Source organism: Streptomyces sp. CB02366 (genome assembly GCF_001905905.1).
In the GTDB taxonomy this organism is placed as follows: Bacteria; Actinomycetota; Actinomycetes; order Streptomycetales; family Streptomycetaceae; genus Streptomyces.
The window spans coordinates 1-56,671 of the sequence record NZ_LIVT01000005.1; the positions used below are offsets into that span (position 1 = coordinate 1).

A 56,671-nucleotide genomic window follows, 5' to 3' on the forward strand; every position below is an offset into this window, starting at 1 on the left:
AGTTGCTCGCGTCCACTGTGTTGTTCCCGGGTTGCGAACAGTTATCGCACCGGTTGAACAGTTTCACTACTTAATTGAAGAGTGTGCTTGTTCGCTAGAACCCGATAGTGTTTCGGTGGTCATTGCGTTAGGGAAACGCCCGGTTACATTCCGAACCCGGAAGCTAAGCCTTTCAGCGCCGATGGTACTGCAGGGGGGACCCTGTGGGAGAGTAGGACGCCGCCGAACAATCTTTCAAGGACCCCTGGTCCCAGCGTTCACGCTGGGACCAGGGGTCCTTTTGTTTTTCCGAAGCGCGTCGCCGGGTCGGCTGCGCGAGAATGTCTGCAGTACCCGAAGACAGGAGTCACACCCATGACCACCAACTCTCCCGACGATCGTCCGGAGCGCGAGCCGCGTCGCCGGGACGGTGGTGACAGGGGCGGTTACCGCGGGGGTCGTGACGACCGGTCCGGTTCCGGCGCACCTCGACGTGACAACGACCGCGGTGGCTTCCCCCGTGACGACCGGGACCGCGGCCCCCGCCGCGACGACAGCCGGCCTTCCGGCGGTGGCTTCCGACGTGACGACAACCGTGGTGGCGGTTTCGAGCGGCGTGACGACCGTCCGCGCGGTCCGCGTCGTGATGACGACCGTGGTGGGTACCGGGGTGGTCAGCAGCGTGATGACCGCGGTGGCCGTCCCACCGGGGGCTTCGAGCGCCGTGACGACCGCCCCCGAGGTCCCCGCCGCGACGACGACCGGCCCTCGGGCGGTGGCTTCCGTCGCGATGACAACCGGCCTTCCGGCGGTGGCTTCCGTCGTGACGACAACCGTGGTGGCGGCTACGGCGGCGGCGGTTTCCGTGGTGACGACCGGGGAAGCGACCGGGGCCGAGGCGGATACCGTGGCGGACAGCGCGACGACCGCGACCGTGGTGGCTTCCGCCGTGACGACCGGGACCGCGACCGTGACCGCGAGCCGATCAAGCGGCTGCCGATTCCGGACGACGTCACGGGCGACGAGATCGACAAGGACGTGCGCCAGGAACTGATGAGCCTGCCGAAAACCCTTGCCGAGGACGTCGCGCGCAACCTCGTCATGGTGGCCCGGCTGATCGACGAGGACCCCGAGCAGGCGTACGCGTACTCCCGTATCGCCCTGCGGCTCGCGTCCCGCGTCGCCGCCGTGCGTGAGGCGGCCGGATTCGCCGCGTACGCCACGCAGCAGTACGCCGAGGCGCTCGCCGAGTTCCGTGCGGCCCGGCGCATGACCGGCTCCGTCGAACTGTGGCCCGTCATGGCGGACTGCGAACGCGGGCTCGGGCGGCCCGAGAAGGCGCTGGCGATGGCCGGCGAGCCCGAGGTGCAGAAGCTGGACAAGACGAGCCAGGTCGAGATGCGACTGGTGGCCGCCGGGGCGCGCCGCGACATGGGGCAGATCGACGCCGCCATCGTGACGCTCCAGAGCCCCGAGCTGGCGTCCAGCTCGATCCAGCCGTGGACGGCGCGCCTGCGGTACGCCTACGCGGACGCCCTGCTGGAGGTCGGACGCGAGGACGAGGCCCGGGAGTGGTTCGGGAAGGCGCTGGAGGCCGACAAGGACGGTTCCACCGACGCGTCGGACCGGCTCGCCGAACTCGACGGCGTCGAATTCGTCGACGTACTCGACGAGGAGACCGATACGGCGGACGAGACGGACGCGGCGGACACGCCCGCGTCCGAGGGCCGTGACGAGCAGGACGGGTCCGAGGGCCAGGACGGTCCCGTGGACGGTTCGGCCCGGCACTAGCGGGTGACAGAAGGGGGGCGGCACTCCGACCGGGGCGCCGCCCCCCTTCGCGTTTCCCGCGCCGGGGCGGATCAGTCGAGCGCGAGGCTCCGCATGACCAGGCCCGTGGCCGGCTTCGGGCCGAACGACGTCGACTTGCGCGGCATCGTCACACCCTGCCGGGCCAGGTCCCGGACGACCTCTTCGCGTACGGGGTGCATCAGGACCGCTGTGGCGCCGAGGCGTTCCGCCTGTTCGACGGCGGCCGCGGTGTCGTGGATGTAGCCGATGTGCTCGGGGGCGTCGGGGACGCTCCACACCTCGTCCAGCAGCACCGAGTGCAGGACCGTCGCGTCCAGGGTGCGCCACGCCTCGGGGCGGTCCGTCCGGACCGCGCGGGCCAGCAGAGCCGGATCGGGGCAGTCCACCAGGTGGAAGCCGCCGTCGCCGGCGAGGAGGAACGCGTTGCCCTGCGCCGCGGCCTCGGCCAGTGCCTCCAGGGCTCGGGGGAGCGGCCCGCCGACCCGCTCGACGCGGAACAGGCCCCGCACGGCCTCCAGGGCCCGGGAGACCGGCAGCCCCCGCAGGAGCCGGTGGATGGCGCGGACCTGGAGCGGGTGGCGGGCCGTGTCGACCAGGAGGACGAGACCGTAGTCCCACGGGCCGGGGGCGGCCTCCTCCCGCTGGAGCCGGAGGTAGGTGGCCCAGCGGTGGTGGCCGTCCGCGATGAGCGCCTGGCGTCGGGCGAGGTCCGCCTCGATCGCGCCCCGCTCCGCGGGATCCGTCACGGCCCAGAGCCGGTGCCGGAAGCCGTCCTCCGTCGTGGTGGCGAGCAGCGGATCGCGCAGCACCGTGCGTTCGATCACGGCCGCCGACCCGACCGCCTCCCCCTCGTCGCCGCGGTAGGTCAGCAGCAGCGGCTCCAGATGGGCCCCCGTCGTGCGCATCAGCTCCGTCCGGTCCGCGACGACGTCGTCCATGACGTCCTCGTGGGGCAGCACGACGCCGTCGGCGGCGGGGGAGAGCGCCAGGGCGCCGATCACGCCCCGCTGGAGGATCTCGTCGTTCCGCTGCTCGTAGACGTACAGCGCCGGCTCCCGGTCCGGAGCGATGACCCCTTCGGCCAGCCAGCGCTCCAGGGTGTCCGCCGCCTGCCGGTGCCGGTCCCGCGCCGTGCCGGCCTGGGGGAGGATGAGGCGCACGATGTTGTGCGGATCCGCGGACTCCAGGTGATGCAGCCCGTCGGGCCGGACGACCACGTCGTACGGGGGCGAGGTCACGGCGGCAAGGCTGCCGACCCGCTCGGGGACGTAACGCAGTCCGCGGAACGGGATCAGCCGCAGCCCCTGCGCGACGGGACCTGAAGTCTTCATCAGGGCATCGTATGTGTGCGGGGGGCGCCCGCGACGGCCGGGGCGGAAACCGGGAAAAGAGAAAATGAGGAGCGAACCATATGAGCCACCAGCACCAGAGGTCCCGGCCGGCGGGGAGCGGCACGGCGCTGAACGAGGCGTACGACACGGCTCTCCTCGATCTCGACGGGGTCGTGTACGCGGGCGGTGAGGCCGTCGCGTACGCCGTCGAGTCGCTGGCGGAGGCACGGGCCGGGGGCATGCGGCTGGCGTACGTCACCAACAACGCGCTGCGGACGCCGGACGCCGTCGCGGAGCACCTGACGCGGCTCGGGGTGCCCGCCGGCCCCTCCGACGTGATCACCTCCGCGCAGGCCGTCGCCCGGCTGGTCGCCGACCGGCTGCCGCCGGGAGCGCGGGTGCTGGCGATCGGCGGCGAGGGGCTGCGGGTGGCGCTGCGCGAGCGCGGACTGGAGCCGGTGGATTCGGCGGACGACGACCCGGCGGCGGTGGTCCAGGGGTACGGCGGGCCGGACATGGCGTGGGGGCGGTTCGCCGAGGCGAGCTACGCGATCCGGCGCGGGCTGCCGTGGTTCGCCTCCAACACCGACCTGACCATTCCGAGCGCCCGGGGCATCGCCCCCGGCAACGGGGCCGCGGTCGAGGTCGTACGGATCGCCACCGGGGCCGAGCCGCAGGTCGCGGGGAAGCCGCTGCCACCGATGCACCGCGAGACCGTCCTGCGGACGGGGGCGCAGCGGCCCCTCGTCGTCGGGGACCGGCTGGACACCGACATCGAGGGCGCGTTCAACGGGGGCGTGGACTCGCTGCTGGTCCTGACCGGGGTGACCGACGCGGCCCAGCTCCTCGCCGCGCCGCCCCAGCACCGTCCGACCTACGTGGACCGGGACCTGCGGGGGCTGCTGACCGGGCAGCCCGAGGTGGAGCCGGCCGGTGACGCGTACCGGTGCGGGGGCTGGACGGCCGCCGTGCGCGGGGGCCGGCTGGTGCTGGAGGACGCGCCCGGGGACGGAGGCGACGCGCTCGACGGGCTGCGGGCCCTCTGCGCGGCGGCCTGGACCTCCGCCGGTCCGGGCGGGTGCGAGCTGGAGACGGAGAAGGCCGTCGCCCGGCTCGGCCTCTGAACCGGCTCCGGGGCCCCTCGCGGACACGGGCTCCGGAGCCCCTGCGGCGGTCCGGAGCCCAGGGGGCGGCAAGCAGCATAGGGTAACCTAACTTGGTGCTGAGCGGTGGACCGCCCGTGCCCCGCGCCGCTCCATCTCACCGACTCCGGGAGTACGACCATGCAGCGCCTCACCGCGGAATCGGTGACCCTCGGCTACGACCGGCGGATCATCGCCGACAACCTCTCGGTGGAGATCCCCGACAACTCCTTCACCGTGATCGTCGGCCCCAACGCCTGCGGTAAGTCGACCCTGCTGCGTGCTCTCGCCCGGATGCTCCAGCCGAGCCGGGGGCAGGTGCTGCTGGACGGGCAGGCCATCCACCGGCTGCCCGCCAAGAAGGTCGCCCGGACGCTCGGACTGCTGCCGCAGAGCTCCATAGCCCCGGACGGGATCACCGTCGCCGACCTCGTCGCCCGCGGCCGCTACCCCCACCAGGGACTGCTGCGGCAGTGGTCGCCGCAGGACGAGCGGGTGGTCGGGGAGTCCATGGAGTCCACCGGCGTCGCCGAGCTGGCCGACCGCTATGTCGACGAACTGTCCGGCGGTCAGCGCCAGCGCGTCTGGATCGCCATGGCGCTGGCGCAGCAGACGCCGCTGCTGCTGCTCGACGAACCGACGACGTACCTCGACATCCAGCACCAGATCGACGTGCTCGACCTCTGTGCGGAGCTGCACGAGACGCGGGGCCGCACGCTGGTCGCCGTGCTCCACGACCTGAACCACGCCGCCCGGTACGCCACGCACCTCATCGCGATGCGGGACGGGGCGGTCGTCGCGGAGGGCCCGCCGTCGGACGTCGTCGACGCGGAGCTGGTGGAGCGGGTGTTCGGGATGCGGTGCCAGGTGATCGACGACCCGGAGACGGGGACGCCGCTGGTCGTACCGGCGGCCCGCAAGGCACGGAAGGCCGCCGCCTGAGAGGGCGGGGCGCCCCCCGGTGCTCCGTCCCGCCCCGGCGGACGGGCCGGGACGTCCGCGCTGCCCGTGCGTCCTCGGCGTGCCGTCCTGCGGCCTTCCGGGACGTGCGGACGGCCGGACGGCGGCCGAACGCCGTTCCGCTACAGCAGGGACCTCAGCTTCAGCAGGTCCCGGAAGCCCGCCTCCAGGCGTACCCGGCCCGAAGCCCACGCCTTCGCGAAGTTCAGGTCGCCGTCCACCAGCGCCACCAGGTCCTCGCTCGTCATCGCGAGCCTGATCTCGGCCTTCTCCCGGGGCGGCCCCTCGACCGTGTCCCGCACCTCGATGCGGCCGTCGGCCAACCGGCCGGTGAACGTGACGTCGAGGTCCGTGATGTGACAGCTCAGCGAGCGGTCGAGGGCGGCGGCGCCGCGCACGTCGCCCCCGGCCGCCGCGAGGTTGCCGGAAAGTCTGTCGAGTGCGCTGCGGCACTCCTCCTTGGTCGCCATCGTGCTCGACGGTACACCGGTCCGCCGTTGTAGCGTTTCGGCATGAGCGACACCGATGACGCGGAGACCGCCGAGCCGGCGGGCGGGGAGCCGGCCGCCGCGGCGGCCTCCTTCGAGCCCGCCGAGCCCGCACCCCTCGGGGTCGTACGCACCCCCACCGGGTACGCCGCCGTGGACGCCCGGCTGGAGCGGCTGGCCGACGCCGACCGCCTCCCGGCGGACGGACACGTCGAGGTGTACGAGGATGTACACCGTGGGCTGCGGGCCGAGCTGACCTCGCTGGACGCCCGGCCGGACGCCGCCGCGCCCGGATCCGGATCCGGGCCCACGCCCTCGCCCCGCCCGCAGGACACGCGTCACGACACGCGTCACGACAACAGGAGCTGAACCGAACGTGGCAGGAGTGGCACGTCGCCGCCTCGACGCCGAGCTGGTACGCCGCAAGCTCGCCCGCTCGCGGGAGCACGCGAGCCAGCTGATCGCCGCCGGGCGCGTCACCGTCGGCCGCACCACCGCGACCAAACCCGCCACCCAGGTCGAGACGGCCGCCGCGATCGTCGTCACCAAGGACGACGACGACCCCGACTACGTCTCGCGCGGAGGCCACAAGCTGGCCGGGGCGCTCGCCGCCTTCGTCCCGCTCGGGCTGGCCGTCGAGGGCAGGCGGGCGCTGGACGCCGGAGCCTCGACGGGGGGGTTCACCGATGTGCTGCTGCGCGCCGGGGCCCGGCAGGTGCTGGCCGTGGACGTCGGCTACGGGCAGCTCGCCTGGTCCCTTCGGTCCGATGAACGGGTCGTCGTCAAGGACCGTACCAACGTACGGGAGTTGACCTTGGAGGACATCGACGGCGAGGCGGTCGACCTGGTGGTGGGGGACCTGTCCTTCATCCCGCTGGGCCTCGTCCTGCCCGCGCTCGCCCGGTGCGCCGGGCCCGACGCCGATCTGGTCCTCATGGTCAAGCCCCAGTTCGAGGTCGGCAAGGAGCGGCTCGGCAGCGGAGGAGTGGTGCGGAGCCCCGAACTGCGCGCCGAAGCCGTACGGGAGGTGGCCCGCCGGGCCGGGGCGCTCGGCCTCGGTGTACGCGGGGTGACGGCCAGTCCGCTGCCCGGCCCCTCCGGGAACGTCGAGTACTTTCTGTGGCTGCGGGCCGGCGCACCTGAGCTGGACCCGGCGGATGTCGACCGTGCAGTGGCGGAGGGGCCTCGTTGACGACGAATGCGGCACGAACAGTCTTCCTTTTGGCGCACACCGGCCGTCCGGCCGCGATCCGCAGCGCGGAACTCGTCGTGCAGGGCCTCCTGCACAACGGCCTGGGCGTACGGGTCCTGGCGACCGAGGCGGCCGATCTGCCGCTCCCGGACACCGTGGAGACGGTCACGGACACCAGTCCCGCCGCCGTGGACGGGTGCGAGCTGCTGATCGTCCTCGGCGGTGACGGCACCCTGCTGCGCGGCGCCGAGTTCTCCCGGGCCTCCGGGGTGCCGATGCTCGGCGTCAACCTCGGACGCGTCGGCTTCCTCGCCGAGGCCGAGCGCGACGACCTCGACCAGGTGGTCTCCCGGGTCGTCAGCCGCGACTACGAGGTCGAGGAGCGCATGACGATCGACGTCCTCGTGCACAGCAACGGCGATGTCGTGCACACCGACTGGGCACTCAACGAGGCGGCCGTGCAGAAGGTGTCGCCCGAGCGGATGCTCGAAGTGGTCCTGGAGATCGACGGCCGCCCGGTCACCGGGTTCGGCTGCGACGGGATCGTCTGCGCCACCCCGACCGGTTCGACCGCGTACGCCTTCTCGGCGGGCGGCCCCGTCGTCTGGCCCGAGGTCGAGGCGCTGCTGATGGTCCCGATCAGCGCCCACGCCCTGTTCGCGAAGCCGTTGGTGACCTCGCCCGCCTCCGTGCTCGCCGTCGAGGTGCAGCCGCACACCCCGCACGGCGTGCTGTGGTGCGACGGCCGGCGGACCGTGGAGCTGCCCGCCGGGGCCCGGGTCGAGGTGCGGCGCGGGGCGGTGCCCGTACGGCTGGCTCGGCTGCACCAGGCATCGTTCACCGACCGGCTGGTGGCGAAGTTCGCCCTGCCCGTCTCGGGATGGCGGGGCGCCCCGCACTGACGGCCGGGGCGGTTCTCCGCGGCCTCCGCAGGGCCTTCGCACGGTCTTCGTACCGCCTGCGCACGGCCGCCGCGACCTGCCCGGGAACCCTCGGGAGAGTGAACCCCGGGGCGGGGGCCGTCGCGCGTGCGGTCCTGGACCTCGTAAGGTCATGTCCGTGTTGGAGGAGATGCGGATACGGTCGCTCGGAGTCATCGACGACGCGGTGGTGGAGCTGTCACCCGGTTTCACCGCGGTCACGGGTGAGACCGGCGCGGGCAAGACCATGGTCGTCACGAGCCTCGGGCTGCTGCTCGGCGGGCGCGCTGACCCCGCCCTCGTACGGATCGGGGCCAAGGCCGCCGTCGTCGAGGGCCGGATCACGGTGTCCGAGGGCGACGCGGCGGCGCTGCGGGCCGAAGAGGCCGGGGCGGAGCTGGACGACGGCGCGCTGCTCATCAGCCGTACCGTGTCGGCGGAGGGGCGCTCACGGGCCCACCTCGGCGGCCGGTCCGTGCCGGTGGGGGTCCTCACCGAGCTGGCGGACGACCTCGTCGCCGTGCACGGCCAGACCGACCAGCAGGGGCTCCTCAAGCCGGCGCGGCAGCGGGGCGCCCTGGACCGGTACGCCGGGGACGGCGTGGAGGTCCCGCGAGCCAAGTACGCGGCGGCCTACCGGCGGTTGCGGGCCGTCGCCACCGAGCTGGAGGAGCTGACCACCCGGGCCCGGGAGCGGGCCCAGGAGGCCGACCTGCTGCGGTTCGGGCTGAACGAGGTCGCCGCCGTCGAGCCGCTGCCCGGGGAGGACGCCGAGCTGGCCGCCGAGGCGGAGCGGCTCGGGCACGCCGAGGCCCTCGCCTCCGCGGCCTCCCTCGCGCACACCGCGCTGGCGGGGAACCCGGAGGACCCGGAGAGCATCGACGCCACCACCGTGGTCGCCGCCGCCGGGCAGGCCCTGGACGGGGTCCGGGCCCACGACCCGGCGCTCGCCGCGCTGGCGGACCGGATCGGGGAGATCTCCATCCTGATCGCCGACGTCTCCGGCGAGTTGGCGGGTTACGCCGACCAACTGGAGGCCGACCCGCTGCGGCTGGCCGCCGTGGAGGAGCGGCGGGCCGCGCTGACCGCCCTCACCCGCAAGTACGGCGAGGACATCACGGCCGTACTCGCCTGGGCGCAGGAGGGCGCGGGCCGCCTCACCGAGCTGGAGGGCGACGACGAGCGGATCGCCGAGCTGACCGCCGAACGCGACGGACTGCGGGCCGAACTCTCGGCTCTGGCTCAGGCGTTGACCGACGCGCGGACGGAGGCCGCCGCCCGGTTCGCCGAGGCGGTGACCGAGGAGCTGGCCTCGCTGGCCATGCCGCACGCCCGGGTCTCCTTCGCCATCCGGCAGACCGAGGCGGCGGACGAGGCGTCCGGCATCGACGTCGGCGGGCGCAGCGTCCTCTACGGTCCGTCCGGCGCGGACGAGGTGGAGCTGCTGCTCGCCCCGCACCCCGGGGCCCAGCCCCGGCCGATCGCCAAGGGCGCGTCCGGCGGTGAACTGTCCCGGGTGATGCTCGCGGTCGAGGTCGTCTTCGCGGGCTCCGACCCCGTGCCGACCTATCTCTTCGACGAGGTCGACGCGGGCGTCGGCGGCAAGGCGGCGGTCGAGGTGGGCCGGCGGCTCGCCAAGCTCGCCAGGTCCGCCCAGGTGGTCGTCGTCACCCACCTCCCGCAGGTGGCGGCCTTCGCCGACCGGCAGCTGCTGGTCGAGAAGACCGTGGACGGTTCGGTGACCCGCAGCGGTGTCACCGTCCTGGAGGGCGAGGACCGGGTCCGGGAGCTGTCCCGGATGCTGGCGGGCCAGGAGGACTCCGAGACGGCCCGTGCCCACGCCGAGGAGCTGCTGGCCACGGCCCGCGCCGACGGCTGAGCGGTCGGAGACGGGGCGGGCCGGGCCGGGGCGGGAAGTCCGGTCCCTGCCCGGCCCCACGCGTCGGCCCCTGCTCCTGTTCCGGTCCCCGCCCCGCGCGCCGGGGCGTCGGCCGGGGGAGGGGTGCGGGCGCGGCGGGGCCCCTCCGTCCGTACGGAGTCCGCGCCGGGCGCTCGCCGGGCCGGTTCCCACGGCTTCGGGCGGCCTCCGGCGGCGATCCGGGCGGCCTCGGACGAGTCGGGGGGCGGGATCGGGCCGTTTTTGAGCGAAGGACGGCAACTTCGCGCCTCGAAATTCACCCTTGAGTGTGGTGGGGTGCGGTCGGTTGTCGACGCGGGTGATGCAGCAACGTTACGGCAGTCCCGGAACACGCGTACGGGCTGGCATCCTTGGCGCTGTCCATACCGCCCGCTCGGGAGCCCCGGGGAGCCGATCAACGTGTCACAGCTGCGTACGGTCCAAGTCCTGGGCGGCGGCAGTGCGGGCAGCAGCGCGCACGTCGGCTCCCTGACCGCCGGGCTGGTGGCGCGCGGAGTACGGGTGACCGTCTGCGCTCCGCCCCCCGTGGAGAGCGCCCACCGCTTCACGGCGGCCGGAGCCCGTTTCCTCCCGGTCCCCCGACGCAGCGACCCGGCCGCCGTCGCCGCCCTGCGGGCCGCCTGCGCGGGGGCGGACGTCGTCCACGCCCACGGCCTCCACGCGGCCGCGCGCACCGCCCTCGCGCTGAGCGGACGCCCCGTGCCCCTGGTGGTGACCTGGCACACGCGCCGGTACGCGGAGGGGGCCCGCCGGCAGATCCTGCACCTGTTGGAACGACGTGCCGCACGGGCCGCCACCGTGGTGCTCGCCCCCACCTCCGACCTGGTCGACCTGGCCCGCGAACGGGGCGCCCGCGACGCCCGGATCGCCCCCCTCGCCGTCCTGCCGCCGCCCCCGGCCGACACCGGCGCGGAACCGCACAAGGACAAACTGCGGGCCGAACTCGGCGCGGTCGAGCGGCCGTTGCTGGTGGCCGTGGGTGACCTCGTGCCGCAGCAGGGCTTCAGCGTCCTGCTGGACGCCGTCCGCCTCTGGCGGGGACTGGACCCCGAGCCGCTGCTCGTCGTCGCGGGGGAGGGGGGCGACCGGGAAGCGCTGCGACGCCGGATCAGGGAAGAGGAGTTGCCCGTCCGCATCGTCGAGCCCCGGGACGGGACAGGGGAGTTGATCGCCGCCGCCGATCTGGCCCTGCTGCCGAGCCGGTGGGAGGGCCGTTCCCTGCCGGCCCAGGAGGCGCTGCGCGCCGGGGTACCGCTGGTCGCCACGGCGGTCGGCGGCACCCCCGAACTGGTCGGGAAGGCCGCCGAACTGGTGCCGTACGGGGACGCCGAGGCCCTCGCCCGCGCGGTCGTGCGGCTGGTCGAGGATCCGGCGGAGCGCGCCCGGCTCGCCGAGGCCGGGCGGGCGCAGGCGGCCGACTGGCCCACCCAGGACGACACGACCGCCCATGTCCTCAGCGTCTACGACGAGCTGGCCCAGCCGTAGGCCGCGGGGCGCGGCCGCCGAACGGGTGCGGCGGGGCGGGGGCGCTGAGCGGAGCCCCCCGGCGGCCGGGCGTCAGTTCGTGTGACGGCGGGCCCGCAGGGCCAGACTCAGCGCCAGAACCGTCTGCGGGTCGTCCAGATCCGTGCCCAGCAGTTCACCGATCCGGGCCAGCCGGTTGTAGAGCGTCTGGCGGTTGAGGTGCAGCTCGCGGGCGGTCTCCGCCTTGCGGCCCGCGTGCGCCAGATACGCCTGGAGCGTCGGCAGCAGCGGCGGCCGGGAGGCGCGGTCGTGTTCGCGCAGCGGACCGATCGCCCGTTCCACGAACGCGGCCAGGTCCTGATGGTCCCGCAGCCGCCACAGCAGCAGGTCGATGTCGAGGCGCCGGGCGTCGTACCAGGGCCGGTCGTCCAGGCCCTGCGCGGCCGTCGCCGTCTCCGACGCGTGCCGCAGCCCGGCCCCCGCCGTCGCCCAGCCGCCCGCGACGCCCACCACGACCACTGGGGACCGCGACCCGGCCCGGTCGAGCCCGGCCCGCTCCACGCCCGCCCGCAGCGCCGCCGCCACCCGGTCCGCGACCGCCGTGCGCTCGCCCTCCGAACGCAGCCCCAGCAGCAGCGGAACCCGCCCCTCCACCGGTCGTACGCCCAGCAGCACCGGCACGCCGACCGAGGCCAGCTCCTCCAGGACCGCCCGGGCCAGCAGCGACCAGTTGCCCGAGGGGGACAGCTCGGGGGCCAGCCGCATCACCACCGGCAGCAGCGGGGAGTCGCCGGGCCGAAAGCCGAGCACCCGGGCCTGGGCGGGGGCGTCCTCCGGGGCGATCCGGCCCTCCGCGAGATCGGTCAGGAAGTCTCCCCGGCCCCGGGCGGCCAGCTCCTCCTCCTGCCGGGCCTGCATCAGCACGACGGCGAGCAGGCCCGCGGCCCGCTCGGCCGCCATGCGGTGCACGGTCGCTAGCGGCCCGGCCACCGCCAGCAGCACCAGCCGCGCCCGCACCGCACCGGTCTCGGGCCCGCCGCCCGGCACGTCCACCAGCACCGCCCCGGTCGGCGGGCTCTCCCGGGCCGCCCGGTCGCCGCGCATGCCCTCCCAGACCTGGAGCGGGTCCGCGCCCACCGGGCCGGTCCCGGTGGCCGCCGCGTACAGGAGGCGGCCGTCGGGCGTCTCCAGGAAGACCGGGTTGGCGGTGAAGTCGGCGAGGATGCCGAGGACCTGCGGCACCCCGCCCCCGTCCAGCAGCGCCCGGGTGGCGCGCCGGTGCACCTCCTCCGCCTGCTGGAGCAGCGCGTAGTGCCCGTTGACGATCTCGGTGTGCACTTCTTCGGTCACCGCGACGAACGGCACCTCCCGGTGCAGCTGGACCAGCGGGAGCCCGGCCGCTCGGGCCGCGTCCACGATGGAGGAGGGCAGCCGGCCGAAGCGCGGGCCCAGCTCCACCACCAGGGCGGCGATGCCCCGGTCGGCGAGGCGGTGGACGAAGGCGCGCTGTTCGGCGGGGCGGGCGCCCAGGCCCAGCCCGGTCGTCAGGAGCAGCTCGCCGCCCTTGAGGAGGGAGGCGATGTTGGGGACCTCGCCCGCGTGCACCCAGCGCACCGTACGGTTCAGCCGGTCGGCGCCGGCCACCACCTCCGGAAGCCCGGCGCGCAGCCCCGGCAGCTCCAGCGCCCGCTGCACGGTGATCCCGCTGTGGCTCTCCACGTCCCCGGCCCGCTTCCCCTAGTGCCCTGCCCGGCCCGGTGCTCTCCGTCGGCCGGGCGGTCGTCCCGTTCGGACTGCCCGGAACCGAACCGTCCTCTTCAGGACGCTACCGCCCGGGGAGTGTGACGCACACCGCAGGGGACGCGTACCAGCAGGTAACGGGCCCCGGAGGGGAGCCGCGCCGCGCGGCCGGCCCCCGCGCCGCCCCGTTCACCGGCCGTCCAGCAGCTCCGCCAGCGCCCCACGGCTGAGTCGCAGCGCCTCGATCCGCTCGTCCATGACCGCCAGTTCGCCGTCCAGGATCTCCCGCAGCTCCGCACACCAGTCGAAGCCCCGCTCACCCCGGGCGCACGGCAGCACCCGGCGGATCACCTCGGTGGACAGCCCGGCCCGCAGCAGCGCGCGGATCTGCCGCACGGTACGGACCGCGTCCTCGCCGTAGGCGCGGTAGCCGTTGCTCCCGCGCCGCGCCGCCAGCAGCCCCTGCGCCTCGTAGTACCGCAGCGACCGGGCGCTGGCCCCCGTCCGCCGGGACAACTCCCCGATCAGCATGTGCACCTCCCCCGTCCCCCTTGACCTTGCCACCGGTGTCAGACCCTAACGTCCGGACCATGAGCCGACCTTCCCCCTGCCTCACCCATCTGAACGGCCGTCCGGCGACCGCCGGCGACCTCACCGCGCTCGCCTTCGCGGGCCACGCCCACTTCACCGCCGCGCAGGTCCGCGACGGCCGGATCCGCGGACTGGACCTCCATCTGGAGCGGTTGCGGTCCGCCTCGGTGGAGCTGTTCGGCCGGGCCCTGCCCGAGGAGCTGGTGCGCTCCCGGCTGCGTGCGGCGCTGCGCGGGGGACCGGCCGACCTCTCGCTGACCGCCACCGTGTACTCCCCGGCCGGCGAGTTCACCGCCGCCGACGCGGGCCTCGCGCTCCTGGTCCGCACCGGCCCGGCGTCGTCCGGCCCGGAGGGGCCGCTCGCTCTGGCGGCGGTCGGGCACGAGCGGTTCCTGCCCCACGTCAAGCACGTCGGGGAGGTGGCCAAGACCCACCTCCTGCGGCGGGCCGTCGCCGAGGGCTTCGACGACGCCGCTTTCCTGGACCGCGCGGGCCGGTTCAGCGAGGCGACGATCTGGAACCTGGCCTTCTGGGACGGCGAGGCGGTGGTGTGGCCCCGGGCGGACATGCTGGGCGGGACGACCCTGGGCATCGTCCGCCGGCAGTTGGAACGGCTGGGGACCGCCCAGCGGACCGCCGACGTCACCCCCGCCGATCTGCCCGCCCTCGCCGGAGCCGCCGTCATGAACTCCTGGACGCCCGGCGTGCCGGTCCACCGGATCGGCGCCACCGGCCTGCCTCCGGCCCCGCGGTTCCTGGAACTGCTCCACCGGGCGTACGAGGCCGAACCGCTCGCCGCCCCCTGAGAAGCGAAGTCCGCGGGAGCCGGGCCGGCCCAGCGCTCCGCTCGGCCGTCCGGAGACGTGGCCGTCTCGGCCGGCCTCAAGGCCGGGTCGGCTTGACCGCCAACGTCGCGAAATAGTTCGACATGTATCGAGCGGATGCGTTGGATTGGTGCGGCGCTTCCGCGAAGCCGGTGAGGACGAACCCCGCGGCGAGTTGCCCGCCGATCTGGTCGGTGAGGGTGTGGCTGTGTTCGAGAGCGGCGTCCGCGCCGAACTTCGTGGCGCGTTCCTCGGCGGAGTACCGCGCGACATCGCTGTAGGGCAGCGTGTGCACGACGACCATCTCGCCGCGCTCGTCGAGCGCCTCGTGGTCGAACAAGTACGCATCGGGGTTGAGGAAGCCCGCGAGCAGAGTTCCGCCCGGTCGCAGGACGCGGAAGCACTCACGCCACACCGGTGCCAACTCCGGTACGAACAGGTTGGAGACCGGATGGAACACGACGTCGAAGGTCGCGTCGCCGAAGGCGCCCAGGTCGCGCATGTCGCCCAGGACGGTGCGCAGGTCGAGTCCGTCGCGCGCCGCCACCATCCGGTCCTGGCCGAGCTGGCGGGGGGAGTTGTCGAACACGGTGACCCGCGCCCCCGCGGCGGCGAGGATCGGGCCCTGCTGGCCACCGCCGGAGGCCAGGCACAACACGTCCTTGCCGGTCAGGTCCGTCGGCAGCCAGGAGCGGTCGACCGGCTCACGCCCGATGAGAACGATCGACCAGTCGCCCGTGCGGGCGCGCTCGACCTCCTCGGCGCTCACCGGCCTCGACCACTCGTTGCCCTCCTGGACGTACTTGTCCCAGGCTGCCCGATTATGGGCGACGGGGTCGACAACACTGTCCTGCACGTTCAACTCCCTGCGAAAGCCAAGCGGACACCTGCGGTACCGGCAGTCCGGTGCCGCCAGCCAACACGATCGCAGGGGCGGGCTCAACCACGTTGTCGGGCATCGAGGTTTCCACGGGCGCGACGGGTGATCGCGCAGCGGGTGCGTGAGTTGCCTGGTTGTCGTCAGCAAGCAGGTGGTGCGGGAGAGGCTGGAGAGGTGGAAGGGCGCGCAGGGGCCACATCGGCATGTCCGGGCGCGGAGCGGCCAGTACCGCGTGTGCGCCATCAACGGTCCTGGCCGCGGTGGTCAGGACGTCTCGTCCCGGTCGTCTGTGGCGACGACCGGGACGGTCCGGAACACGAAGAGGGGAACGGCTCCGGTCAGAGGCGTGGATCCCGCTCACCTGTCGTATCCGGCACGGCTACGGCCTCCCCGTGCGGACTCCGACACAGGGAACGGGATTCCCCGGCCGGGTCAGCCGACGTACGCGCCGCTCGCCGTCAGCCGCAGGGCCGTGTCGATCAGCGGGACGTGGCTGAACGCCTGCGGGAAGTTCCCGACCTGCCGCTGGAGGTTCGAGTCCCACTCCTCGGCCAGCAGCCCCAGGTCGTTGCGGAGCGACAGCAGCTTCTCGAAGAGCCGGCGGGCCTCGTCGACCCGGCCGATCATCGCGAGGTCGTCGGCCATCCAGAACGAGCAGGCCAGGAACGCGCCCTCGTCGCCCGCCAGACCGTCGACGCCCGCGTCCTCGCCCTCCGTCGGATAGCGCAGGATGAAGCCGTCCTCCGTGGACAGCTCCCGCTGGATCGCCTCGATCGTGCCGATGACCCGCTTGTCGTCCGGCGGCAGGAAGCCCATCTGCGGGATGAGCAGGAGGGAGGCGTCCAGCTCCTTGGACCCGTAGGACTGGGTGAAGGTGTTGCGCTCCTTGTCGTAGCCGCGCTCGCAGACGTCCCGGTGGATGTCGTCGCGCAGTTCGCGCCACCGCTCCAGCGGTCCTTCGATGTCCCCGGACTCCACCAGCTTGATGGTCCGGTCGACCGCGACCCAGGCCATCACCTTGGAGTGGACGAAGTGCCGGCGCGGCCCGCGGACCTCCCAGATGCCCTCGTCGGGCTCCTCCCAGTGCTTCTCCAGGTACTCGATCAGCTTGAGCTGGAGGCCCATGGCGTAGTCGTTGCGCGTCAGCCCCGTCATGTGCGCCAGGTGCAGCGCCTCGGTGACCTCGCCGTACACGTCGAGCTGGAGCTGGTTGGCGGCGCCGTTGCCGACGCGGACCGGGGTGGAGTTCTCGTAACCGGGCAGCCAGTCCAGCTCCGCCTCGCCGAGCTCGCGCTCCCCGGCGATGCCGTACATGATCTGGAGGTTCTCCGGGTCGCCCGCCACCGCCCGCAGCAGCCACTCGCGCCAGGCGCGGGCCTCCTCCCGGTACCCGGTGCGCAGCAGCGAGGAGAGGGTGATCGCGGCGTCCCGCAGCCAGGTGTAGCGGTAGTCCCAGTTCCGTACGCCCCCGATCTCCTCGGGCAGCGAGGTGGTCGGGGCCGCGACGATGCCGCCGGTCGGCGCGTACGTGAGGGCCTTGAGCGTGATCAGGGAGCGCACGACCGCCTCCCGATAGGGCCCGTGGTACGTACACTGATCGACCCATTCGCGCCAGAACAGCTCCGTCGCCTCCAGGGAGTTCTCGGGCTCCGGAAGGGCCGGCGGCCCGTGGTGCGAAGGCTGCCAGCTGATCGTGAAGGCCACCCGGTCACCGGGGCCGACGGTGAAGTCGGAGTAGGTGGTCAGGTTCTTGCCGTACGTCTCGGCCTCGGTGTCCAGCCAGACGGAGTCCGGGCCGGCGACGGCGACCGTGCGGTTGTCGACCTTGTGCACCCACGGGGTCACCCGGCCGTAACTGAAACGCATCCGCAGCTCCGAGCGCATCGGCACCCGGCCGCTGACGCCCTCCACGATCCGGATGAGCTGGGGGGCGCCGTCACGCGGCGGCATGAAATCGGTCACTCGTACAGTGCCGCGCGGTGTGTCCCACTCCGATTCCAGGACGAGGGAGTCACCGCGATAACGCCGCCGGTCGGCGTAGGCCGGTTCCGCTCCCTCCGCTCTCGCCGGCCCCAGGCGCCAGAAGCCGTGCTCCTCGGTGCCCAGCAGGCCCGCGAACACGGCGTGGGAATCGAAGCGGGGCAGGCACAGCCAGTCGGCTGTGCCGTCCCGGCAGACCAGGGCGGCGGTCTGCATGTCTCCGATGAGTGCGTAATCCTCGATGCGCCCGGCCACGTGCGTCTCCAGTCGAACGGCCATGTCGCCCCGTCATAGGGCCCTTACTGCGGGTCATAGGGGGTCGTAGGGTCTTTCACCCGGGAAGATCCGACGAGTCCTGTACCGGTGGGCGGCCTTGGGTGGTGCCGCCGCCCGGCCGTCTCGGCAGCGAGTGTTTGAGCAGGATACGACGCACCACGAAGATCCGCGCGACGGTCCCCGCAAGATCTCTGACCCGATCGAGTGGGACGTGAAAGGGCTGGGGCGATGGTGTGACCCCCCGGTGGAGGGCATGGCCGGAAGCAGCCTCTCCCCGTCGCTGTTACCCTGGTAGCCCGTGGACCGGTGGTCGTTCGCGAGAGCGGACGAGGCCCCCGAACCGCAGCGACGGCACCCCGGAATCTCCGGTTCGGTGGCCGGTACGCACCTCAGAACCGCGACCACGGGAGCCCCCTTTGGCTATGCAGCCCACATCCACGACGACCAAGCACATCTTCGTCACCGGGGGTGTCGCCTCCTCCCTCGGCAAGGGTCTGACTGCCTCCAGCCTGGGTGCCCTGCTCAAGGCTCGCGGTCTGCGGGTCACCATGCAGAAGCTCGACCCCTACCTCAACGTCGACCCCGGCACGATGAACCCCTTCCAGCACGGTGAGGTGTTCGTCACCAACGACGGCGCCGAGACCGACCTGGACATCGGCCACTACGAGCGCTTCCTCGACGTGGACCTCGACGGCTCCGCCAACGTGACCACCGGCCAGGTCTACTCGCAGGTCATCGCCAAGGAGCGGCGCGGCGAGTACCTGGGCGACACCGTCCAGGTCATCCCGCACATCACCAACGAGATCAAGCACCGCATCCGCCGCATGGCCACCGACGACGTGGACGTGGTCATCACGGAGGTCGGCGGCACGGTCGGCGACATCGAGTCGCTGCCGTTCCTGGAGACCGTCCGCCAGGTCCGCCACGAGGTCGGCCGGGACAACGTCTTCGTCGTCCACATCTCGCTGCTGCCCTACATCGGCCCCTCCGGCGAGCTGAAGACCAAGCCCACCCAGCACTCGGTGGCCGCCCTGCGCAACATCGGCATCCAGCCGGACGCCATCGTGCTGCGCGCCGACCGCGAGGTCCCCGTCGCCATCAAGCGCAAGATCTCGCTGATGTGCGACGTGGACGAGGCGGCCGTCGTGGCCGCGATCGACGCCAAGTCGATCTACGACATCCCCAAGGTGCTGCACACCGAGGGCCTGGACGCCTACGTCGTGCGCAAGCTCGACCTGCCGTTCCGCGACGTCGACTGGACCACCTGGGACGACCTGCTGGACCGGGTCCACAACCCCGACCACGAGGTCACCGTCGCCCTGGTCGGCAAGTACATCGACCTGCCCGACGCCTACCTCTCGGTCACCGAGGCGATCCGCGCCGGCGGCTTCGCCAACAAGGCCCGGGTCAAGGTCAAGTGGGTCACCTCCGACGACTGCCGCACCGCGGCCGGCGCCGCCGAGCACCTGGGCGACGTCGACGCGATCTGCATCCCCGGCGGTTTCGGCGAGCGCGGGGTCGACGGCAAGGTCGGCGCCATCCGCTACGCCCGCGAGAACAAGGTCCCGCTGCTCGGCCTCTGCCTCGGCCTCCAGTGCATCGTGATCGAGGCGGCCCGCTCGCTCGCCGAGATCCCCGACGCCAACTCCACCGAGTTCGACGCCGCCACCTCCCACCCCGTCATCTCGACGATGGAGGAGCAGCTCGCCTACGTCGAGGGCGCGGGCGACCTCGGCGGCACCATGCGGCTCGGCCTCTACCCGGCCAAGCTCGCCGAGGGCTCCCTCGTCCGGGAGGCGTACGACGGCCAGCCCTACGTGGAGGAGCGCCACCGCCACCGCTACGAGGTCAACAACGCCTACCGGTCGGAGCTGGAGAAGAAGGCCGGCCTGGTCTTCTCCGGCACCTCCCCGGACAACAAGCTCGTCGAGTACGTCGAGTACCCGCGCGAGGTCCACCCCTACCTCGTCGCCACCCAGGCGCACCCGGAGCTGCGCTCCCGCCCGACCCGCCCGCACCCGCTCTTCGCGGGTCTCGTGAAGGCGGCCGTCGCGCGCCAGGTCGCCGCGGCGGGCGGCGCGGAGGCGTAACACCGAGGCATTACGGTTGACCGGGGTACGGATCCTGCGCGGATCGGTGCCCCGGTTTCCTTTTGGTTCGTGGGAGGACGTAGCACATGGGTATCCAGGACACGCCCGAGGAATGGCAGGTCACCGCGACGGTGACGCCCTTCACCGGCAACAAGACCAGCGTCCGCACCGACCAGGTGGTGATGCCCGACGGCTCCGTCCACGGCCGCGACTACCAGGTCCACCCGGGCTCCGTCGCCGTGCTCGCGATCGACGACGAGGACCGGGTCATCGTCCTGCGGCAGTACCGCCACCCGGTGCGCCACCGGCTCTGGGAGATCCCGGCCGGGCTGCTCGACATCCCCGGTGAGAACCCCCTGCACGCCGCCCAGCGCGAGTTGTACGAGGAGGCGCACGTCAAGGCCGAGGACTGGCGGGTCCTGACCGACGTGTACACCTCGCCCGGCGGCTGCGACGAGGCCGTGCGGATCTTCCTGGCCCGCGACCTCTCCGAGGCGGAGGGCGAGCGGTACGCGGTCGCCGAGGAGGAGGCCGACATGGAGCAGGCCCGGATCCCGCTGCCCGAGCTGGTCCGCTCCGTCATCGCGGGGGACCTGCACAACAACTGCCTGGTCGTCGGGGCGCTCGCGCTCACCGCCGTACGGGCGGGCGAGGGCGAGGACTCGCTGCGCCCCGCCGAAGCGCCCTGGCCGGCCCGGCCGTTCGAGGCCTGACGGCCCGTCCGCACCCCGCCCGACCCCGGTCGGACACGAGGATCAGTCATAAAGAATGAAGAGACTCTGATCCGATCGGGGGATGTTCCCCGTCCGCCGCCCCGCACCGCGGTGATCGTCCCCGTCGCTGAACTACGCTCGAAAAGCGCCCGGCCGGAGTTCCGGCGGGCACCGCGTGCAGCGAAGTGGAGCGTGGCTCGTGACCGATCAGGCGGTGGACACCAGCGGTCCGGCGAAGGCCCCGGCGGCCGAGGAGCCGTCCGGCGCAGCCCCGCCCCGATTCTTCGGCCGCGAACGGGAGTTGAAGGCGCTGCGGGAGGACATCGAGCGCGCGGGACTGGACACCCTGGCCGGCCGCAAGGCCCCCCGCGCGCGCGTCCTGCTCATCGCCGGCCGCCCCGGGTCCGGGCGCAGCGCGCTCGCCGAGGAACTGGCCGGCGCGCTCACCGGGACCGATGCCGTGGGGGCCGCGGCGGCGGCCGCCGGCGCCCTGCCCTGGGCCGTCCCCGGCACCGGCGCCGGCGACTACCCGGACGGGGTGCTGCGGGTCGGCCTCACCGACCCCGGCGGCGAACGGATCCCCACCGAACGCACCGCGGGCGAACTCCTCGGCCTCCTGGGGACGCCGGTCCCGCCCGGCGCCGGCCAGGACGAACTGTCCGAGATGGTCCGCGAAGCGCTCGCCGCGCGCCGGGTCGTCCTGGTGCTCGACGACGCGGTCGACGCCGAGCAGGTCGACCCGCTGCTCCCGGAGAACCCGGACTGCCTGGTCGTCGCCACCGCCACCGGCCCGCTGACCGGCATCCCCGACGTGCGGCCCTGCACGCTCGGCGGACTGGAGAAGGGCGCGGCGGTACGGCTGCTCGCCCGCACCGTCGGGCAGGTCCGCGTCACCGTCGACCCGCGCACCGCCGAGCGGCTGGCCGAGGAGTGCGGGGGGCAGCCCGCGGCGCTCGCGCTGGTGGGCGGCCTGCTCGCCGCCCGCCCCATGGCCTCGGTCGCCGACATCGCCGGGCAGTTGAACAAGCTGCCCGACCCCGCTGAGCAGCAGCCGGTCGGAGCCCGCCCGCTGTCCCGCGCGTTCCGGCTGGTCCACGACTCCCTCCCGCAGGCCGCCGCCCGGATACTGCGCCTGCTGGCCCTCGCCCCCGCCGGACTCGCCGACGCCCACACGGCCTCCGCGCTCGCCGGCTGCTCGGTCTCCGCCGCCCGCTCCACCCTCGACGACTTCGTGAAGCTCGGGCTGCTGCGCACGGACGGCGCGGTCCACCCCCTGTACGCGGTGCCCGGCTGCCTCGTCCCGCTGCTGCGGGCGCTGCTGGAGGACCGGGACCGGCCGGCCGAGGTCCAGCTCGCCCGCGCCCGGATGCTGGAGCGGACCGTGCGCCGGCTCCAGTCCTGCCGTGCGGTCACCGAGCCGGAGGGCTCCACGGCCCGCCGCAAGCTGGCCGGACTGCCCCGCTCGTTGCGCTTCCCCAGCGCCGAGGAGGCGGGCGCCTGGCTGCGGGTCCGCCAGCCCGCCCTGCTCGCCTCGGCCCGGCTGGCGGTGGCCGACGGGGAGCTGGACACCCTGGCGCGCCGGCTGGTGGCGGCCCTGGTCCGGGCGCTGGCGGCGCACCGGGGGACCGAGGAGGCCGCCCCCGAGCTGTACGGGCTGCACGGTCTGGTCCTGGACGTGGCCCTCCGCCGCGAGCTGCCCCGCGAGCAGGCGGCCGCCCTGCTGAACCTCGCCGACCTGGACGCCCGCACCGGCCGCACCCGGGAGGCGCTGACCCGCTACCGGGCCGCGCTGGACGCCGGGAAGGCGGCGAAGGACCTGTACGCGACCGGCCGCGCGATGGAATCCGTAGGCGGCGCCTACGAGGAGCTGGGGGACTACCACCGGGCCGCCGACTGGTACGGCCGGGCGCTCGCGCAGCGCCTCACCCAGGGGGAGCGCGCGGACGAGGCCCGGCTGTACGGACGGCTCGGGGCGGTCCACACGTACGCCGGGCGCTACGGGGAGGCGCTGCGGAACTGGCGGGCGGCGGCCTCCGGCCACCGCAGGCTCGGAGACCTGCCCGCCCAGGCGCGGGCGCTCAGCGAGAGCGCCCGGGTCCAGGAGTACGCGGGCCGGCCGCACGACTCGCTCCGCACCTGCCGGGAGGCCGTGGAGCTGGCCCGGCGCGCCGGTGACGTGCGGCTCCAGGCGGCGCTGCAGCTGCGGCTGGCGGACACCCTGGACCGGCTCGGCGATCCGACGGCGGCCCGGCTGCACCGCAGCACGGCCGAGAGATTGCTGGGAGAGGAGGCTCCTGCCTGCGAAATCCGTAGCGCTTCGACAGAAAGTTAATGCTTTGTAAGGCTAGACAGCGCGAAGTCCTTCATTAGACTGGCTCTGCCGCGCTCGTTCGTGGCGTCTCCCTTTAAGCTGTATATGTCCGGGTATGCATTGCTGTGCCCGGACGACCCTCCGAGCCAAGGACCGTGATCGACGTGAAGGTCGGCATCCCCCGCGAAGTCAAGAACAACGAGTTCCGGGTGGCGATCACCCCCGCCGGAGTGCATGAGCTCGTCCGCCACGGCCACCAGGTCGTCATCGAGCACGACGCCGGCGTCGGCTCGTCCATCCCGGACGAGGAGTACGTCGCCGCCGGCGCGCAGATCCTGGCCACCGCCGACGAGGTCTGGGCCGCCGCCGACCTGCTGCTGAAGGTCAAGGAGCCGGTCGCCGAGGAGTACCACCGCCTCCGCAAGGACCAGACCCTCTTCACCTACCTGCACCTCGCCGCCTCCCGCGAGTGCACCGACGCGCTGCTGGCCTCCGGCACCACCGCCATCGCGTACGAGACGGTCGAGACCGCGAACCGCGCCCTCCCGCTCCTCGCCCCGATGTCCGAGGTGGCGGGCCGCCTCGCCCCGCAGGTCGGCGCGTACCACCTGATGCGTTCGGCCGGCGGCCGCGGTGTGCTCCCCGGCGGCGTCCCCGGCACCCACGCCGGCAAGGCCGTCGTCATCGGCGGCGGCGTCTCCGGCTGGAACGCCACCCAGATCGCCGTGGGCCTCGGCTTCCACGTCACGCTGCTCGACCGCGACATCAACAAGCTGCGCGAGGCCGACAAGATCTTCGGCACCCGGGTGCAGACCGTCGTCTCCAACGCCTTCGAGCTGGAGAAGGCCGTGGTCGAGGCCGACCTCGTCGTGGGCGCCGTGCTGATCCCCGGGGCCAAGGCGCCGAAGCTGGTCACCAACGAGCTCGTCGCCAAGATGAAGCCCGGAAGTGTACTTGTCGACATCGCGATCGACCAGGGCGGCTGCTTCGAGGACTCGCGTCCCACCACCCACGCCGAGCCGACCTTCCAGGTCCACGACTCGGTCTTCTACTGCGTCGCCAACATGCCCGGCGCGGTGCCCCACACCTCCACCTACGCGCTCACCAACGCGACGCTGCCCTACATCGTGGAGCTCGCCAACCGGGGCTGGGCCGACGCGCTGCGCCGCGACGCCGCGCTGGCCAAGGGGCTCAACACCCATGAGGGCCAGGTGGTTTACCGCGAGGTGGCCGAGGCGCACGGCCTCCCGCACGTCGAGCTGAGCACGCTCCTCGGCTGACGGGTCAACCCCTTCCGTCAACATCGCGCGTCCGGCCGGACCTTGCCCCGCAGGGTCCGGCCGGACGCGTGCCGGGCCCCGCGCGCCCCTCGCGCGACTCGCCTCGAACGTAACCCTTCACCCGATTCGTTCGGCGGCGAAATGTGCGGCTTGGCCGCTGTGCGCCCTTGACAGCGCGGTGTTCGATTGCCGACACATCGGGCCGGGTCCGGCGGATTGTGTTGCTGCGAACCGGTGACACGCCATAGAGTCGCCCATCGTCGGCATGGTGCCACGCTGACCTATCGATAAGTTTCCTGGTCACGCTCAAGGAGGTAAGACGACTTGTGAATGAGTCGACAATTACTCCTGGGGGTGGTCAACCAGGGATGCCTGTACGGGGTCTGAGCCCGACCGGGCTCGAAGCTGTCGGCTCCGTCGCGGTCCGCACCTTCGCCACCCAACAGCACATGACGACAGCCCCCCAGACGATGGACGGCCCACACGTGAACGCCACGGCCGGCAACGAGAGCAGCCGGGACACCGACCGCTTCGCCGACTTCGCCGAGGTGCCCGAGGGGCACTTCTACGACCCCGACGCCGAGTACGAGCCCGACCCGGAGTACGCGGCCACCCTCGCGCCCGACGCCGCGCGCCAGCGCCGCGAGCGCATCGGCCCGACCGGGCGGCCCCTGCCGTACTTCCCGATCCCGGGCCCCCTGACCGAGCACGGCCCCGCGAAGATCATCGCGATGTGCAACCAGAAGGGCGGCGTCGGCAAGACCACGTCGACCATCAACCTGGGCGCCGCGCTCGCGGAGTACGGGCGCCGGGTCCTGCTCGTCGACTTCGACCCGCAGGGCGCCCTCTCCGTGGGTCTCGGGGTCAACCCGATGGAACTCGACCTCACCGTCTACAACCTGCTCATGGAGCGGGGCATGACGGCCGACGACGTGCTGCTCAAGACGGCGGTCCCGAACATGGACCTGCTGCCCAGCAACATCGACCTCTCCGCGGCCGAGGTGCAGCTCGTCAGCGAGGTGGCCCGCGAGTCCACGCTCCAGCGCGCCCTCAAGCCGCTGATGGCCGACTACGACTACATCGTGATCGACTGCCAGCCCTCGCTCGGCCTGCTCACCGTGAACGCCCTGACGGCCGCTCACAAGGTCATAGTGCCGCTGGAGTGCGAGTTCTTCGCGCTGCGCGGGGTGGCGCTCCTCACCGAGACCATCGAGAAGGTCCAGGAGCGGCTCAACCCGGAACTGGAGCTCGACGGCATCCTCGCCACCATGTACGACTCCCGTACGGTGCACAGCCGCGAGGTCCTGGCGCGCGTGGTCGAGGCCTTCGACGAGCACGTCTACCACACGGTCATCGGGCGCACGGTCCGCTTCCCGGAGACCACCGTCGCCGGTGAGCCCATCACCACGTACGCCTCCAACTCGGTCGGCGCAGCCGCCTATCGCCAGCTCGCCAGGGAGGTGCTCGCCCGGTGTCACGCCGAGTGAGTCTGCCCGGGGCCGACGAGCTGTTCCGTACCACCGGAGGCGGGATGGGCCTCCAGCCGTCCTCCCCCGCGGACCGGCGGCGCAAGGCGAACGGCGAGCCGCGGGTTCCCGCGCCCGCCGGGGAGAGCGGCCCCTCCGGCCAGGCCCCGCAGGCGGCCCGTGAGGAACACGCCGCGGCAGACGGCCCCGACCCCCGCGACCGGAGCGGCGAGGGCGAGCGTCCGGCCTCCGCCAAGGCCGCCTCCGGCGAGCATGCCGCCGCCGCACCGGCCGAGCAGCCGCCGGCGGTCCAGCCGCAGCGCAGGCGCGGCGCCGGACGCGGTGCGAACCGCCGCCCCAGCGGCCGGGAGCGGCACGACGAGAAGATCACGGTCTACGTCTCCGCCGAGGAGCTGATGGACCTCGAACACGCCCGGCTCGTCCTGCGCGGCGAACACGGCCTCGCCGTCGACCGCGGCCGCATCGTCCGCGAGGCGGTGGCGGTGGTCCTGGCGGACCTGGAGTCCCGGGGCGACGCGAGCATCCTCGTACGGCGGCTGCGCGGCCGCTGAGCGGCACGGCGCGGGTAGCCTGCCCCGCAAGGACCCGCCGGCCGGCGGGACCCGCCCGCGCCGCCGCCCCACCCCTGGAACCGCCATGCCCACGCCCGACGCCCCCGCAGCCCCGCGCCGACGCGCCCTGGGGCGCGGCCCCGGCGGGGCGGCGCCCCGGGAGGACGTACCGGAGCCCGCGGCCGAGCCGGAGGCCGGGGCGGGGCCCGCAGCGGGCGAGCGGGAGCCCGGCGGCGACGGCAAGCGGTTCACCGTGCGGCTGGTGAACTTCGAGGGCCCCTTCGACCTCCTCCTCCAGCTCATCTCCAAGCACAAGCTGGACGTGACCGAGGTCTCCCTGTCGAAGGTCACCGACGAGTTCATGGCCCACCTCCGCGCCATGGGCCCCGGCGGGGACCTCGACCAGACCACCGAGTTCCTGGTCGTCGCCGCCACCCTGCTCGACCTCAAGGCCGCCCGGCTGCTGCCCGCCGCCGAGGTGGAGGACGAGGCGGACCTCGCGCTCCTGGAGGCGCGGGACCTGCTCTTCGCGCGGCTGCTCCAGTACCGGGCGTACAAGCGGATCGCCGAGATCTTCCAGGACCGCCTGGAGGCGGAGGCCCGCCGCCGCCCCCGTACGGTCGGGCTGGAGGACCACCACGCGGCCCTGCTGCCCGAGGTGGTCATCGGCATCGGCCCCGAGGGCTTCGCGCGGCTCGCGGTGAAGGCGATGCGGCCGAAGCCGAAGCCCCAGGTGTACGTGGACCACATCCACGCCCCGCTGGTCAGCGTCCGGGAACAGGCCGGCCTGGTGGTGGAGCGGCTGCGCGCGGCCGGGGCGGCGGTGAGCTTCGCCGTGCTGGCCGAGGACGCGCCGGACACCCTCACCGTGGTCGCCCGCTTCCTGGCCCTGCTGGAGCTGTACCGCGAGAAGGCCGTCACCCTGGACCAGGACGAGGCGCTGGGCGACCTGCTGGTGGCCTGGTGCGGCGAGGAGGGCGCGGAGCCGGTGGTGACGGACGAGTTCGACCAGGAGCCGGGGGACGGGACCGACGAGGAGGGTCTACGGGAATGAGCGAGCAGCCGGACCGGGAGCGGGACGAGGGCGCGGTCGCCTCGCTCGACCTCAAGCCCGCCCTGGAGGCGGTCCTCATGGTCGTCGACGAGCCCGCCACCGTCGACCACCTCGCCAAAGTGCTCCAGCGGCCCCGGCGGGCCGTGGCGGACGCGCTGCGGGAGCTGGCCGACGAGTACACCGTGCAGCGCCGGGGCTTCGACCTGCGGCTCGTCGCGGGGGGCTGGCGTTTCTCCAGCCGCCCCGAGTACGCGGCGGCGGTCGAGGGCTTCGTCCTGGACGGCCAGCACGCCCGGCTCACCCAGGCCGCGCTGGAGACGCTGGCGGTCGTCGCGTACCGGCAGCCGGTGAGCCGTTCGCGGGTCTCGGCGGTGCGCGGAGTCAACTGCGACGGGGTCATGCGGACCCTCCTCCAGAGGGGTCTGGTGGCCGAGGCGGGCACGGAACCCGAAACAGGTGCGATCCTGTACAGGACGACGAACTACTTTCTGGAGCGCATGGGCCTGCGCGGCCTGGACGAGCTCCCGGAGCTCGCGCCCTTCCTCCCGGAGGCGGACGCGATCGAGGCTGAGACGCTAGAGGGTGTGCCGTCGTTCGATCCGGACGCACCGGACACCCCGGATACTCACGCAGACGACAAGACGGAATTTTGATGCGAAGCAGTGGCAGGAACAGCGGAAGCGGCAGCGGCGGCAGTGGCCGGAGCGGCGGCCCCGACCGGAACTCCCGGGGCGGCGGCGCGGGCGGCGGGCGGAGCGGCGGCGGGTCCTTCCGTCAGGGCCAGGGCGGCGGCCAGGGCGGACGCTCCGGCGGCCCTGGAGGGCGCTCCGGCGGTCCGGGCGGCGCCCGTGGCGGCAGCGGCGGCCAGGGCGGACGCTCGGGCGGCCAAGGCGGCCAGGGCGGCCGTCAGGGCTTCTCGGGCGGACGCGACGAGCAGGACCAGCGCCCCCGCCGCCCCCGTCCCGAGGAGCGCCGCTACGACGTGGGCAACGACGCCCCCGGCGCCCGGGAGGGCCAGGACGGCCCCCGCAAGGGCCGCGGGGCCGCTGCGCGCGGCGGCGCCAAGGGCGGCCCGAAGCCCGCACAGGGCGGCGGCCGCAGCGGCGGCGGCTTCCGGCGCGGCGGCGCCCCGGCGCGCTCCCGCGAGCTGGACGCCAAGATCGAGCAGCGCAACCGCGACCGGTACGCGAACAAGCCCGAGATCAAACTGCCCAAGACCCACCCGGGCGCCGAGCAGGAGGGCGAGCGGCTGCAGAAGGTCCTCGCGCGGGCCGGCATGGGCTCGCGCCGGGCGTGCGAGGAGCTGATCGAGCAGGCCCGCGTCGAGGTGAACGGCGAGGTCGTCGTCGAGCAGGGCAAGCGCGTCGACGTGCACAAGGACGAGATCAAGGTCGACGGCCTCACCGTCGCCACGCAGTCGTACCTCTTCTTCGCGCTGAACAAGCCCGCCGGGGTCGTCTCCTCGATGGAGGACCCGGACGGCCGCCAGTGCCTCGGCGACTACGTGACCAACCGTGAGACGCGGCTGTTCCACGTCGGGCGGCTCGACACCGAGACGGAGGGCATCATCATGCTCACCAACCACGGTGAGCTGGCCCACCGCCTCACGCACCCCAAGTACGGCGTGAAGAAGACCTACCTGGCCGCCATCCAGGGCCCCCTGCCGCGCGACCTCGGCAAGCGGCTCAAGGACGGCATCCAGCTGGAGGACGGCTACGCCCGCGCCGACCACTTCCGCGTCGTCGAGAACACCGGCAAGAACTACCTGGTCGAGGTCACCCTCCACGAGGGCCGCAAGCACATCGTGCGCCGGATGCTGGCCGAGGCCGGCTTCCCGGTCGAGCGGCTGGTGCGGACGGCCTTCGGGCCGATCCCGCTGGGCGACCAGAAGTCCGGCTGGCTGCGCCGCCTCACCAACACCGAGGTCGGCATGCTGATGAACGAGGTCGGCCTCTAGGGCGTGTTGCGAAAGTCCCGCCTGCTCGGCGACGCCCGGCACGCACGCTCGCGGCGTTGTCGGGGCCGCCCTCCGGGCGGACGACGCTCCTTTCGCAACACCCCCCAGGCGTAGCCGCACTCCGCGAAGGCCCGCGGCCGGTTCCGTTCGGAAAGTCCGAACGGAACCGGCCGCGGGCCTTTCGCCGTCCCCGTCCAGCCTTTATAGTCACAATGACTATTAAGAAGGAGGCGGGCGTGAGTCTCGCGGACGTACTCGATCCCCTGCAACAGCCCCTGGTGACGGTCCTGGAAACCCCGGTCAGCTGGACCGAGGTGCTCGGCTTCGGCAGCGGGGCGCTGTGCGTCTGGCTCGTGGCCCGCCAGCACATCGCCAACTGGCCGATCGGTATCGCCAACAACGTCTTCTTCATCCTGCTGTTCGCCCAGGCCGGCCTGTACGCCGACGCCGGCCTCCAGATCGTCTTCATCACCCTCGCCGCGTACGGCTGGTGGACCTGGGCCCACGGGGGTGGACCGGGCTCCGCCGTCCTGCCGGTGCGCAGAACGACCCGCGCCGAATGGGCCTGGCTGCTCGCGGCGGGGGTGGTGGGGACCGCTGCGATCACCCTGCTGCTCTCCCGGGCGACCGACTCCACCGTCCCGTTCTGGGACGCGCTGACCACGTCCCTGTCGCTGACGGCCACCTACGGCCAGTGCAGGAAGAGGCTGGAGTCCTGGTGGCTGTGGATCGCCGCCGACGTGGTCTACATCCCGCTCTACGCCCACAAGGGGCTGTACCTGACCTCGCTGCTGTACGCCGGATTCCTCGCGCTCTGCCTGATGGGCCTGCGCGACTGGCGCCGCGACCTGGCCGCCCGCGAGGCCCGCCCCGTGGCGGTGGCCGCGTGAAGCGCTACGGACACGGCCTGGTGCTCGGCAAGTTCTACCCGCCGCACGCCGGCCACCACCACCTCGTCCGCACCGCCCAGGACCGCTGCGAGCGGCTGACCGTGCTGGTCTGCGCCGCCTCCGTGGAGTCGGTCCCGCTCGCCGACCGGGTCGCCTGGATGCGCGAGGTCCACCCGGACGTCACGGTGGTCGGGGCGGTCGACGACACGCACATGGACGTGACCGACCCGGCCGTCTGGGACGCCCACATGGCCGTCTTCACCGCCGCCGTGCCCGACCGGGTGGACGCGGTCTTCACCTCGGAGGCGTACGGGGAGGAGCTGGGCCGCCGCTTCGGCGCCCACTCCGTCCTCGTCGACCCCGACCGCACCCTCTTCCCGGTCTCCGGCACCGCCGTGCGCGCGGATCCCGTGGGCTGCTGGGACTTCCTCCAGCCGCCCGTACGGGCCGCCCTCGCGCGCCGGGTCGTCGTCCTCGGCGCGGAGTCCACCGGCACCACCACCCTCGCCCGGGCGCTCGCCGCCCACTACCGGGCGCGCGGCGGAGTCTGGTCCCGCACGGGTTACGTAGCCGAATACGGGCGCGAGTACAGCGAGGACAAGCTCGCCGCCCTGCGCGAGCGGTGGCCGGGGGCCGCCTGGGAGGACGTCGCCTTCACCACCGACGACTTCCCGCTCATCGCCCGGACCCAGAACGACCGGGAGGAGGCCGCCGCCCGCGCCGGATCCCCGGTCCTCTTCTGCGACACCGACTCCTTCGCCACCACCGTCTGGCACGAGCGGTACGTCGGCGGCCGCAATCCGCTCGTCGAGGAGATCGCGGACCGGGCCGGCCACCACCTGTGGCTTCTCACCGACCACGAGGGCGTCGCCTTCGAGGACGACGGACTGCGTGACGGCGAGGAGCTGCGCCCCTGGATGACCGACCGGTTCCGCGCCGAACTCACCCGCACGGGAAGGCGGTTCGTCGAGATGACCGGGCCGCCCGAGACACGGCTCGTCGCCGCCGTCGCCGCCGTCGACGAACTCCTCGCCACCGGCTGGGACTTCGCCGCCCCCCTCCCGGAGAAACGATGAGCACCCCCGCCCCCGAGGGCTACGACCCGCACGCCTACGCCCCGTTCGCCGTCACCGTCGACCTCGCGGTCTTCACCGTCCGCGAGGCCCGGCTGCACGTGCTGCTCGTCGAACGCGGCCAGGAGCCCTTCCGGGGGCGGTGGGCGCTGCCCGGCGGCTTCCTCCTGCCCCGCGAGTCCGCCGAGGAAGCCGCCCGACGCGAACTCGCCGAGGAGACCGGCCTCGGCCCCGACACGGTCGGCGCCCTCCACCTCGAACAGCTGCGGACCTACACCGCCCCGGACCGCGACCCGAGGATGCGGGTCGTCTCCGTCGCGTACGCCGCCCTCCTGCCGGACCTGCCCGAACCGCGCGGCGGCGGCGACGCGGCATCCGCCCGGTGGTGGGACGCGGACGCGGCCGGCCCGCTGGCCTTCGACCACGACCGCATCCTCGCGGACGCCCGCGACCGGATCGGCGCCAAGCTCGAGTACACCTGCCTCGCCACCGCGTTCTGCCCCCCCGAGTTCACCCTCGGGGAGCTCCAGCAGGTCTACGAGACCGTCTGGGGCGTCGAGCTGGACCGCCCCAACTTCCGGCGCAAGGTCCTGAACGCGCCCGGCTTCGTCGAGGCCGTCGAGGGCCCGCCGCGCCGCACCGGAGGCCGGGGCAAACCGGCCGCCCTCCACCGCGCGGGCGACGCCACCGCCCTGCACCCGCCCCTGCTGCGCCCGCCGCGCACCGACCCCGCCGCCCCCTCCTCCGGAACGGAAGGACACGACCGATGACCCTCGCCACCCCGCCCGTGACCAAGCAGGCCGCGACCGGCGTCCTCACCGGGCTCGCGCTCGGCGACGCCCTGGGCTTCCCCACCGAGTTCAACGACGTGCCCTCGATCCTCGGCAAGTTCGGCCCCTGGCGGCAGCTGCCCCTCCTGACGCCCGCCGTCGTCTCCGACGACACCCAGATGACGATCGCGCTCGGCCGGGGCATCCGGACCGCCATGGACAGCGGCCTGCTCACCCCCGAGCGCATGGCCGGCCCGGTCAGCGCCGAGTTCATCGCCTGGTACCACGCGCCGGACAACAACCGCGCCCCCGGCAACACCTGCCTCACCGCCTGCCGCCTGCTCGAACACACCCGGATCTGGCAGGAGGCCAGCCAGCTCGACTCCAAGGGCTGCGGCGCCAACATGCGCGTCGCCCCCGTCGGCCTGGTCCCGGGCCTCAGCGACGAACAGCGCGCCGGGGCCGCCCAGCTCCAGGCCGCCCTCACCCACGGCCACCCCACCGCCCTCGCCGCCTCCGACCTGCTGGCCCGCGCGGTGTTCCTGCTCGCCCAGGGCGGCGAACCCCTCGGCCTGATCGGGCATTTGCGCAGCTACGCCCTGGAGAACCGGGGCCGCTACCACACCCGGTGGCTCGGCGACCTCTGGCTCCACGCGGGCGCCGCCACACCGCAGGCGTACATCCAGCGCGGCTGGGACGAGTGCCTGGCGGCCCTGGAGACCGTCCGGGACGCCCTGCGCGACCCGTCGCCGGAGACCGACCCGTGCGAGCGGACCGGGGACGGCTGGGTCGCCGAGGAGGCCCTCGCCACCGCCCTGCACTGCTTCCTGCTCTTCCCCGAGGAACCCGTCACCGCCCTGCGCCGGGCCGCCTGCACCCGGGGCGACTCCGACTCGATCGCCTGCCTGACCGGGGCGCTCGCGGGGGCGCACCTGGGCGCGGCGGCCTGGCCCAAGGAATGGTCCGAGCGCATCGAGTACCGCAGCGACCTGCTCTCCCTGGCGGCGCTCTGGGACGCTTGAGCCATGACCACCGCCACCGACGATCCACTGGGCCGGGCCGGACTCCCGGTCACCGACCTGCGCCCGGACCTCGCCCACGCCCCCGGCCCCCTGGCCTTCGCCACGGTCTCCGGCGCCCATCTGTACGGCTTCCCCTCCCAGGACTCGGACGTGGACCTGCGGGGGGTCCACGTCCTGCCCGCCGAGGAACTGGTGGGACTGCACGAACCGGAGGAGACCCGCACCCGGATGTGGGAGCGCGACGGCGTGGAGCTGGACCTCGTCACCCACGACCTGCGCAAGTTCGTCCGCCTGATGCTCCGGCCGAACGGCTACGTCCTGGAACAGCTGCTCTCCCCGCTGGTGGTGCACACGAGCCCGCTCCACACGGAGCTGACCGCGCTCGCCCCCGGCGTCCTCACCCGCAACCACGCCCACCACTACCGCGGCTTCGCCGGGACGCAGTGGCGGCTGTACGGGAACACCGGCGAGCTCAAACCGCTGCTCTACACCTTCCGGGCCCTGCTCACCGGCATCCACCTCATGCGCTCGGGCGAGGTGAGCGCCCACCTGCCCACCCTGCTCGCGGAGGTCGACGCCCCCGCCTACCTGCCGGACCTGATCGCCGCCAAGGCCGCCGCCGAGCACGCCGCGGCGACAGACCTGGACGGGGAAGCGGTCGCCCGGGACGTGACGGAGCTCCACGGCGTCCTGGACGAGGCGCGGGCCGCTTCCCGGCTGCCGGACGCGGTGACGGTTCTGGAGGCCCTGCACGACCTCGTCGTACGGGCCAGGCTCACGGGCTGACCTTTCAGCGGGCCGCCTCCCGTGCCGCCGACGCCCGCCGGGCCCGGACGAGGAGGTCCTCCACGGCCGCCCGGTCCGGCTCGGCGGGCAGGGGGGAGCGGGCCGCCGCCTCGTCGTTCTCCGCCCCGAGGCGGTTCATCCGGCGCTCCACCTCCGGCCAGGGCACCTCGCCCCGCTTCACCGCCAGCAGCTCCTCCCGGGCGCTCCCGACGCCGATGCGCAGCTCACCCGTGCGCAGCAGGTCCCGGCTGCTCGTCAACAGCCGCAGCAGATGCATCGCGTGCTTCCAGCGCGGTGCGCCGTGGACCCGTACGTCGGCCTCCAGCTTCCTCCGCTGCCCCAGGGCGTACCGGACGAACGTGCCGTGCGCGAGCCGAGACAGGAACGCCCCGCGCAGCGCCAGCAACTCGCGGCCGGTGCCGTCCGCGGACTCCACGAGCGGGGAGTGCAGGCACTCCAGCACGTTCGGATTGGCCCGGAGCGCCAGCTCGCAGAAGCGTTCCAGCTCCCAGGAGAACTGCTCCGGCGCGGGTCCCTCCACGTGCGTCGGCGGTTTCTCCAGGCGCCAGAACAGCGGGGTGGGCGCGAGGAACACCCCGCGCCGGTCCGTATCGCTGTCCTCGGTCGCCAGACCGAACGCGCGCGAGCCCATCACGCAGGCGTAGACCGTGTGGTCGCGTACGAGTGCCTCGTCGGCGGCGCTGATCATGGCCGTGAGGCTACCGGGCCGGCCGCGGGCCCACCGGCCCGGCTCAGGCCCGCCGGATCGCGCCCCCCGAGACGCTGATCCGCACGGCGGGCAGCGGCCGGGTCGCCGGACCGGCCTCGACCGCCGCGTCGGTGATGCTGAACCTGCTGCCGTGGCAAGGACAGCCGATGGCGCCGTCGCTCACCGTCGAGACCAGGCAGCTCGCATGGGTGCAGACGGCGGAGAACGCCTTGAACTCGCCCTCCGTCGGCTGGGTCACCACGATCTTCCGTTCCTTGAGGACGGTCCCGCCGCCGACCGGGACGTCCGCGGTCCGGGCCAGCTCCGCCCCGCCGTCCGACGGCGGCGGGGAGCCGGCATCCCCGCCGCCGTCCCCGCCGGAGGAACCGCAGCCGGTGGCCAGGGCGGCGGCGCCCGCCGCACCGGCGGCCAGCACCGCCCTTCGCCGTGCGTTCATGAGCTCTCCTCGGGTGTGGGGGTGTGGCGCGGTGGACGGGGGCCATCGTGGGGGCGGAGCGCCCCCGGGGAGAAGCAACCGGGCGGACCGTGCCCCCGACCGGGTGGCGGACGGGACTCCCACGGCCGAAGCCCGTGCCGCGCGCGCCACCGCCCGTACCGCGCGCCACCGCCCACCGGGGCAGTAGTCGAGCACGCGTCCGTCTCACGGAGGGAACGCCGCGACCGCCGCCGACCCGGCCGATCTAGGGTGGGACGAGCAGCCGCAGGCGCGGCGGCGCGGGCGAACGGACGAGGGACGAGGAGCACGACGTGGCGGTACGGGCGATCCGGGGCGCCGTCCAACTGGACGAGGACGAGGCCGGGCACATGGGCCGGCGGGTCGGTGAGCTGCTCACGACCGTGCTGGAGCGCAACGGACTGGTCGCCGACGACCTGATCAGCATCTGGTTCACCGCCACCCCCGACCTGCACAGCGACTTCCCGGCCGCCGCCGCCCGGAGCCTCGGGATCGTCGACGTCCCCCTGATCTGCGCCCAGGAGCTGGACATCGAGGGGGCCATGCCCCGGGTCGTCCGTATCCTCGTGCACGTCGAGACCTACCTCTCGCGCGCCGAGATCCACCACGTCTACCTCGGCGCCACCGCCGCTCTGCGCAAGGACATCGCCCAGTGAGAACCGCCCTCGTCATCGGAACCGGGCTCGTCGGCACCTCCGCCGCCCTCGCACTGGCCGGCCGCGGCGTCCGCGTCCACCTCGTCGACCACGACCCCGAGTCCGCCCGCACCGCCGCCGCGCTCGGGGCCGGTACGGAGGAGGCCCCCGAGGGCCCGGTCGACCTGGCGGTGATCGCCGTGCCGCCCGCCCACACCGCCGCCGTCCTCGCCACCACCATGCGCGACGGGGCGGCCCGTGGCTACCTGGACGTCGCCAGCGTCAAGGGCGGCCCGCGCCGCGAGCTGGAGGCGCTCGGCCTCGACCTCGCCGCCTACATCGGCACGCACCCGATGGCCGGGAAGGAGCGCTCCGGTCCGCTCGCCGCCACCGCCGACCTCTTCGAGGGCCGCCCCTGGGTCCTCACCCCGACCCGGGAGACCGACACCGAGGTGCTCAACCTCGCACTGGAGCTGGTCGCCCTGTGCCGGGCCGTCCCCGTCGTCATGGACGCCGACGCCCACGACCGGGCCGTCGCCCTCGTCTCGCACACCCCGCAGCTGATCTCCTCCATGGTCGCCGCCCGGCTGGAGGAGGCCGACGAGACCGCCGTGCGGCTGTGCGGCCAGGGCATCCGCGACGTCACCCGGATCGCCGCCTCCGACCCCCGGATGTGGGTGGAGATCCTATCCGCCAACCCCGGCCCGGTCGCCGACGTCCTCGCCGGGGTCGCCGCCGACCTGGAGGAGACCGTGGCCGCGCTGCGCGGGCTCGGCTCCGCCGACGAGGGGCAGCGGACCGCGGGCGCCCACACCGTCGAGGACGTCCTGCGCCGCGGCAACGCCGGCCGCGTCCGGGTGCCCGGCAAGCACGGCGCGGCCCCCGCCGCGTACGAGACCGTCGCCGTCCTCATCGGCGACAAGCCGGGCGAGCTGGCCGCGATCTTCGCCGACGCGGGCCGGGCCGGGGTCAACATCGAGGACGTCCGCATCGAGCACGCCACCGCCCAGCAGGCGGGCCTCGTCCAGATCATGGTCGAGCCCAGCGCCGCCCCGGCCCTCGGCGCAGCGCTCCGGGAACGGGGCTGGTCGATCCGGGGCTGAGCCGCCCCCGGCCGCCGCCGCCCCGCCGCGCACCGGGGCGGCGGGGCCTCACCCGTACGGGGTACAAGGGCGTGCCCGGCACTCGGTAACCTGGTACGAGGCCGCTCCCAGGCCCGTACGTCCCCGCCCCGTGTACCAGGAAGGTGTCCACCACCGTGGAAACCGCACGCTCCTCCGTGATCGTCGCCATCGACGGGCCCTCGGGCACCGGCAAGTCGAGCACCTCGAAGGCCGTCGCCGCCGCGCTCGGCCTGAGCTACCTGGACACGGGCGCGCAGTACCGGGCCATCACCTGGTGGATGCTGACCAACGGCGTCGACGTGAGCGACCCGGAGGAGATCGCCACCGCCGCCGCCAAGCCCGTGATCGTCTCCGGCACCGACCCCACCGCCCCGACGATCACCGTGGACGGCGTGGACGCCTCCGGGCCGATCCGCACCCAGGAGGTCACCTCCAAGGTCAGCGCCGTCAGCGCCGTTCCCGAGGTGCGTACGCTCATCACCGCCCTCCAGCGCTCCATCGCCGCCGCCGCGACCGGCGGCATCGTGGTCGAGGGCCGGGACATCGGCACCACCGTGCTGCCCGACGCGGACCTCAAGATCTTCCTCACCGCCTCGCCGGAGGCCCGCGCCGCCCGCCGCAGCGGCGAGGTCAAGGGCTCCGACCTCGCCGCCACCCGCGAGGCCCTGATCAAGCGGGACGCCGCCGACTCCGGCCGCAAGACCTCCCCGCTCGCCAAGGCGGACGACGCCGTCGAGGTGGACACCACCGAACTGACTCTCCAGCAGGTCATCGAGTGCGTCGTCACCCTCGTCGAGGGGAAGCGGGTCGCCGCGTGAGCGATGCCACGGGCGCGCCCACGCTGCGCGGAGCGGCCGTCGGGCGGACCATCGGCATCGGCCTGATGTACGGGCTGTGGAAGCCCCGGGTGCTCGGAGCCTGGCGGGTGCCCGCCGCCGGCCCGGTCATCCTCGCGGTGAACCACTCCCACAACATCGACGGCCCGATGCTGATGGGCACCGCGCCCCGGCCGGTGCACTTCCTGATCAAGAAGGAGGCGTTCGTCGGCCCCCTCGACCCGTTCCTGCACGGTATCGGGCAGATCGAGGTGGACCGCACGACCGTCGACCGCACCGCCATCAGCCACGCCCTGGGCGTCCTGGCGGACGGCGGGGCCCTCGGGATCTTCCCGGAGGGCACCCGGGGCGAGGGCGACTTCGCCTCGCTGCGCGCCGGACTCGCCTACTTCGCGGTACGCGGCGGTGCCCCGATCGTGCCCGTCGCGGTCCTGGGGAGCACCGAGCGCCGCGGCCGGCTGATACGGGGGCTGCCCCCGCTGCGCAGCCGGGTCGACGTCGTCTTCGGCGACGCGTTCGACGCGAGCGCCGGCGACGGGCGGCGTACGCGCAAGGCGCTGGACGAGGCGACCCTGCGGATCCGGGCGAAGCTCACCGCCCACCTGGAAACCGCCAAGCGCCTCACCGGGCGATAGGCCAGACTTGAGTACTTGAGTAGTGGACCGCGCTGATCGCGGTCCATCGATGACGCACAGAGGAACGGACTTCATGAACGACCAGATTCACTCCGACGGCTCGGGCCACGAGCACGGAGAACTTGGCGATGCCGAGTACGCGGAGTTCATGGAGCTCGCAGCGCAGGAAGGCTTCGACCCCGAGGAGATCGAGGGGGCCCTCGACGAGGCCGGTCACGGCCCGCTCCCCGTACTCGCCGTCGTCGGCCGCCCCAATGTCGGCAAGTCGACCCTGGTGAACCGGATCATCGGCCGCCGCGAGGCCGTCGTGCAGGACAAGCCCGGCGTCACCCGCGACCGCGTCAGCTACGAGGCCGAATGGGCCGGGCGGCGCTTCAAGGTCGTCGACACCGGCGGCTGGGAGCAGGACGTCCTCGGCCTCGACGCCTCGGTCGCCGCCCAGGCCGAGTACGCCATCGAGACGGCCGACGCGGTCGTCTTCGTCGTGGACTCCACCGTCGGCGCCACCGACACCGACGAGGCGGTCGTCAAGCTGCTGCGCCGGGCCGGCAAGCCCGTCGTCCTGTGCGCCAACAAGGTCGACGGCCAGAGCGGCGAGGCGGATGCCACCGCGCTGTGGTCGCTCGGCCTCGGCGAGCCCTACCCGGTCTCCTCGCTCCACGGCCGCGGCACCGGCGACATGCTGGACGCCGTCCTGGAGGCCCTGCCGGACGCCCCGGCCCAGAAGTTCGGCACGGCGCTCGGCGGACCCCGCCGGATCGCCCTGATCGGCCGTCCGAACGTCGGCAAGTCCTCCCTGATGAACAAGGTCGCCGGGGAGGACCGGGTCGTCGTCAACGAACTGGCGGGCACCACCCGCGACCCGGTCGACGAACTGATCAACCTCGGCGGCATCACCTGGAAGTTCATCGACACGGCCGGTATCCGCCGCCGCGTCCACCTCCAGGAAGGCGCCGACTACTACGCCTCGCTCCGTACGGCCGCAGCCGTGGAGAAGGCCGAGGTCGCCGTCATCCTGATCGACTCCAGCGAGTCCATCAGCGTCCAGGACCAGCGCATCGTCACCATGGCCGTGGAGGCCGGGCGCGCCATCGTCGTCGCCTTCAACAAGTGGGACACCCTCGACGAGGAGCGCCGCTACTACCTGGAGCGCGAGATCGAGACGGAGCTGGCACAGATCTCCTGGGCCCCGCGCGTCAACGTCTCGGCCGTCACCGGCCGCCACATGGAGAAGCTGGTCCCGGCGATCGAGACCGCGATCGAGGGGTGGGAGACCCGCATCCCCACGGGCCGGCTGAACGCCTTCCTCGGCGAGGTCGTCGCCGCCCACCCGCACCCGGTCCGCGGCGGCAAGCAGCCGCGCATCCTCTTCGGCACCCAGGCGGGCACCAAGCCCCCGCGCTTCGTGCTCTTCGCCTCCGGCTTCCTGGAGCACGGCTACCGCCGCTTCATCGAGCGCCGCCTGCGCGAGGAGTTCGGCTTCGAGGGCACCCCGATCCACATCTCCGTACGCGTCCGCGAGAAGCGCGGCCGCAACACCGGCAAGTAGCCCGCCGTACGACGAAGCCCCGGACCGCTCTCGCGATGAGCGAGCGGTCCGGGGCTTCGTCGTACGGTCTCGCGCCGTCGGGCTCCGGTCGGGGCCTTCAGGAGTCCCGCGACCCCGTCCCGGGCGGCAGGGCGGCCGGCCGGGGGCGTCCCGCGTGCCGTCCGACCCGCTGCCAGGTGCCGAGGCCGCCGGTGTGCTGGCTCTGCGCGCCGCCCGCCTCCCGGCTCTCGCGGCCGGAGGGGGCCGGGTGGCCGCTCAGCGGGGCCCTCGTGGCGAGGAAGCCGGCGTTGAACGCCGGGAAGGAGAGGTTCTCCTCGCCGCTCCGATCACCCGGCAGCGCCCGGAACGAACGCCGGTACTCGGAGTACAGCGCGTCGTAGATCGGGGTGGGGGACACGCCCCCCGGCGGTTCCTGCGCGGGACGCATGGCAGGGATCGGACTCTGATGCTGGCGGGAGGAGTCGTATGAGTGCACGTAGGTGCCAACGACCTCGCCGCTCCTCGGATGCGGCCCCGCCGGAGAAAACGCCGTACGGCGCGAGCGCCGGAGCGGGGCGGACGCGCTCAGGTTCCGGCCAGCGGCATCGCCGCGGCGACCAGGACCCCGTTGACCGCGGCCTTCTCCAGGGCGTCCCGCAGCAGATCCTCGCGCGGCTGCTGGCCGATGGTGCCGGCCGGGGCGGCGAAGACGAGGACCGTCTGCGACTTGTTGACCGCGGCCCGCCAGCCCTCGGTCACCTGGAGCGGCCGGTGGGCCTGCCACCAGGCGACCGGGTTGCCGCCGCCCGCGCTCGGCTGCAGCACCGCGTGGAGCTGGCCCACCGCCAGCAGCACGGACCAGCCCGGCAGGACCTCCGGCAGCCGGTTCATGTCGGGAGCCGGGCGGAAGCCCTGCTCCAGCAGCAGCTGGAGGAACTCGTCGCCCCCGCTGCCGTCGGTGCCGGGCCGGGCGACCGGGCCGGTGGGCTCGACGACCAGGGCCGGACGCAGGTCGTCCTCGATGAGGACGAGTCCGCTGGTGATGCCGAGGACGGCCTGTTCGGGCATGAGCCCCTCCGTGTTCTTCCGCTCGCTGCCGGTGATGCTGCGCACCGCGCCCTGGAGCTGGTCCTCGGCCACCCTGACGACCTGCGAGGGGATGCAGCTGGCGTGGGCGAAGGCGAGGACGGCCGTCTCGTCGCCGACGAACAGCACCGTGCTGGTGCGTTCCTGGTCGGAGTCGCCCGGGGTACGGCAGGAGGTGCAGTCGTAACTGCCCGGGGCGTTGTCGCCGACGAGCAGCCGGTCGGCTTCGTCGTCGCCGATCTCGGCGCGTACGTCCTGGCTGACGTCGAGCATGCGCGGCACGGGGGCTCCTCGAACTCGGTGCGTGGGCCGGGCGGTTCCCGGCTCATACCGAGGACAACGCGGGATCCGTGGCCGGGGTCACGCACCGGGCGGACGGAAGTGCGAAAAGACGGGCCGGGGTCGATACGTCGCCATGTCGAGGCGTCGATGCGGCTTTCGGCCGCGGAGGGGCCCGGAATCTTTTCCCGAGCGGCAGGCAACCTCCTGGCATTTTCCTACGTCAAGCTCGGAGGAAAGTGTGGGCGAACGGGTGGCGGGCAGGCGACCCGCGCACCGTGGCGGCAGCCTGCTCGTAGGGTCCCGTTACTTTCGGGTCCGAAGGGTATCCGGATGCTTTCCTTCCGGAACCCGCAGGTCAGCGATGGTCCGGTGGACAGGTGGGGACGCTGGGCGCGAAAGCGGGGATGCTCCGGCATTTCCCGGTGCATTTCGGGCGTGGAATCCGCTGGGAAGCACAGTCTTGACAAGGTCGGTCGACAGGGGAAACAGCGACACCATGCATATTTCTTTCCTTCTGCACAATGCCTATGGAATCGGAGGGACCATTCGGACGACGTTCACGCTCGCCCGTACGCTCGCGGAGCGGCACGACGTCGAGATCGTGTCCGTCTTCCGGCACCGTGACGCCCCCGTCCTCGGCGCGCCCGAGGGCGTGGCGCTGCGCCACCTCGTGGACCTGCGGAAGAAGAGCGCGACCTACGACGGCGGCGACCCCGACCACGCCCGGCCCGCCGCGGTCTTCCCGCGCGGCGACAGCCGGCACAAGCAGTACAGTCGCCTCACCGACGCCCGCATCGCCGCCCACCTGCGGACCACCGGGGCGGACGTCGTCGTCGGCACCCGCCCCGGCCTCAACGTCCATCTCAGCCGGGAGACCCGGCGCGGACCGGTGCGCGTCGGGCAGGAGCACCTGACCCTCGACAGCCACGGCTACCGGCTGCGCCGCGAGATCGCCCACCGCTACACGATGCTCGACGCGCTCACCACCGTCACCCGTGCCGACGCGGACGACTACCGGGCCCGGCTGAAGTTGCCGGGCGTGCGGATCGAGGCCATCCCCAACGCCGTTCCCGAACCCGCCTGCCCGCCCGCGGACGGCGATCTGAAGTGGGTCGTCGCGGCGGGCCGGCTGCACCGGGTCAAGCGCTACGACCTGTTGGTGCGGGCCTTCGCCCAGGTCTCCGCGGCCCGCCCCGACTGGCGGCTGCGCATCTACGGCGGCGGTGACGCCACCGGCGACGAACAGGCGGCGCTGCGCGCCCTCGTCGACCGGCTCGGCCTGCACAACCACGTGTTCCTGATGGGCTCGGCCAATCCGATGGAGGCCGAGTGGCCCAAGGGGTCGATCGCCGCCGTCACCTCGGACCGCGAGTCCTTCGGCATGACCATCGTCGAGGCGATGCGCGGCGGCCTGCCGGTCGTCGCCACCGACTGCCCGCACGGACCGGCGGAGATCGTCGAGGACGGCGTCGACGGCCGTCTCGTGCCGGTCGGCGACCCGGACGCGATCGCCGCCGCCCTGCTCCAGCTGATCGAGGACGACGGACTGCGCCACCGTATGGGTGCGGCCGCGCTGGCCGCCTCGGCCCGCTTCGACCCGGCGAGGATCGCCGAACGCCACGAAAGCCTGTTCACCGAACTCGCCGCCCGCGGCGCGCGGGGGCGCGGCCACGGCGCCCTGCGCACCGCGCTGCACCGCACCCGCGGCAACGTCCTCGACGGGGCCTACGCCCTGCGCTACAAGGCCGCCGACGTACTCCGCAAGGGGAGGACCCCATGAGCCCCACCGCCGTACGGGCCGACTGCGCCGCCGATCCGGCCGGGACGCTCACCTTCGACCTGGCCGCCCCGGCAGCCGCCCCCGCCGCCGCGTCCACGCTGCTCCTGCGCCGCCGGGGTGCGGCGGGCGCCGCACCCGGCGGCACGGTCCGCATACCGCTCGGCAGCGTCGGGCCAGGGCGGCTGCGGGCGGTGCTCCCGGCCTCCGCCCGCCTGGCCGAGGGGCGCTGGGACGCCTACGTCGAGGAGCCGGGAGTCGAGGGGGCGCGGACGGTGGAGCCGGGGCTGCGGGACCTGCGGGCCCTCGTCGACCGCGCCCCGGACGCCGGGGCCCCGGGCGTCAGCGCCCGGGTGCCCTACCCGACCGCCGACGGCCGGCTCGCCCTGCGCTGCTGGGCCCGCGCTCCGCACGCCGAGGCGGGGGCCGTCCTCGGCGGACCGGACGGCATGACGGTCGAGGGCGTGCTGTACGGAGTCGCGGCGGGGGAGGGGGCCGCCGTGGAGGCCCGGCTGCCGGGGGCGCCGACGCGGACGCACACCGTCCCGCTCGCCTCCCCGGGCGGACCCGCCGGGACCTTCGCCTTCACCCTGCCCTACGCGCCGCCGGCCGCCGGTCCGGTGCCCGAGGCGCAGCTCTGGCAGTTGTGGCTGATCCCGGCGGCGGGCGCGGCGGGGGTGCGGATCTCCCGGATCCTCGACGACGTGTGGTCCCGCCGCAGGTCCTTCGTCTACCCGAGCGCCCAGGCGGCGCCCGGCGTGGTCGCCACCCCGTGCTACACCGCCGACAACGACCTCTGCCTCCGCCTGGAGCCCGCCCCGGCGGGCCGCTGAGGAACGGGCCCCGGGGCCGGAAGGGGCCGGGGCGGCAGCGGGTCCGGACGCGGCGGTCGCCCCGCTGCCCGCGGCGTCCCGCCGCCCGTTCCCGGAAGGCCGCGCGATCCCGAAGCGGAGTCGCGAGGGAGGCCGAACGCGTATGCCTCCCCTTCGGCGGCGGCCCCCTTCCGGCGGGCGTGTGGAGGAAAGGCGGGGAAAGCGAAGAGCGGCTGAAGGAGCGGAGAATTCTCGTGCTCCAGCCATTCGGGCGCGTCCCCGGCGCCGGAAAAGAAGCAGGCCACCCGGGTGAATCCATAATCATACGAGTGCCTTTTCGGACAGGTGAGCGAAGAGGTTCGCTATTGCCCGCGTACGGTCCCGGCCGGTCCGTTTTGATGAAGAGCGCGACGCATAAGCGTGTGGGGGTCTTGTGACACAAGCGTGACCGCCACGGTACGGGGAGACGCGACGGCGGCTCGGCCCGGCCCGGCCTTCCGTCACGGTCCGGGGCCGCCTACGGTGAAGGCATGGCATCTCTACCGACCCCTCCCGCACAGCCGGACGACGACACCGGCGCATACGTCGGCCTCGCCGCCGACGCCGCCGAACGGCAGGCCAGGAGCCGCGGCTGGGACACGGTCCGGGCGGTCCCGCCGGGCACGTTCCTCACCATGGAGTTCCGGCAGGGCCGCATCAACTTCCAGGTCGAGGACGGCGCCGTGACGCGCTGCTGGGTGGGCTGACCGCCCGGTCCGGACATGCCGATGGCCCCGACCTCGGTCGGGGCCATCGGCATGTCCGGGACGTGTACGAGGAGGGCCGGGACCTCCGGCGCGGCCGGAGGGGCGGGATCAGCCCCCGGCCACCGGGCGCGCCGGACTGCCCGCGCGCGGGCCCCGCTCCGCGTGCGGCGGCGGGCGCCGGACGCCCGCCGGGGCCACCGGCATACCGCCCGGCCGTGCGGGGTGCCCGGTGTGGGCCCGCGCCCGGACGCCCGCCCCCGCCGGTCCGGCGGACAGCGCCGGAGCGGGCGGGGCGCTCGCCGCGGTTTCGGCGGCGAGGCCGTCGGCCGCCATCGACTGCGGCAGCAGCACCGGCTGCGGTCCGGCATCGGCCGCCGGCGCCGGGCGGGCCCCGCCGCGCCGCTCCCGCCACCGCTCGCGCATCTGGAAGATCCAGGTCTCGGTCCGGGCGATGAGCGGCTCGAACCACGGCAGCGCCAGCAGGATCAGCAGCCCGGCCGCCCAGCCCAGCAGGACGTCGCTGAGCCAGTGCGTACCGATGTAGACCGTGGTCAGCCCCACGCCCAGCGAGACCGTCGCGGACACGGCGGACAGATAGCGTCTGGCGCGTGGCGTGGTGGCCAGGTAGGCGAGGATTCCCCAGGTCACGACGGCGTTCGCGGTGTGCCCGGAGGGAAATATATCGCCGCCGGCGAACATCTCGGCCGAGCCGATCTGCGTCGCGTAGTGCGGACCGAGCCGTCCGAGCCCCAGCTTGACCGCGCCCACCGTCACATTGAGCAGCAGCAGGGACGTGCCGAGGACCAGCAGCGGCCGGAGGGTGTGCTGACGCCAGGAGCGCCAGCCCAGCCAGCAGGCGACCATCACCGCCGTGGGGCCGCGCTGGCCGAGCACGACGTAGTAGTCGAGGAAGGCGTGCAGCTCCGGCCACTGCTGGTAGGGCCGGAACAGCATGACCTTCCAGTCCAGAGCCACCAGCCAGGACGTGATCAGCACCGCCCAGACGATGGCGACGTAGAACGCCAGCGTCCCGCCGAAGAGGGCGATGCGGTGACGGCTCATCCGCGGCGCCTCTATCTTCGGCGGTTCCGGCTCCCGGTCCAGCCGGGCAAAGATGTCGGTACGCACCCAATCGACGTTACAGCGAGTGAGTGTGGGAGCAGGCCGAACCGGCCGCTTTGTGATGACGATGTGATGTGGACTTCGTCTCGAAACGAGGTCTTTTCCGGGGCCGGAGAAGAAACTCCGTGATCTTGGCCCCATGGTCCGACCGATTGTCCGTCCGTTCGTCCGCCGACGTGTTTGACCTCTCGGAAATAGGGCCGCATCCAAATCCCCGGCAATTGATACCGCCATTCGGGGGAGGTGCGTCCGGTCGCGGCGGCGCCCGCGCCCCCGCCGCCCGCCCCCCTCCGGAAGCGGGCCGCGGGCGGGCCGGCAAGGGAGCCCCCGTCCGGACCCGGAATGGCGTACGCCACACTGTGCGGCGGGCCGGGGTATGACGTGGACCACGTGTGACCTCACCGAACTCGCGTACGCTGACGCTTCACTCGCCCGTCGATGCCGGGCCCGAGGGACGCGCGCCCCGCGTCGCCGCCGGTCCGCCGAGCGCGAGGACTCATCGGGAGGTACGCAGATGACCGGGACGACCACGGCCGTGAGCCGGCTGCGCCGGGCCGCCGACGGCGCCGACCGCTGGGTCGTCCTCGTGGTCCTCTGCCTCAGCCTGCTGGTCGTCGCGCTGGACGCGACCGTGCTCCACGTCGCCGTCCCCTCCCTCACCGAGGACCTCCGCCCGAGCGGACCGGCCCTCCTGTGGATCGTCGACGCCTACCCCCTCGTCTGCGCCTCGCTCCTCATCCTCTTCGGCACGCTGGGTGACCGGGTCGGCAGACGGCGCGTGCTGCTCCTGGGCTACGTGCTGTTCGGCGTCGCCTCCGCCCTCGCCGCGTCGGCCCACTCGCCCGCCGTGCTGATAGCGGCCCGCGCCCTGCTGGGCGTCGGCGGCGCGATGATCATGCCCGCCACGCTGTCGATCGTCCGCCAGGTCTTCCCCGACCGCCGGGAGCGGGCGCTCGCCATCGGGGTGTGGACCGCGGTGGCGGCGATCGGCGCGGCCACCGGTCCGGTCGTCGGCGGTTTCCTGGTCGAGCACTTCTGGTGGGGCTCGGTCTTCCTGATCAACATCCCGCTGATGGCCGTGATCCTGCCGCTGGGCTGCTGGCTGCTGCCCGAGTCGCGCGGCGGCGGCGACGGCCCGTGGGACGTGCTGGGGGCGCTGACGGCCGCCGCCGGTGTGCTCGGCGTCGTCCTGGGCGTCAAACGGCTGGGCGCGGGCGCGGGCCTCCTAGACCCCGGAGCGCTGATCCCCTCGGTCCTCGGAGCGGCGCTCCTGATCCTCTTCGTAAGGCGGCAGAAGCGCCGCGCGCACCCGCTGATCGACCTGACGATGTTCGCCCGTCCCGCCTTCTCCACCGCCGTCGGCTGCATCGTGCTCGCCATGCTGGCGCTGGTCGGCCTCCAGCTGATCGCCGTCCAGTACCTCCAACTGGTGCTGGGGCTCGGTCCGCTGGAGACCGGCCTGCGGCTGCTGCCGCTGACCTTCGCGGCCATGGCGGCGGGTGCCACCGGCTCGTACACCCTGCGCCGCCTCGGGCCCCGCCGGATGGTCGGCTGGGGCTTCGTGCTCACCGCCGCCTCGGTGCTGCTGCTCACCTCGATGGGACAGCACGATCGGCCCGCCCTGCTGACCTGCGGTTTCATCCTGCTCGGCTTCGGTCTGCAGACCACGCTCTTCGGGGCGTACGAGTCGATGCTGAGCGACGCCCCGCCGGAACGGGCGGGCGGCGCGGCGGCGATCGGCGAGACCTCGTACCAACTGGGCGCGGGCCTCGGCATCGCCCTGCTCGGCAGCGTCATGAACGCCGCGTACGCTCCCGGCCTCGCCTCCCTGCACGAGAAGGGCGTCCCCGCCCACGCCGGGGCGGCGGCCTCCCACTCGCTGGGCGAGGCGTACCAGGTGGCCGCGCACCTGGGCGGACCGATGGGCGACCTGCTGCGCTCCACCGCCCGGCACGCCTTCGTCGAGGGCCTCCACATCACCCTCCTGGTCAGCGCCGGACTGCTGCTGCTCGGGGCGCTGGCCGCGCTGCGGCTGCCCCGGGCCATGGACTGCCCGGCGCGGGAGGCGGCCCCGCCGCGCGCCGGGGCCGCCGCGTCCCCGGCCGAGGGCGCCGGGGCCGCGCCGTCCAAACGCCGGGCTCCCGGAGCGGTCCGGGCGCTCGGACCCGACCGGCCGGTCCCGCGCCCGGTGGCGCCCGCCCGGCGCGAGCCGGCCGAGGCGACCGGCTCTGGACGAGCGGCACACTGAGCCGTAACGTCAGCACGACGCCCGACTACCACTGCTAGTTTTCGGAGGGCGGGACTCTCCCGGCCCCTCCGAGCACCGTGCGAGCCGCCGGAGGCGCCCCCATGTCCAGCACCGAGTCCGCGAAGCGGTCGAAGCTCCCGCCGTTCGACCCCGCGGACCCCCTCGGCATCGACGACCTGCTCGGCCCCGACGACCTCGCGATCCGCGACACCGTCCGCGCCTGGGCCGCCGACCGCGTCCTGCCGCACATCGCCGAGTGGTACGAGAAGGGCGAACTGCCCGGCATCCGGGAGCTGGCCCGCGAGCTCGGCGCGCTGGGCGCGCTCGGCATGTCCCTCGACGGGTACGGCTGCGCCGGGGCGAGCGCCGTCCAGTACGGGCTGGCCTGCCTGGAACTAGAGGCCGCCGACTCCGGTATCCGCTCGCTGGTCTCCGTACAGGGGTCGCTCGCGATGTACGCGATCCACCGCTACGGCTCCGAGGAGCAGAAGCGGCGGTGGCTGCCCGGGATGGCGGCCGGCGAGACCATCGGCTGCTTCGGTCTGACCGAGCCCGACCACGGCTCGGACCCGGCCGGGATGCGGACGTACGCCAGGCGCGACGGCGAGGACTGGGTGCTCACCGGCCGCAAGATGTGGATCACCAACGGCTCGGTGGCCGGAGTCGCCGTCGTCTGGGCGCAGACCGACGAGGGCGAGGACGGCCGGGGTGTCCGGGGGTTCGTCGTGCCGACCGACGCCGCCGGGTTCTCCGCCCCGGAGATCCGGCACAAGTGGTCGCTGCGCGCCTCGGTCACCAGCGAGCTGGTCATGGACGAGGTGCGGCTGCCGGCCGACGCGGTGCTCCCGGAGGCGAAGGGGCTGCGCGGTCCGCTGAGCTGTCTGAGCCACGCCCGCTACGGCATCGTCTGGGGGGCCATGGGCGCGGCACGCGCCAGCTTCGCGTCGGCCCTCGACTACGCGCGGGGCCGGGAGCAGTTCGGCCGGCCGATCGGCGGCTTCCAGCTCACCCAGGCCAAACTGGCGGACATGGCCCTGGAACTGCACAAGGGCATCCTGCTCGCCCACCACCTGGGCCGCCGGATGGACGCGGGCGCCCTGCGGCCGGAGCAGGTCAGTTTCGGCAAGCTCAACAACGTGCGGGAGGCGATCGAGATCTGCCGCACCGCGCGCACGATCCTCGGGGCCAACGGGATCTCGCTGGAGTACCCGGTGATGCGGCACGCCACGAACCTGGAGTCGGTGCTCACCTACGAGGGGACCGTGGAGATGCACCAGTTGGTCCTGGGCAAGGCGCTCACCGGCCTCGACGCCTTCCGGTGACGGAGGTGCGCCGGACCGCGCACGCCGGCCGGCCGCGGTGACCGGATCCGTCCCCGGCGAGCGCCCCGCTCAGCTCTGGTTGAAGAAGCCGTCGGCCTTCCGGCCGGCGGCTTCGCCCGCCACCACCTGGGTGTCGGCGGGGGAGAGCAGGAAGACCCGGGTGGCCACCCGGTCGATCGAGCCGCGCAGACCGAAGATCAGCCCGGCGGCGAAGTCCACCACGCGCTTGGCGTCGGCGGGGTCCATGGCCGTGAGGTTGACGATCACCGGGACGCCGTCCCGGAACAGCTCCCCGATGGCCCGCGCGTCCCGGAAGCTGTCCGGCGTCACCGTCGCGATCCGGCGGTCCCGCTCCTCGGCCGCCTCGGTGGCCACCTGCACCCGGGGGTCGGTGACCCAGGCGTGGCCGCCCGTGCCGGTCTCCGGACCGTCGTTGTACTCGTCGTCGTAGTACCGCTCGTCGTGGTCCTCCACGAGGCCCAGCCAGGCACTCGCCTTGCGCACCGATCCCATGGACGCCTCCTCTCACCGCGGTTCTGTCGTGTTCCGCATCTCTTTCGTATCCCTATGGTCGTCCATGATGCGGATACCGCGCCAAGTAGATAGTCGGCTCGCAGGCGATTCGTGACGCGACTGGTGCAGATGATGTGGCGGTTCGTCAGGGTTCGTCCTAGCTCAAGGGGGTTGCGAAAAGAAAATATGACGCTTCGGGCCGTACGGGTGATCCTGCTGACGGACGGGTGAACGGATGGCTCGATACGATGCACGACGCTTCGGTGCGCGAGCGTCGCGCACCGGCTGAACGGCTCACGGGGGATCGTCGTGTTCGGAATCGTCAGGCCCTGCGTCCACCGGCTCACCGACGGGCTCAGGACCGAGTGGACGGCCCATCTCTGCGGTCTCTGCCTGGCCCTGAGGGCGGATCACGGGCAATTCGCTCGTATAGTGACGAACTATGACGGGCTGATCGTCTCGGTTCTGACGGAGGCTCAGATCGGCCGGACCCCCGGGGCGCGGCGCACCGCGGGCCCCTGCCCATTGCGCGCCATGCGCACCGCGCCGGTGGCCCGGGGCGAGGGGGCGCGGCTCGCCGCCGCCGTCTCGCTCGTCCTCGCCTCGGCCAAGGTCCGCGACCACGTCGCCGACCGGGACGGCCTGTTGGCCCGTCGCCCGGTCGCCGCCGCCGCGCGCCGGGTGGCCGCCGGGTGGGACCGCGCGGGAGCGCGCACCGGGGCGGCCCTGGGCTTCGACACCGCTCTCCTCGTCGACGCGGTGGACCGGCAGACCGGTGTCGAGGCGCTCGCCGGCCCCGGCACCCCGCTGCTGGCGGTCACCGAACCCACCGAGACCGCCACCGCCGCCGCCTTCGCGCACACCGCCGTCCTCGCCGGGAAGCCGCAGAACGCCGCGCCGCTCGCGGAGGCGGGCCGCCTCTTCGGGCGGCTCGCCCACCTGCTGGACGCCGTCGAGGACCGGGAGGCCGACGCGGCCTCGGGCGCCTGGAACCCGTTGACGGCCACCGCCACCCCGCTCGCCGAGGCGCGCCGGCTCTGCGACGACGCCCTGCACGGCGTACGGCTCGCGCTCCGCGAGGCGGAGTTCGCCGACGGCAAGCTCGTCCACGTCCTGCTCGCCCACGAACTGCGCCGCTCGGTCGACCGCGCGTTCGGCGCCTCCTCCTGCTCCCACCGGGAGGCCCCGGGACTGCCGGCGCCGGACGGTTCCTTCGGGCCCCCGCCGGGCAATCCGTACGGGGCGCCGCCCGGCAACCCGTACGCCCCCGGCGGCCCGGGCTCCCCGCCGCCCCCGCCGCAGCCGCCCCGCGACCGGCGCGGGCTGATCGCCGGGTGCCTGGTCTGGGCCGGTCTCGCCTGCACCTGCCAGATGTGCTGCGGAAGCTACGAGGACCCCTGGAGCCGGGAGCGGCGGGAGGCGCCCTGCAGCAACTGCGGCGACTGCTGCGAGGCGTGCGACTGCTGCGGCCAGTGCGGCGAGGGCTGCTGCTGTTGCGGAGAGTCCTGCGGCTGCGACTGCTGAGCCCGGCAGGGCCCGGATCACTTCAGCTCGGGCGGCGAGATCCGCGAGGTCTCGATCGCGGACCCGGTGACACCCCACTTCTTCAGGATGCGGTCATAGGTCCCGTCCGCCTTGAGCCGGTTGACCGCGGCCTGGAAGGCGGGGGCGAGCGGGGTGCCCTTCTCGAAGGCGAAGCCCACGTCGAGCCGTTTGAACTCGTTGAGGAAGCGCAGCCCCTCCTGCTGGGCCACCGCGTACCGCAGCCCGTTGATGGTGGACATCACCACATCGCTGCGCTTCTGCCGGAGCGAGATCCAGATGGCCGCCGGGTCGGCGTAGGTCTTCACCTGGTAGGGCTTCCTGCCCGCCGCCGCGCACCGGGACCGGTTCTCCTGGAGCGTCACCTCGAAGGTGGTGCCCGCCGCGGTGGCCACGTTCAGACCGCACAGCTGCGTGAGGTCGGTGACCTCCTCGAGCGTGCTGTCCTCGCGGACCGCGAAGCCCTGCCCGTCGTTGACGTACGTCACGAAGTCGATGGTCCCGCGGCGTTCGTCGGTGACGCCGAAGTTCCCGGTGCCCAGGTCGTACTTGCCGCTGCCGAGCGCCGGCAGGATCGCCTCGAAGGACGCCACCTCGCGCTCCAGCGTCACCCCGAGCACCCGGGCCGCCGCATCAGCGAAGTCGATGTCGGCGCCGACCGGCGTGGAGCCGTCCTCCCGGTAGAAGGCGCTGGGCGGAGCGCCCACGGACGAGGCGATCCGCAGCGTGCCCGCCTCGCGCACCCGGGCGGGCAGCAGTCGCGCGGCGGCCTCGTCCTTGCGGACCGTCGAGACCACGTCCGTCTTCGGAACCCTCGCTCCGGCGGCTGCCCCGTCGGATCGGCCGTCCCCCGTGCCGGCCGGCTCGGCGCAGGCGGTGAGCGTCAGGGCGGCGACGGTGATGGACGCGAACAGGGCGGTATGCCGGGATCGGGACATGGCGGTGCTTCTCCGGGTTCGTCGGGGGAGGCCGGCCACCCTCTCCGGCGCGGCGGCACGGCACGGGGCCGCGGCGGCGTGCGGAGCGGTGGAGCGTCGGCCGGAGGCAGAGAGGGATCGGCGAGGAAGGGCGGGGCGACGGCAGGGCGGGGCAACGGCAGGACAGGGCAGGCAAGGCGAGGGGAGGGTGACGCGGTGTGGTGGAGGTGAAGTCACGCGGGAGACGGGGCTCGAACGCCGGAGGAGAAGCGGCGTGAGCAGGGAGGAACCGGACAGCTGCGGGGTCGGCTCAACAGGAGGAGGACCACACGCGACCGAAGTCGATGTGGGAGCGGGTGACCAGCCACTGCTGCGGATGCATGGGCTCAGTGGACCAGCCATCCGGGTGCGCGTCAACCGGCGTGCGACGTACGGCTCACAGTGTGGACAGGCTTGACAACTCCCCGCGCACGCCGCTTATCTCGGAGGCGGACCGGCGCTGAGGGGCCCGGTCCGCGTGTGGTTTACCGGTGTGAAGGCGCGCCCCGTGTTCGAGCTGAACCTCCACGGAGCTCCCCATGCCCCCGCAGACCGTCCCGCCGCCCTCCTCCCCGTCGCCGGCCGTTCCCCGGCCGCCGGCCGAGGACGAGCCCGCAGCCCTGCCGCGTATCGTCCCGGTACGCAGGACGGGCCGTCGGGCGGCGGCCGTCGTCGTCCTCGTCCTGCTCGCCCTCGTCCTGAACTCGGTCGTCCGCAACGACGCCTTCCAGTGGGACGTCGTGTTCTCCTACTTCGCCACCGTGCCCGTCCTGCGCGGACTGTGGCTCACGCTCTGGCTCACCGCCGTGGTCATGGTGCTCGGCTTCGCGCTGGGCGCCCTCCTCGCCGTGCTGCGGCTGTCTGGCAACCCGGTTCTCCAGGCGGTCAGTTGGGGTTACATCTGGCTGTTCCGGTCCACGCCGATCCTGGTCCAGCTGCTGTTCTGGTTCAACATCGGCGCCCTGTACCCGCAGATCCTCGGCGTCTCCACGGTCAGCCTCCTGGGCCCGGTCGCCGTCGCCGTCGTCGGGCTGACCCTGCACGAGGCCGCGTACGCCGCCGAGGTGGTGCGCGGCGGCATCCTCTCCGTCGAGCGCGGGCAGGTGGAGGCCGCCCAGTCCCTCGGCCTCGGCCCCTGGCGGCGGTTCCGGCGCATCGTGCTGCCGCAGGCGATGCGCTCCATCGTCCCCCCGGCCGGGAACATGCTGATCGGCACGCTCAAGGGCACCTCCATCGTCAGCGTCATCGCCGTGCAGGACCTGCTCTACTCCGTGCAGCTCGTCTACCACCGCACCTACCAGGTCATCCCGCTGCTCCTCGTCGCCACCCTCTGGTACGCGGCCGTCACCACGGTGCTGAGCATCGGCCAGCGCTACGTCGAGCGGTACTACGCCCGTGGCACGGCGGGTGCGCGATGAGCGCCGCACCCGCCGTCGTGGTGATCGGCGGAGGGCCGCGCGGCACCGGCGTCATCGAGCGCATCGCCGCCAGCGCCGGTGAGCTGTACGGCGACGCGCCTCTCGACATCCATCTCGTGGACCCCTACCCGCCGGGCGGCGGCCGGATCTGGCGCCCCGACCAGTCGCCGCTGCTGTGGATGAACTCCATGGCCGAGGACGTCACCATGTTCACCGACGAGACGGTGGAGCCGGCCGGCCCCGTCGTGCCGGGACCGGCCCTGGACGCCTGGGCCGACGACGTCCGCGCGGGGCGCGTCACCCCGGACGCGGACCCCGCCGTGCTCGCCGAGATACACGCCCTCACCGGGACCGACTTCCCCACCCGGCGGCTCCAGAGCGCCTACCTGCGCTGGACCTACCGGCGCGCCCTGGCCGCCCTGCCGCCCGGCATCACCGTGCACGAGCACCGCACCACCGCCCTCGCCGTCAGCGGTCCGCGCGGCGCCCGCCAGCACGTCCGGCTCCAGGGCCGCGCCGAACCGCTCCTGGCCGACCTCGTCGTCCTGACCGTGGGCCACCTCGACGCCGAGCGGGAACCGGAGCACGCCCGGCTGGGCGACTTCGCCCGGCGGCACGGCCTGGTGCACCTGCCGCCCGACTTCACCGCCGACAGCGACCTCGACGCCCTGCGCCCCGGCGAACCGGTCATCGTCCGGGGCTTCGGGCTGGCCTTCATCGACCTGATGGTCCTGCTCACCGAGGGGCGCGGCGGCCGCCACGAGGGCGGGGTCTACGTGCCCTCGGGCCGCGAGCCGGTCCTGTACGTCGGATCGCGGCGCGGGGTTCCCTACCACGCGAAGATCGGTTACTCCTGGACCGGCGAACGCCCGCCCCTGCCGAGGTTCCTGGGGCCCGAATGGGCCGAGAAGGTGCTGCGCGGGAAGAGGCCGGTCGACTTCCGGAGCGACGTCTGGCCGGTCGTCGTGAAGGAGCTGGGCCACGCCCACTACCACCGGCTGTTCACCTCCCGCCCCGAACGCACCGCCCTGGACCACGCGGTCTTCGCCGAGAAGTACGCCGCCGCCGATCCCGGCAGCCCCGAGCTGGCCGGCCTCATCGCCGAGGCCGTGCCCGACCCCGCGGACCGGCTCGACCTCGACGCGCTCGACCGGCCGCTCGACGGAGTACGCCACGGTTCGCCCGACGCCCTCCAGGAAGCCCTGCGCGCGTACATCACGGACGACCTGGCCCGTCGACACGACCCGGAGCACAGCGAGGACCTCGCCGTCTTCCTCGGGCTGCTCTCCGCCTACGCCCAGCTCGTCCGGCTCGGTGACACCGACCCCCGGTGGCACGGGTTCTTCAGCCATCTGGCCTCCGGCCCGCCCGGCCCCCGCCTCCGGCAGCTCCTGGCCCTCTCGCGGGCCGGCGTCGTCCGCTTCCTCGGCGCGGGGCTCACCGTGGAGACCGACGAGGAGCGGGGCCTCTTCCGGGCCCGGAGCACCACCGTCCCCGGCGCGTCCACCGAGGCCCGCGCGCTGGTCGAGGCCCGGCTGCCCGACCCCTCGCTCCGGCACACCGCCAGCCCCCTGCTGCGCGCCCTGCGCGACGACGGGGCCGCGATCACCGACACCGGGCTGCTCTCCGTGGACCCGGCCGACAGCCGGGTGCTGGACCGGGAGGGCCGCCCGCATCCGCGCCGTTTCGCGCTGGGCCCGTTCACCACCGCCCGCGCCAGCGGCGCGTTCACCCGGCCCCGCACCGGCGGCCCCGCCTTCCGGCAGAACGACGCCGCCGCGCGCGCCGTGCTCACGTTCCTGCGCGACCTCTCCTGTCGCGCCGACCGCGCCTCCTGACCGGCCCGGCCGGCCCTCTCCCGTACCGCCCCCTTCCGTACAGCCACCGCTTCCGCGCCCGAGGACTCCCTTCATGTCGCTGACCAGCGATCCACCCATCGGCCCACCCGTCGACCCGCCCGCCGAACCGCCCATCGGGCCGCCTACCGCGAAGGCGGACGGGCCCGGCGCCGACCACGAGGCGCTCACCGTCGTCCCCGTCCGCCACCCGTGGCGCTGGGCCGCCATCGCCGCCACCGCCGTCCTGCTGGCCCAGTTCCTCAACGGGCTGATCACGAACCCCGGTTGGGAGTGGGGCGTCTTCGCCCGGTTCTTCACCGCGCCGACCATTCTCCAGGCCGTCTGGCTCACCCTCCAGCTCACCCTCTACGGAACGGCGATCGGCTTCGCTCTCGGCGTCGTCCTGGCCTTCGCCCGGCTCTCGGCGAGCAGGTTCCTGCGGACGGCCGCGTACGGCTACATCTGGGCGTTCCGCTCGATCCCGCTCATCGTGCAACTGCTGTTCTGGTTCAACCTTGCTTATCTCTACGAGGAGTTGACGTTCGGTATCCCGTTCGGGCCGGGCTTCTTCGCCTTCGACACGATGAACCTCGTCGGCGCGACCAGCGCGGCCGTCCTCGGACTCGCCCTGCACCAGGCGGCGTACGCGGCGGAGATCGTGCGCGGCGGCGTACTGGCCGTGGACCACGGCCAGCTGGAGGCGGCGGCCGCCCTCGGCATCCCCCGGCTCCGGCAGCTGCGGCGGATCGTCCTCCCGCAGGCCATGCGCTCCATCCTGCCCAACGCCGCCAACGAGATCATCTCGCTGTTCAAGGGCACCTCGATCGTCTCCGTCATGGCGATCGGCGAACTCTTCTACCAGGTACAGGTGGTCTACGGCCGCAACGGCCGGGTGGTTCCCCTGCTGATGGTCGCCACCGTCTGGTACGTCCTGCTCACCACCGCGCTCTCCGTCCTCCAGCACTACGTCGAACGCCACTACGCAAAGGGGGCCGTGCGATGAGCGCACCCGGCGACGCCATGGTCGACATCCGCTCCGTGCACAAGAAGTTCGGTTCCCTGGAGGTGCTGCGCGGGGTCGACCTGACAGTCCGTCCCGGCGAGGTGGCCGTCGTCATCGGCCCCTCCGGATCCGGCAAGTCCACCCTGCTGCGCACCATCAACCACCTGGAGAAGGCCGACCGGGGCTGGATCAGCGTGGACGGCTCCCCGGTCGGCTACCGCAGGGAGGGGAACAAGCTCTACGAGCTGCGCGAACGCGAGGTGCTGCGCCGGCGCACGAAGATCGGGTTCGTCTTCCAGAACTTCCATCTCTTCCCGCACCTCACCGTCCTGGAGAACATCGTCGAGGCGCCGGTCTCGGCGCTGCGCCGCCCCCGCAAGGAAGCCGTCGCGGCAGCGGAGGAGCTGCTGGAGCGGGTCGGCCTCCTGGACAAGGCGGCGGCCTACCCCGGCCGGCTCTCCGGCGGCCAGCAGCAGCGCGTCGCCATCGCCCGCGCCCTGGCCCTGGAACCCCGGCTGCTGCTCTTCGACGAGCCGACGTCCGCCCTCGACCCCGAACTCGTCGGGGAGGTACTCGACGTCAT

The 56,671-nt window shown here is 73.5% G+C and carries 52 protein-coding genes and 1 rRNA gene (1 of these 53 cut by a window edge); 40 read left to right on the top strand and 13 right to left on the bottom strand.

Annotation, left to right across the window (positions count from 1 at the left end; translation table 11 throughout):
- Window positions 1-111: 111 nt before the first annotated feature.
- From rrf to AMK24_RS34230, 3 genes are all read left to right on the top strand, one after another.
- Window positions 112-228 (top strand): 5S ribosomal RNA (rrf, locus tag AMK24_RS16990).
- 211 nt (window positions 229-439) lie between these two features.
- Complete coding sequence (locus AMK24_RS34225) at window positions 440-1,033, top strand: hypothetical protein (protein ID WP_199876444.1); 594 nt, start codon at window positions 440-442, stop codon at window positions 1,031-1,033.
- Window positions 1,033-1,770 (top strand): tetratricopeptide repeat protein, encoded by a 738-nt coding sequence (locus tag AMK24_RS34230; RefSeq protein WP_199876445.1) that lies wholly within the window; start codon window positions 1,033-1,035, stop codon window positions 1,768-1,770. The genes AMK24_RS34225 and AMK24_RS34230 overlap by 1 nt, the downstream gene beginning before the upstream one ends.
- 71 nt (window positions 1,771-1,841) lie before the next feature.
- Here AMK24_RS34230 and AMK24_RS17000 read toward each other — a convergent pair whose 3' ends face one another.
- On the bottom strand, window positions 1,842-3,122 hold the full coding sequence (locus AMK24_RS17000) for a DUF1015 family protein (RefSeq protein ID WP_073769616.1): 1,281 nt from the start codon (window positions 3,120-3,122) through the stop codon (window positions 1,842-1,844).
- Window positions 3,123-3,202: 80 nt separating this feature from the next.
- Between AMK24_RS17000 and AMK24_RS17005 the strand changes: the two genes are divergently transcribed.
- A complete protein-coding gene (locus AMK24_RS17005) occupies window positions 3,203-4,246 on the top strand; it encodes an HAD-IIA family hydrolase (protein WP_073769617.1) in 1,044 nt (347 codons plus the stop codon).
- A 159-nt stretch (window positions 4,247-4,405) separates the two neighbouring features.
- Entirely contained in the window at window positions 4,406-5,206 is an 801-nt protein-coding gene (locus tag AMK24_RS17010; protein ID WP_073769618.1) for an ABC transporter ATP-binding protein, read from the top strand.
- 140 nt (window positions 5,207-5,346) lie between these two features.
- Here AMK24_RS17010 and AMK24_RS17015 read toward each other — a convergent pair whose 3' ends face one another.
- Window positions 5,347-5,694 carry an SCP2 sterol-binding domain-containing protein gene (locus AMK24_RS17015; protein WP_073769619.1) on the bottom strand — a complete coding sequence of 116 codons (348 nt, stop codon included), beginning with the start codon at window positions 5,692-5,694 and terminating at the stop codon, window positions 5,347-5,349.
- A 42-nt stretch (window positions 5,695-5,736) separates the two neighbouring features.
- Between AMK24_RS17015 and AMK24_RS17020 the strand changes: the two genes are divergently transcribed.
- The 5 genes from AMK24_RS17020 to AMK24_RS17040 all read left to right on the top strand — a co-directional run bounded on the left by AMK24_RS17020 (window position 5,737) and on the right by AMK24_RS17040 (window position 11,227).
- A complete protein-coding gene (locus AMK24_RS17020; RefSeq protein ID WP_073769620.1) occupies window positions 5,737-6,081 on the top strand; it encodes a hypothetical protein in 345 nt (114 codons plus the stop codon).
- Window positions 6,082-6,088: 7 nt separating this feature from the next.
- Window positions 6,089-6,904 (top strand): TlyA family RNA methyltransferase, encoded by an 816-nt coding sequence (locus AMK24_RS17025; RefSeq protein ID WP_073769621.1) that lies wholly within the window; start codon window positions 6,089-6,091, stop codon window positions 6,902-6,904.
- Window positions 6,901-7,806 (top strand): NAD kinase, encoded by a 906-nt coding sequence (locus AMK24_RS17030; RefSeq protein ID WP_073769622.1) that lies wholly within the window; start codon window positions 6,901-6,903, stop codon window positions 7,804-7,806. The genes AMK24_RS17025 and AMK24_RS17030 overlap by 4 nt, the downstream gene beginning before the upstream one ends.
- Window positions 7,807-7,957: 151 nt before the next feature.
- The gene (gene recN / locus AMK24_RS17035) at window positions 7,958-9,703 is read left to right on the top strand and encodes a DNA repair protein RecN (protein WP_073769623.1); all 1,746 of its coding nucleotides are present in this window, start codon (window positions 7,958-7,960) and stop codon (window positions 9,701-9,703) included.
- A 438-nt stretch (window positions 9,704-10,141) separates the two neighbouring features.
- Complete coding sequence (locus AMK24_RS17040) at window positions 10,142-11,227, top strand: glycosyltransferase family 4 protein (protein ID WP_073769624.1); 1,086 nt, start codon at window positions 10,142-10,144, stop codon at window positions 11,225-11,227.
- Between the two features lie 72 nt (window positions 11,228-11,299).
- On the opposite strand, the gene AMK24_RS17045 is transcribed toward AMK24_RS17040, so the two are convergent.
- Together AMK24_RS17045 and AMK24_RS17050 are read right to left on the bottom strand one after the other, a co-directional pair.
- Window positions 11,300-12,925: a PucR family transcriptional regulator gene (locus tag AMK24_RS17045; RefSeq protein WP_073769625.1), complete on the bottom strand. Its 1,626-nt coding sequence runs from the start codon at window positions 12,923-12,925 to the stop codon at window positions 11,300-11,302.
- Window positions 12,926-13,135: 210 nt separating this feature from the next.
- Window positions 13,136-13,477 (bottom strand): MerR family transcriptional regulator, encoded by a 342-nt coding sequence (locus AMK24_RS17050; RefSeq protein WP_073769626.1) that lies wholly within the window; start codon window positions 13,475-13,477, stop codon window positions 13,136-13,138.
- 59 nt (window positions 13,478-13,536) lie between these two features.
- Here AMK24_RS17050 and AMK24_RS17055 point away from each other — a divergent pair, with 59 nt between their 5' ends.
- Entirely contained in the window at window positions 13,537-14,343 is an 807-nt protein-coding gene (locus AMK24_RS17055; protein ID WP_073769627.1) for an aminotransferase class IV family protein, read from the top strand.
- A gap of 76 nt (window positions 14,344-14,419) precedes the next feature.
- Here AMK24_RS17055 and AMK24_RS17060 read toward each other — a convergent pair whose 3' ends face one another.
- Both AMK24_RS17060 and AMK24_RS17065 read right to left on the bottom strand, forming a co-directional pair.
- Window positions 14,420-15,217, bottom strand: a complete 798-nt coding sequence (locus AMK24_RS17060; RefSeq protein WP_073769628.1) for a class I SAM-dependent methyltransferase — start codon at window positions 15,215-15,217, stop codon at window positions 14,420-14,422.
- 456 nt (window positions 15,218-15,673) lie between these two features.
- The gene (locus tag AMK24_RS17065; protein WP_107427418.1) at window positions 15,674-17,500 is read right to left on the bottom strand and encodes a glycoside hydrolase family 15 protein; all 1,827 of its coding nucleotides are present in this window, start codon (window positions 17,498-17,500) and stop codon (window positions 15,674-15,676) included.
- A 419-nt stretch (window positions 17,501-17,919) separates the two neighbouring features.
- Here AMK24_RS17065 and AMK24_RS17070 point away from each other — a divergent pair, with 419 nt between their 5' ends.
- The 14 genes from AMK24_RS17070 (at window position 17,920) to AMK24_RS17135 (ending at window position 33,481) form a co-directional block, all read left to right on the top strand.
- Window positions 17,920-19,587, top strand: a complete 1,668-nt coding sequence (locus tag AMK24_RS17070) for a CTP synthase (RefSeq protein ID WP_073769630.1) — start codon at window positions 17,920-17,922, stop codon at window positions 19,585-19,587.
- An 86-nt stretch (window positions 19,588-19,673) separates the two neighbouring features.
- Entirely contained in the window at window positions 19,674-20,300 is a 627-nt protein-coding gene (locus AMK24_RS17075; RefSeq protein WP_073769631.1) for an NUDIX domain-containing protein, read from the top strand.
- 199 nt (window positions 20,301-20,499) lie between these two features.
- The gene (locus AMK24_RS17080) at window positions 20,500-22,632 is read left to right on the top strand and encodes an ATP-binding protein (protein WP_073769632.1); all 2,133 of its coding nucleotides are present in this window, start codon (window positions 20,500-20,502) and stop codon (window positions 22,630-22,632) included.
- Between the two features lie 143 nt (window positions 22,633-22,775).
- Entirely contained in the window at window positions 22,776-23,891 is a 1,116-nt protein-coding gene (gene ald, locus AMK24_RS17085; RefSeq protein ID WP_073769970.1) for an alanine dehydrogenase, read from the top strand.
- 368 nt (window positions 23,892-24,259) lie between these two features.
- Window positions 24,260-25,378, top strand: coding sequence for a ParA family protein (locus AMK24_RS17090; RefSeq protein WP_030114293.1), 1,119 nt, complete (start codon window positions 24,260-24,262; stop codon window positions 25,376-25,378).
- Window positions 25,375-25,929, top strand: coding sequence for a hypothetical protein (locus AMK24_RS17095; RefSeq protein WP_073769633.1), 555 nt, complete (start codon window positions 25,375-25,377; stop codon window positions 25,927-25,929). Before AMK24_RS17090 ends, AMK24_RS17095 begins: the two co-directional genes overlap by 4 nt.
- An 85-nt stretch (window positions 25,930-26,014) precedes the next feature.
- Window positions 26,015-26,983 (top strand): segregation and condensation protein A, encoded by a 969-nt coding sequence (locus AMK24_RS17100; protein WP_079190545.1) that lies wholly within the window; start codon window positions 26,015-26,017, stop codon window positions 26,981-26,983.
- Window positions 26,980-27,636: an SMC-Scp complex subunit ScpB gene (gene scpB / locus AMK24_RS17105; RefSeq protein ID WP_073769634.1), complete on the top strand. Its 657-nt coding sequence runs from the start codon at window positions 26,980-26,982 to the stop codon at window positions 27,634-27,636. Before AMK24_RS17100 ends, scpB begins: the two co-directional genes overlap by 4 nt.
- On the top strand, window positions 27,636-28,940 hold the full coding sequence (locus tag AMK24_RS17110; RefSeq protein WP_073769635.1) for a pseudouridine synthase: 1,305 nt from the start codon (window positions 27,636-27,638) through the stop codon (window positions 28,938-28,940). The genes scpB and AMK24_RS17110 overlap by 1 nt, the downstream gene beginning before the upstream one ends.
- A gap of 236 nt (window positions 28,941-29,176) precedes the next feature.
- Entirely contained in the window at window positions 29,177-29,830 is a 654-nt protein-coding gene (pnuC, locus tag AMK24_RS17115) for a nicotinamide riboside transporter PnuC (protein ID WP_073769636.1), read from the top strand.
- Window positions 29,827-30,906 carry an AAA family ATPase gene (locus tag AMK24_RS17120; RefSeq protein ID WP_073769637.1) on the top strand — a complete coding sequence of 360 codons (1,080 nt, stop codon included), beginning with the start codon at window positions 29,827-29,829 and terminating at the stop codon, window positions 30,904-30,906. The genes pnuC and AMK24_RS17120 overlap by 4 nt, the downstream gene beginning before the upstream one ends.
- Window positions 30,903-31,673, top strand: a complete 771-nt coding sequence (locus AMK24_RS17125; protein ID WP_073769638.1) for an NUDIX hydrolase — start codon at window positions 30,903-30,905, stop codon at window positions 31,671-31,673. Before AMK24_RS17120 ends, AMK24_RS17125 begins: the two co-directional genes overlap by 4 nt.
- Window positions 31,670-32,695 carry an ADP-ribosylglycohydrolase family protein gene (locus AMK24_RS17130; protein WP_073769639.1) on the top strand — a complete coding sequence of 342 codons (1,026 nt, stop codon included), beginning with the start codon at window positions 31,670-31,672 and terminating at the stop codon, window positions 32,693-32,695. The genes AMK24_RS17125 and AMK24_RS17130 overlap by 4 nt, the downstream gene beginning before the upstream one ends.
- A gap of 3 nt (window positions 32,696-32,698) precedes the next feature.
- A complete protein-coding gene (locus AMK24_RS17135; protein WP_073769640.1) occupies window positions 32,699-33,481 on the top strand; it encodes a nucleotidyltransferase domain-containing protein in 783 nt (260 codons plus the stop codon).
- 4 nt (window positions 33,482-33,485) lie between these two features.
- Here the strand turns inward: AMK24_RS17135 and AMK24_RS17140 are convergent, their stop codons facing one another.
- Window positions 33,486-34,190 (bottom strand): nucleotidyltransferase domain-containing protein, encoded by a 705-nt coding sequence (locus tag AMK24_RS17140; protein ID WP_073769641.1) that lies wholly within the window; start codon window positions 34,188-34,190, stop codon window positions 33,486-33,488.
- Between the two features lie 43 nt (window positions 34,191-34,233).
- Window positions 34,234-34,647, bottom strand: coding sequence for a Rieske (2Fe-2S) protein (locus AMK24_RS17145; RefSeq protein ID WP_073769642.1), 414 nt, complete (start codon window positions 34,645-34,647; stop codon window positions 34,234-34,236).
- Window positions 34,648-34,958: 311 nt separating this feature from the next.
- On the opposite strand from AMK24_RS17145, the gene aroH reads away from it, so the two are divergent.
- The 5 genes from aroH to der all read left to right on the top strand — a co-directional run bounded on the left by aroH (window position 34,959) and on the right by der (window position 39,444).
- On the top strand, window positions 34,959-35,321 hold the full coding sequence (gene aroH, locus AMK24_RS17150; protein ID WP_073769643.1) for a chorismate mutase: 363 nt from the start codon (window positions 34,959-34,961) through the stop codon (window positions 35,319-35,321).
- Entirely contained in the window at window positions 35,318-36,403 is a 1,086-nt protein-coding gene (locus AMK24_RS17155; RefSeq protein ID WP_073769644.1) for a prephenate dehydrogenase, read from the top strand. Before aroH ends, AMK24_RS17155 begins: the two co-directional genes overlap by 4 nt.
- A gap of 143 nt (window positions 36,404-36,546) precedes the next feature.
- The gene (gene cmk, locus AMK24_RS17160) at window positions 36,547-37,242 is read left to right on the top strand and encodes a (d)CMP kinase (protein ID WP_073769645.1); all 696 of its coding nucleotides are present in this window, start codon (window positions 36,547-36,549) and stop codon (window positions 37,240-37,242) included.
- Window positions 37,239-37,895 carry a lysophospholipid acyltransferase family protein gene (locus AMK24_RS17165; protein ID WP_073769646.1) on the top strand — a complete coding sequence of 219 codons (657 nt, stop codon included), beginning with the start codon at window positions 37,239-37,241 and terminating at the stop codon, window positions 37,893-37,895. Before cmk ends, AMK24_RS17165 begins: the two co-directional genes overlap by 4 nt.
- 73 nt (window positions 37,896-37,968) lie before the next feature.
- Window positions 37,969-39,444 carry a ribosome biogenesis GTPase Der gene (gene der, locus AMK24_RS17170; RefSeq protein ID WP_073769647.1) on the top strand — a complete coding sequence of 492 codons (1,476 nt, stop codon included), beginning with the start codon at window positions 37,969-37,971 and terminating at the stop codon, window positions 39,442-39,444.
- Window positions 39,445-39,541: 97 nt separating this feature from the next.
- On the opposite strand, the gene AMK24_RS17175 is transcribed toward der, so the two are convergent.
- The gene (locus AMK24_RS17175) at window positions 39,542-39,871 is read right to left on the bottom strand and encodes a hypothetical protein (protein ID WP_073769648.1); all 330 of its coding nucleotides are present in this window, start codon (window positions 39,869-39,871) and stop codon (window positions 39,542-39,544) included.
- A 137-nt stretch (window positions 39,872-40,008) separates the two neighbouring features.
- Window positions 40,009-40,791, bottom strand: coding sequence for a hypothetical protein (locus tag AMK24_RS17180; RefSeq protein ID WP_073769649.1), 783 nt, complete (start codon window positions 40,789-40,791; stop codon window positions 40,009-40,011).
- 496 nt (window positions 40,792-41,287) lie between these two features.
- Between AMK24_RS17180 and AMK24_RS17185 the strand changes: the two genes are divergently transcribed.
- From AMK24_RS17185 to AMK24_RS17195, 3 genes are all read left to right on the top strand, one after another.
- Complete coding sequence (locus tag AMK24_RS17185; RefSeq protein WP_073769650.1) at window positions 41,288-42,571, top strand: glycosyltransferase family 4 protein; 1,284 nt, start codon at window positions 41,288-41,290, stop codon at window positions 42,569-42,571.
- Entirely contained in the window at window positions 42,568-43,401 is an 834-nt protein-coding gene (locus AMK24_RS17190) for a transferase (RefSeq protein ID WP_073769651.1), read from the top strand. Before AMK24_RS17185 ends, AMK24_RS17190 begins: the two co-directional genes overlap by 4 nt.
- 509 nt (window positions 43,402-43,910) lie before the next feature.
- Complete coding sequence (locus AMK24_RS17195; protein WP_073769652.1) at window positions 43,911-44,126, top strand: I78 family peptidase inhibitor; 216 nt, start codon at window positions 43,911-43,913, stop codon at window positions 44,124-44,126.
- 108 nt (window positions 44,127-44,234) lie between these two features.
- Here AMK24_RS17195 and AMK24_RS17200 read toward each other — a convergent pair whose 3' ends face one another.
- The gene (locus AMK24_RS17200) at window positions 44,235-45,254 is read right to left on the bottom strand and encodes a phosphatase PAP2 family protein (protein ID WP_073769653.1); all 1,020 of its coding nucleotides are present in this window, start codon (window positions 45,252-45,254) and stop codon (window positions 44,235-44,237) included.
- Window positions 45,255-45,762: 508 nt separating this feature from the next.
- Between AMK24_RS17200 and AMK24_RS17205 the strand changes: the two genes are divergently transcribed.
- Both AMK24_RS17205 and AMK24_RS17210 read left to right on the top strand, forming a co-directional pair.
- Complete coding sequence (locus AMK24_RS17205) at window positions 45,763-47,496, top strand: MFS transporter (protein ID WP_073769654.1); 1,734 nt, start codon at window positions 45,763-45,765, stop codon at window positions 47,494-47,496.
- 101 nt (window positions 47,497-47,597) lie between these two features.
- Complete coding sequence (locus AMK24_RS17210; RefSeq protein ID WP_073769655.1) at window positions 47,598-48,818, top strand: acyl-CoA dehydrogenase family protein; 1,221 nt, start codon at window positions 47,598-47,600, stop codon at window positions 48,816-48,818.
- 69 nt (window positions 48,819-48,887) lie between these two features.
- On the opposite strand, the gene AMK24_RS17215 is transcribed toward AMK24_RS17210, so the two are convergent.
- Window positions 48,888-49,331 (bottom strand): cell division protein SepF, encoded by a 444-nt coding sequence (locus AMK24_RS17215; protein ID WP_073769656.1) that lies wholly within the window; start codon window positions 49,329-49,331, stop codon window positions 48,888-48,890.
- A gap of 309 nt (window positions 49,332-49,640) precedes the next feature.
- On the opposite strand from AMK24_RS17215, the gene AMK24_RS17220 reads away from it, so the two are divergent.
- Window positions 49,641-50,855 carry a DUF5685 family protein gene (locus AMK24_RS17220; protein WP_199876446.1) on the top strand — a complete coding sequence of 405 codons (1,215 nt, stop codon included), beginning with the start codon at window positions 49,641-49,643 and terminating at the stop codon, window positions 50,853-50,855.
- A 17-nt stretch (window positions 50,856-50,872) separates the two neighbouring features.
- On the opposite strand, the gene AMK24_RS17225 is transcribed toward AMK24_RS17220, so the two are convergent.
- On the bottom strand, window positions 50,873-51,811 hold the full coding sequence (locus AMK24_RS17225; protein ID WP_073769658.1) for an ABC transporter substrate-binding protein: 939 nt from the start codon (window positions 51,809-51,811) through the stop codon (window positions 50,873-50,875).
- A gap of 557 nt (window positions 51,812-52,368) precedes the next feature.
- Here AMK24_RS17225 and AMK24_RS17230 point away from each other — a divergent pair.
- The 4 genes from AMK24_RS17230 to AMK24_RS17245 all read left to right on the top strand — a co-directional run.
- The gene (locus AMK24_RS17230; RefSeq protein ID WP_073769659.1) at window positions 52,369-53,247 is read left to right on the top strand and encodes an amino acid ABC transporter permease; all 879 of its coding nucleotides are present in this window, start codon (window positions 52,369-52,371) and stop codon (window positions 53,245-53,247) included.
- Window positions 53,244-55,085, top strand: coding sequence for an FAD/NAD(P)-binding protein (locus AMK24_RS17235; protein WP_073769660.1), 1,842 nt, complete (start codon window positions 53,244-53,246; stop codon window positions 55,083-55,085). Before AMK24_RS17230 ends, AMK24_RS17235 begins: the two co-directional genes overlap by 4 nt.
- 73 nt (window positions 55,086-55,158) lie before the next feature.
- Window positions 55,159-56,088 carry an amino acid ABC transporter permease gene (locus AMK24_RS17240; protein WP_073769661.1) on the top strand — a complete coding sequence of 310 codons (930 nt, stop codon included), beginning with the start codon at window positions 55,159-55,161 and terminating at the stop codon, window positions 56,086-56,088.
- A gap of 17 nt (window positions 56,089-56,105) precedes the next feature.
- On the top strand, window positions 56,106-56,671 hold the 5' portion of the coding sequence (locus AMK24_RS17245) for an amino acid ABC transporter ATP-binding protein (protein WP_199876452.1). It continues 187 nt past the right edge of the window; 566 of the gene's 753 nt are visible here — the first part of the coding sequence; its start codon is at window positions 56,106-56,108; its stop codon lies beyond the right edge, outside the window.

Coding starts and splice junctions, on each gene's coding strand:
- AMK24_RS17055 (WP_073769627.1), top strand. CDS start 13,537: ATGAGCCGACCTTCCCCCTGCCTCACCCATCTGAACGGCCGTCCGGCG.
- AMK24_RS17145 (WP_073769642.1), bottom strand. CDS start 34,647: ATGAACGCACGGCGAAGGGCGGTGCTGGCCGCCGGTGCGGCGGGCGCC.
- AMK24_RS17190 (WP_073769651.1), top strand. CDS start 42,568: ATGAGCCCCACCGCCGTACGGGCCGACTGCGCCGCCGATCCGGCCGGG.
- AMK24_RS17225 (WP_073769658.1), bottom strand. CDS start 51,811: ATGTCCCGATCCCGGCATACCGCCCTGTTCGCGTCCATCACCGTCGCC.
- AMK24_RS17240 (WP_073769661.1), top strand. CDS start 55,159: ATGTCGCTGACCAGCGATCCACCCATCGGCCCACCCGTCGACCCGCCC.
- AMK24_RS17215 (WP_073769656.1), bottom strand. CDS start 49,331: ATGGGATCGGTGCGCAAGGCGAGTGCCTGGCTGGGCCTCGTGGAGGAC.
- AMK24_RS17195 (WP_073769652.1), top strand. CDS start 43,911: ATGGCATCTCTACCGACCCCTCCCGCACAGCCGGACGACGACACCGGC.
- recN (WP_073769623.1), top strand. CDS start 7,958: ATGTCCGTGTTGGAGGAGATGCGGATACGGTCGCTCGGAGTCATCGAC.
- AMK24_RS17205 (WP_073769654.1), top strand. CDS start 45,763: ATGACCGGGACGACCACGGCCGTGAGCCGGCTGCGCCGGGCCGCCGAC.
- AMK24_RS17135 (WP_073769640.1), top strand. CDS start 32,699: ATGACCACCGCCACCGACGATCCACTGGGCCGGGCCGGACTCCCGGTC.
- AMK24_RS17185 (WP_073769650.1), top strand. CDS start 41,288: ATGCATATTTCTTTCCTTCTGCACAATGCCTATGGAATCGGAGGGACC.
- AMK24_RS17070 (WP_073769630.1), top strand. CDS start 17,920: ATGCAGCCCACATCCACGACGACCAAGCACATCTTCGTCACCGGGGGT.
- AMK24_RS17050 (WP_073769626.1), bottom strand. CDS start 13,477: ATGCTGATCGGGGAGTTGTCCCGGCGGACGGGGGCCAGCGCCCGGTCG.
- AMK24_RS17000 (WP_073769616.1), bottom strand. CDS start 3,122: ATGAAGACTTCAGGTCCCGTCGCGCAGGGGCTGCGGCTGATCCCGTTC.
- AMK24_RS17090 (WP_030114293.1), top strand. CDS start 24,260: ATGCCTGTACGGGGTCTGAGCCCGACCGGGCTCGAAGCTGTCGGCTCC.
- AMK24_RS17175 (WP_073769648.1), bottom strand. CDS start 39,871: ATGCGTCCCGCGCAGGAACCGCCGGGGGGCGTGTCCCCCACCCCGATC.
- AMK24_RS34230 (WP_199876445.1), top strand. CDS start 1,033: ATGAGCCTGCCGAAAACCCTTGCCGAGGACGTCGCGCGCAACCTCGTC.
- AMK24_RS17020 (WP_073769620.1), top strand. CDS start 5,737: ATGAGCGACACCGATGACGCGGAGACCGCCGAGCCGGCGGGCGGGGAG.
- AMK24_RS17065 (WP_107427418.1), bottom strand. CDS start 17,500: ATGGCCGTTCGACTGGAGACGCACGTGGCCGGGCGCATCGAGGATTAC.
- AMK24_RS17075 (WP_073769631.1), top strand. CDS start 19,674: ATGGGTATCCAGGACACGCCCGAGGAATGGCAGGTCACCGCGACGGTG.
- AMK24_RS17140 (WP_073769641.1), bottom strand. CDS start 34,190: ATGATCAGCGCCGCCGACGAGGCACTCGTACGCGACCACACGGTCTAC.
- AMK24_RS17210 (WP_073769655.1), top strand. CDS start 47,598: ATGTCCAGCACCGAGTCCGCGAAGCGGTCGAAGCTCCCGCCGTTCGAC.
- AMK24_RS17230 (WP_073769659.1), top strand. CDS start 52,369: ATGCCCCCGCAGACCGTCCCGCCGCCCTCCTCCCCGTCGCCGGCCGTT.
- AMK24_RS17235 (WP_073769660.1), top strand. CDS start 53,244: ATGAGCGCCGCACCCGCCGTCGTGGTGATCGGCGGAGGGCCGCGCGGC.
- der (WP_073769647.1), top strand. CDS start 37,969: ATGAACGACCAGATTCACTCCGACGGCTCGGGCCACGAGCACGGAGAA.
- AMK24_RS17015 (WP_073769619.1), bottom strand. CDS start 5,694: ATGGCGACCAAGGAGGAGTGCCGCAGCGCACTCGACAGACTTTCCGGC.
- AMK24_RS17130 (WP_073769639.1), top strand. CDS start 31,670: ATGACCCTCGCCACCCCGCCCGTGACCAAGCAGGCCGCGACCGGCGTC.
- AMK24_RS17100 (WP_079190545.1), top strand. CDS start 26,015: ATGCCCACGCCCGACGCCCCCGCAGCCCCGCGCCGACGCGCCCTGGGG.
- AMK24_RS17125 (WP_073769638.1), top strand. CDS start 30,903: ATGAGCACCCCCGCCCCCGAGGGCTACGACCCGCACGCCTACGCCCCG.
- scpB (WP_073769634.1), top strand. CDS start 26,980: ATGAGCGAGCAGCCGGACCGGGAGCGGGACGAGGGCGCGGTCGCCTCG.
- AMK24_RS17010 (WP_073769618.1), top strand. CDS start 4,406: ATGCAGCGCCTCACCGCGGAATCGGTGACCCTCGGCTACGACCGGCGG.
- AMK24_RS17005 (WP_073769617.1), top strand. CDS start 3,203: ATGAGCCACCAGCACCAGAGGTCCCGGCCGGCGGGGAGCGGCACGGCG.
- AMK24_RS17110 (WP_073769635.1), top strand. CDS start 27,636: ATGCGAAGCAGTGGCAGGAACAGCGGAAGCGGCAGCGGCGGCAGTGGC.